This window comes from Actinomyces sp. oral taxon 849 str. F0330, from assembly GCF_000239715.1.
GTDB classification, from domain to species: domain Bacteria; phylum Actinomycetota; class Actinomycetes; order Actinomycetales; family Actinomycetaceae; genus Actinomyces; species Actinomyces johnsonii.
In genome coordinates this window covers 1-42,872 of record NZ_JH470357.1, presented here as the reverse complement: position 1 = coordinate 42,872, position 42,872 = coordinate 1, and the positions used below count along the sequence as shown (strand labels likewise).

The 42,872-nt window shown below is 65.1% G+C and carries 37 protein-coding genes and 2 pseudogenes; 24 read left to right on the top strand and 15 right to left on the bottom strand.

Translation table 11 applies throughout. The features are described from left to right. The first annotated feature begins 170 nt into the window (after window positions 1-170). Entirely contained in the window at window positions 171-1,022 is an 852-nt protein-coding gene (locus HMPREF0975_RS11720; protein ID WP_009234400.1) for a serine hydrolase domain-containing protein, read from the top strand. 49 nt (window positions 1,023-1,071) lie between these two features. Here HMPREF0975_RS11720 and HMPREF0975_RS11715 read toward each other — a convergent pair whose 3' ends face one another. Beyond that, window positions 1,072-1,791 carry an NPCBM/NEW2 domain-containing protein gene (locus HMPREF0975_RS11715; protein ID WP_009234399.1) on the bottom strand — a complete coding sequence of 240 codons (720 nt, stop codon included), beginning with the start codon at window positions 1,789-1,791 and terminating at the stop codon, window positions 1,072-1,074. 335 nt (window positions 1,792-2,126) lie between these two features. Beyond that, window positions 2,127-3,614: an MFS transporter gene (locus HMPREF0975_RS11710; protein ID WP_232212525.1), complete on the bottom strand. Its 1,488-nt coding sequence runs from the start codon at window positions 3,612-3,614 to the stop codon at window positions 2,127-2,129. Between the two features lie 280 nt (window positions 3,615-3,894). On the opposite strand from HMPREF0975_RS11710, the pseudogene HMPREF0975_RS16845 reads away from it, so the two are divergent. Together HMPREF0975_RS16845 and HMPREF0975_RS16840 are read left to right on the top strand one after the other, a co-directional pair. Beyond that, window positions 3,895-4,371 (top strand): annotated as a pseudogene (locus HMPREF0975_RS16845) (helix-turn-helix domain-containing protein); the annotation flags it as partial. Window positions 4,372-4,426: 55 nt separating this feature from the next. Then, window positions 4,427-4,696 carry an MmyB family transcriptional regulator gene (locus HMPREF0975_RS16840; RefSeq protein WP_232212524.1) on the top strand — a complete coding sequence of 90 codons (270 nt, stop codon included), beginning with the start codon at window positions 4,427-4,429 and terminating at the stop codon, window positions 4,694-4,696. Here the strand turns inward: HMPREF0975_RS16840 and HMPREF0975_RS11700 are convergent. The 3 genes from HMPREF0975_RS11700 to HMPREF0975_RS11690 form a co-directional block, all read right to left on the bottom strand. Next, window positions 4,693-5,439, bottom strand: coding sequence for a hypothetical protein (locus HMPREF0975_RS11700; RefSeq protein ID WP_232212523.1), 747 nt, complete (start codon window positions 5,437-5,439; stop codon window positions 4,693-4,695). The genes HMPREF0975_RS16840 and HMPREF0975_RS11700 overlap by 4 nt on opposite strands. A 135-nt stretch (window positions 5,440-5,574) precedes the next feature. After that, on the bottom strand, window positions 5,575-6,300 hold the full coding sequence (locus HMPREF0975_RS11695) for a hypothetical protein (RefSeq protein ID WP_009234394.1): 726 nt from the start codon (window positions 6,298-6,300) through the stop codon (window positions 5,575-5,577). Window positions 6,301-6,488: 188 nt separating this feature from the next. Further along, complete coding sequence (locus HMPREF0975_RS11690) at window positions 6,489-7,298, bottom strand: exodeoxyribonuclease III (protein ID WP_021609348.1); 810 nt, start codon at window positions 7,296-7,298, stop codon at window positions 6,489-6,491. A 69-nt stretch (window positions 7,299-7,367) separates the two neighbouring features. On the opposite strand from HMPREF0975_RS11690, the gene HMPREF0975_RS11685 reads away from it, so the two are divergent. The 11 genes from HMPREF0975_RS11685 to HMPREF0975_RS11635 all read left to right on the top strand — a co-directional run bounded on the left by HMPREF0975_RS11685 (window position 7,368) and on the right by HMPREF0975_RS11635 (window position 19,185). Beyond that, a complete protein-coding gene (locus HMPREF0975_RS11685; protein WP_009234392.1) occupies window positions 7,368-8,144 on the top strand; it encodes an SDR family NAD(P)-dependent oxidoreductase in 777 nt (258 codons plus the stop codon). An 81-nt stretch (window positions 8,145-8,225) separates the two neighbouring features. Then, a complete protein-coding gene (tpx, locus tag HMPREF0975_RS11680) occupies window positions 8,226-8,723 on the top strand; it encodes a thiol peroxidase (protein WP_009234391.1) in 498 nt (165 codons plus the stop codon). Between the two features lie 122 nt (window positions 8,724-8,845). After that, window positions 8,846-9,415 carry an orotate phosphoribosyltransferase gene (gene pyrE / locus HMPREF0975_RS11675; RefSeq protein ID WP_009234390.1) on the top strand — a complete coding sequence of 190 codons (570 nt, stop codon included), beginning with the start codon at window positions 8,846-8,848 and terminating at the stop codon, window positions 9,413-9,415. A 53-nt stretch (window positions 9,416-9,468) separates the two neighbouring features. Next, window positions 9,469-10,224 carry a TrmH family RNA methyltransferase gene (locus HMPREF0975_RS11670; RefSeq protein ID WP_009234389.1) on the top strand — a complete coding sequence of 252 codons (756 nt, stop codon included), beginning with the start codon at window positions 9,469-9,471 and terminating at the stop codon, window positions 10,222-10,224. A 164-nt stretch (window positions 10,225-10,388) separates the two neighbouring features. Continuing rightward, a complete protein-coding gene (gene fbaA, locus HMPREF0975_RS11665; protein ID WP_009234388.1) occupies window positions 10,389-11,438 on the top strand; it encodes a class II fructose-bisphosphate aldolase in 1,050 nt (349 codons plus the stop codon). 413 nt (window positions 11,439-11,851) lie between these two features. Then, window positions 11,852-13,195, top strand: coding sequence for an ABC transporter substrate-binding protein (locus tag HMPREF0975_RS11660; RefSeq protein ID WP_009234387.1), 1,344 nt, complete (start codon window positions 11,852-11,854; stop codon window positions 13,193-13,195). Window positions 13,196-13,390: 195 nt separating this feature from the next. Further along, window positions 13,391-14,236, top strand: a complete 846-nt coding sequence (locus HMPREF0975_RS11655) for a carbohydrate ABC transporter permease (RefSeq protein WP_009234386.1) — start codon at window positions 13,391-13,393, stop codon at window positions 14,234-14,236. Continuing rightward, the gene (locus HMPREF0975_RS11650; protein ID WP_009234385.1) at window positions 14,233-15,138 is read left to right on the top strand and encodes a carbohydrate ABC transporter permease; all 906 of its coding nucleotides are present in this window, start codon (window positions 14,233-14,235) and stop codon (window positions 15,136-15,138) included. The genes HMPREF0975_RS11655 and HMPREF0975_RS11650 overlap by 4 nt, the downstream gene beginning before the upstream one ends. A 114-nt stretch (window positions 15,139-15,252) precedes the next feature. Further along, window positions 15,253-15,909, top strand: a complete 657-nt coding sequence (locus HMPREF0975_RS11645) for a DUF624 domain-containing protein (RefSeq protein WP_009234384.1) — start codon at window positions 15,253-15,255, stop codon at window positions 15,907-15,909. A 117-nt stretch (window positions 15,910-16,026) separates the two neighbouring features. Further along, the gene (locus HMPREF0975_RS11640; protein WP_009234383.1) at window positions 16,027-17,313 is read left to right on the top strand and encodes an adenylosuccinate synthase; all 1,287 of its coding nucleotides are present in this window, start codon (window positions 16,027-16,029) and stop codon (window positions 17,311-17,313) included. Between the two features lie 15 nt (window positions 17,314-17,328). Beyond that, window positions 17,329-19,185 carry a hypothetical protein gene (locus tag HMPREF0975_RS11635; protein WP_009234382.1) on the top strand — a complete coding sequence of 619 codons (1,857 nt, stop codon included), beginning with the start codon at window positions 17,329-17,331 and terminating at the stop codon, window positions 19,183-19,185. Window positions 19,186-19,188: 3 nt separating this feature from the next. Here HMPREF0975_RS11635 and HMPREF0975_RS11630 read toward each other — a convergent pair whose 3' ends face one another. The 4 genes from HMPREF0975_RS11630 to HMPREF0975_RS11615 all read right to left on the bottom strand — a co-directional run bounded on the left by HMPREF0975_RS11630 (window position 19,189) and on the right by HMPREF0975_RS11615 (window position 23,350). Beyond that, the gene (locus HMPREF0975_RS11630; protein ID WP_009234381.1) at window positions 19,189-20,166 is read right to left on the bottom strand and encodes a hypothetical protein; all 978 of its coding nucleotides are present in this window, start codon (window positions 20,164-20,166) and stop codon (window positions 19,189-19,191) included. A 183-nt stretch (window positions 20,167-20,349) separates the two neighbouring features. Then, complete coding sequence (locus HMPREF0975_RS11625; RefSeq protein ID WP_009234380.1) at window positions 20,350-21,192, bottom strand: LppM family (lipo)protein; 843 nt, start codon at window positions 21,190-21,192, stop codon at window positions 20,350-20,352. Window positions 21,193-21,313: 121 nt separating this feature from the next. Continuing rightward, a complete protein-coding gene (locus HMPREF0975_RS11620; protein ID WP_009234379.1) occupies window positions 21,314-22,468 on the bottom strand; it encodes an LppM family (lipo)protein in 1,155 nt (384 codons plus the stop codon). 54 nt (window positions 22,469-22,522) lie between these two features. After that, window positions 22,523-23,350 (bottom strand): LppM family (lipo)protein, encoded by an 828-nt coding sequence (locus HMPREF0975_RS11615; protein WP_009234378.1) that lies wholly within the window; start codon window positions 23,348-23,350, stop codon window positions 22,523-22,525. 243 nt (window positions 23,351-23,593) lie between these two features. Between HMPREF0975_RS11615 and HMPREF0975_RS11610 the strand changes: the two genes are divergently transcribed. The 5 genes from HMPREF0975_RS11610 to HMPREF0975_RS11590 all read left to right on the top strand — a co-directional run bounded on the left by HMPREF0975_RS11610 (window position 23,594) and on the right by HMPREF0975_RS11590 (window position 30,294). Next, window positions 23,594-25,441, top strand: coding sequence for a phosphoenolpyruvate carboxykinase (GTP) (locus HMPREF0975_RS11610; RefSeq protein ID WP_009234377.1), 1,848 nt, complete (start codon window positions 23,594-23,596; stop codon window positions 25,439-25,441). A gap of 422 nt (window positions 25,442-25,863) precedes the next feature. After that, window positions 25,864-26,919, top strand: a complete 1,056-nt coding sequence (locus tag HMPREF0975_RS11605) for a hypothetical protein (RefSeq protein WP_232212522.1) — start codon at window positions 25,864-25,866, stop codon at window positions 26,917-26,919. 167 nt (window positions 26,920-27,086) lie between these two features. Further along, window positions 27,087-28,208 carry a hypothetical protein gene (locus HMPREF0975_RS11600; RefSeq protein WP_232212521.1) on the top strand — a complete coding sequence of 374 codons (1,122 nt, stop codon included), beginning with the start codon at window positions 27,087-27,089 and terminating at the stop codon, window positions 28,206-28,208. Window positions 28,209-28,543: 335 nt separating this feature from the next. Beyond that, a complete protein-coding gene (locus HMPREF0975_RS11595; protein ID WP_009234374.1) occupies window positions 28,544-29,371 on the top strand; it encodes a helix-turn-helix domain-containing protein in 828 nt (275 codons plus the stop codon). A 134-nt stretch (window positions 29,372-29,505) separates the two neighbouring features. Beyond that, a complete protein-coding gene (locus HMPREF0975_RS11590) occupies window positions 29,506-30,294 on the top strand; it encodes a VOC family protein (protein ID WP_009234373.1) in 789 nt (262 codons plus the stop codon). A gap of 122 nt (window positions 30,295-30,416) precedes the next feature. On the opposite strand, the gene HMPREF0975_RS11585 is transcribed toward HMPREF0975_RS11590, so the two are convergent. Continuing rightward, a complete protein-coding gene (locus HMPREF0975_RS11585) occupies window positions 30,417-30,908 on the bottom strand; it encodes a hypothetical protein (protein ID WP_009234372.1) in 492 nt (163 codons plus the stop codon). Between the two features lie 635 nt (window positions 30,909-31,543). Between HMPREF0975_RS11585 and HMPREF0975_RS15755 the strand changes: the two genes are divergently transcribed. Continuing rightward, window positions 31,544-32,878, top strand: coding sequence for a hypothetical protein (locus tag HMPREF0975_RS15755; protein ID WP_009234371.1), 1,335 nt, complete (start codon window positions 31,544-31,546; stop codon window positions 32,876-32,878). Window positions 32,879-32,979: 101 nt separating this feature from the next. Here HMPREF0975_RS15755 and HMPREF0975_RS15750 read toward each other — a convergent pair whose 3' ends face one another. The 5 genes from HMPREF0975_RS15750 to HMPREF0975_RS11565 form a co-directional block, all read right to left on the bottom strand. Next, on the bottom strand, window positions 32,980-33,330 hold the full coding sequence (locus HMPREF0975_RS15750; protein WP_009234370.1) for a hypothetical protein: 351 nt from the start codon (window positions 33,328-33,330) through the stop codon (window positions 32,980-32,982). 102 nt (window positions 33,331-33,432) lie between these two features. After that, on the bottom strand, window positions 33,433-34,761 hold the full coding sequence (locus tag HMPREF0975_RS11580; protein ID WP_009234369.1) for a hypothetical protein: 1,329 nt from the start codon (window positions 34,759-34,761) through the stop codon (window positions 33,433-33,435). A 9-nt stretch (window positions 34,762-34,770) separates the two neighbouring features. Then, window positions 34,771-36,093: a hypothetical protein gene (locus tag HMPREF0975_RS11575; protein WP_009234368.1), complete on the bottom strand. Its 1,323-nt coding sequence runs from the start codon at window positions 36,091-36,093 to the stop codon at window positions 34,771-34,773. Between the two features lie 129 nt (window positions 36,094-36,222). Then, window positions 36,223-37,542 carry a hypothetical protein gene (locus HMPREF0975_RS11570; protein ID WP_009234367.1) on the bottom strand — a complete coding sequence of 440 codons (1,320 nt, stop codon included), beginning with the start codon at window positions 37,540-37,542 and terminating at the stop codon, window positions 36,223-36,225. Window positions 37,543-37,673: 131 nt separating this feature from the next. Then, window positions 37,674-39,035, bottom strand: a complete 1,362-nt coding sequence (locus HMPREF0975_RS11565) for a hypothetical protein (RefSeq protein WP_009234366.1) — start codon at window positions 39,033-39,035, stop codon at window positions 37,674-37,676. Window positions 39,036-39,247: 212 nt separating this feature from the next. Between HMPREF0975_RS11565 and purD the strand changes: the two genes are divergently transcribed. From purD to HMPREF0975_RS11545, 4 genes and pseudogenes are all read left to right on the top strand, one after another. Beyond that, window positions 39,248-40,528: a phosphoribosylamine--glycine ligase gene (purD, locus tag HMPREF0975_RS11560; protein WP_009234365.1), complete on the top strand. Its 1,281-nt coding sequence runs from the start codon at window positions 39,248-39,250 to the stop codon at window positions 40,526-40,528. A gap of 425 nt (window positions 40,529-40,953) precedes the next feature. Continuing rightward, window positions 40,954-41,904, top strand: coding sequence for a phosphoribosylaminoimidazolesuccinocarboxamide synthase (locus tag HMPREF0975_RS11555; protein ID WP_009234364.1), 951 nt, complete (start codon window positions 40,954-40,956; stop codon window positions 41,902-41,904). Next, window positions 41,901-42,605 (top strand): hypothetical protein, encoded by a 705-nt coding sequence (locus HMPREF0975_RS11550; RefSeq protein WP_009234363.1) that lies wholly within the window; start codon window positions 41,901-41,903, stop codon window positions 42,603-42,605. Before HMPREF0975_RS11555 ends, HMPREF0975_RS11550 begins: the two co-directional genes overlap by 4 nt. Further along, a pseudogene (locus HMPREF0975_RS11545) lies at window positions 42,602-42,872 on the top strand (hypothetical protein); the annotation flags it as partial. The gene HMPREF0975_RS11550 and the pseudogene HMPREF0975_RS11545, both read left to right, overlap by 4 nt.

Genomic DNA, 42,872 nt, shown 5'->3' with positions numbered 1-42,872 from the left:
GCGATTCGCAGACTTATGGCGCCGGGGTGTCCGTGAGCCCCGGGCGCCCCTGCCCTGGACCGCCCGGTACCGCCAACAAGACAGCGCAGCGGGCAGTCCTAGGGGCGTAGGGTACGAGCGCGCGGGGTGCGACCTCCCGCGTTGAGACACGATCCCGGCGAGGAGGAGTGATGACGACCCCGGACACCTCTCAGGCGGATTCCGTCATCCTGCCGGCCCTTTCCGCCTTTCCCTTCCCGACCGCGCTCGTGGTCACCGGCGCCCCCGCGACCGACGGCGGAGTGCTCATCGAGGCCGGGGACGTCGACGAGGTCTTCCCCCTCGCCTCGGTCACCAAGCCGATCGTGGCCTGGTCCGCGCTGGTCGCCGTCGACCGGGGCCTGCTGAACCTGGACGCCCCCGCAGGTGCCCCCGCTCCCGACGGGGCGACCATCGCCCACCTGCTGTCCCACTCCTCGGGGATCGCACCTGACTCCGACGAGCGCCTGGCTGCCCCGGGCACGCGCCGCATCTACTCCAACCGCGGTATCGAGATCCTGGGGGACAGGCTCCAGGAGGCCACCGGTACGCCCCTGGAGACCTGGGTGGAGACCACGGTGCTCGAGCCCTTGGGAATGGCCAGTGTTCTCATCCCGGGCTCGCCCGCTCACTCCGGGGAGGGCTGCGCCCGCGACCTGTCGCTGTTCGCCCGCGAACTGGCCGCGCCGAGGCTCGTCTCGCCCGCACTCGCGGAGCGGGCCTGCGCACCGGTCCTGCCCGGTCTCGACGGTGTCCTGCCGGGCTACGGGCGCCAGGCCCCCAATCCCTTCGGCCTGGGGGTGGAGGTGCGCGGAGCCAAATCCCCGCACTGGACCGGAGCGGATAACAGTCCGTCGACCTTCGGACACTTCGGCCAGTCCGGCTCCTTCATATGGGTGGATCCGGTCGCCGAGCGCCAGGCCGTTTTCCTGGGAGCCGAGCCTTTCGGGACGGTTCACCGCAGGATGTGGCCCGTGCTGGGCGACCAGATCCTGGCCATGTAGGCCGTGTAGGTCATGTAGGGAAGGCGCGCCGGTTACGGCCGCCTGTGCATCACTCGGCCTTGACGTTGAAGATGACGCCGGTGGTGTGCAGGCCCATGGACGGCATGAGCTGCATCCGGTCCAGGGGCGTGAGAGTGATCTTCAGGGCGTTGACGTTCGCGACATCGACGTCGAAGGCGTGCGCGTCGTTGAAGGGAACATTGACCGTGTCGATCTCCTTGCCGTCGGCGAAGATCTGGACCTTGACGGTGAGGTCGGAGCTCTTGGAGTCATTGGCCTGACCGGCGTTGAACGTGACCTTCTGGAATTTATTGGCCAGGCGCAGCTCGATCTCGCCATTGTGCTGCCAGTCGAGGTCGGTGCCGATCCCCATGACGCCGGTGGATGAGGCGACGTCGTACTGCTTCTCGTTCCAGCTGCTCGCCGACGACGGCTGCTGGAAGTCCGAGAGCCTGAGCTCTCGTCCCTTGGTGTTCTCCGGGGTGAGGCCGTTCGTTCCGGAGCTCGCCGAGGCCGAGGGGTCGCCTGAAGCGGTGGCGGAGGCCGTATCGGTGGCGCTGGCTGTGGCGGAGGCCGACGCCGATGCCGACGCTGATGCGGTGGCGCTGGGAGTGGCCGACGGGGAGGCGGCTGCAGTCGTCGCCGGAGCCGAGGAGGAGGGGGATGAGGAGGAGAACGGCAGGCTGCCGCAGGCGGTCAGGGACAGGGCGGTGATGGGAAGAAGGGCGATGGCGATTCGACGCGCGGGAGATGGTTTCGAAGAACTCATGACGCGAGAATAGCGACGCTGGTCAGTGAGTTCTGCTGTGAATCTGGAGTCTGACGCGACAGAAAGAGGGACTTATTCGAGTCCGACCGAATGGGATAATATATTTTATGGGTGGCATGAAGCATTGGCATCATTGGTGAATCTGGGTGGTGAGGGTGATTTTGGTAACCTGTAGCGGGTGTGTGCTTCAGGTCTCTCTGTCGAGATGGGGAGCACTCTCCCAGGGTTTCGGTCTTATTTGTCTGGATACTCATCGTCGTGGGCGACATAAGAATACGAACATCTTTCTTAAGTCATTCCCATCATGCTGGGGTTATTGCAGTGATGATGTCGACCTACTCTCCGGGGTGAAGCAACCATCTGAAGGCGAGGGCGCCCAGGCCCGCGCAAAGGAGTACGGCCAGGTGAAACCCGTCAACGAAGGCCTCCTTCGCCTGGTTGATGGTGGAGGAGGCTGCTCCGACGTCGAGCGTCTCCCCGAGAGTGGGAGCCACGCCTGGGCCGCGAAGACGGAACATGAAGGTCGCCGTCGATCCGAGAAGAGCGATGCCCAAGGCGTTCCCGACCTCGTTGGAGGTCTCGGCGATCGCACCGGCGGCTCCGGCCCGCTCTGTGGTAACAGCCCCGACGGCGGTGTCGGCCACCAAGGACAAGGAGATTCCGTAGCCGAGCCCGGCGACGGCGGTGGAGGCGATGAACCAGCCGACGCCCCCGGTGACGCGAGTGGCCAGGAGCGGAGCGAGACCTGCCGCCATGGCGATATGGCAGGTGAGCAGTGCCTGGCGCTGTCCGATCCGGTCGGCCAGTGCCGGAGTCAGGACACAGGTAGCTGTCAGGACGACCGCACCGGGAAGGGCGAGCAGCGCCGCGGTGAGGACCGACAGCCCCAGGACGGACTGCAGGTAGACACCACTGAGGTAGGCTGCCCCAGACCACACGACCAGGGAGATCACACCGGTCAGAATCGCGATGGTGAAGACCTTGCCCCTGAACAGCCCGACATCGACCAGAGGATGCTCCAGCCGGCGCTGTCTCATGAGGAACCACGCCAGCAGGGCGGCTCCCGCAACCACTGAAGCCCCGACCGCCGGGGACGGGCCGTAGGCTGCCGCCCGCTTGACGGCGTAGACGGCCAGGAACATGCCGGAGGCGGACAGGACGATGCTGGGGACATCCACCACACCGGGACGGGTGGCCCTCACCTCCCGCAGCACGAAGGGGGCGGCGAGCAGGAAGGCCGCAACGACCGGCAGATTGATGAGAAACACCGAGCCCCAGAAGAAGTGGCTCAGCAGCAGGCCTCCGATGACGGGACCGATGGCGAAGCCCGCGGCGAAGGTGGCCGCGAAGATCCCGATCGCCCGGGAACGCAGACGAGGGCTCTCGAACAGCTCGCTGAGGACGGCGAGCCCGGACGGCAGAAGAGCCGACCCGCCTAGTCCCATGAGCGCGCGCGAGGCGATCAGCCAGCCCGGGGACGCGGACAGGGCGGCCAGGGCCGAGCTGGCACCGAAAACGAGGGTTCCGCCGAGCAGGAGCCTCAGGCGCCCGTAGCGATCACCGAGGCTGCCGAAGGTGATGAGCAGCGAGCTGACGGCGAAACCGTAGATGTCAAGGATCCACAGCGCCTCGTCGGCGCTGGGCCTCAGGGACCGGGTGATGGTGGGCATCGCCAGGAACAGCACCGAGCCGTCCATGGAGACCAGCAGCACCGGGCCGAGCACTACGAGAAGACCGAGCCAAGCGCGCCGTGGAGCGTGTTCGACGCCGTCGAAAGTGCCGGATGTCGCAGGGCAGTGATCGGGGGTGTCCATCGCATTCATGCTCCTCATGCTCAGGACCTGTCGGTTTCCCCGGCCACGCCTCTGCGATGGGTACACCCGACAGGGTCAGGTTCGGGACGCGCGTCGTCAGTGGCCGCCGCCTACGCTGGGAAAGGGCATGCGAGAAGGGTCGAGAAGGACCAAGAAGACACTGCCCGGGGACAGCTGCATGTAGTAGTGATGATGCGGAAGATGCAGAGGCGGTGTGGAGGTAGTGACGGCCTCAGTCGAGGTTTCCGGTGAGACGCTGGGAGCGTTCCTGAGGACCTGCCGGGACAGGATGACGCCGGAGGCTCTCGGGCTGAGCTCCTACGGGACGACTCGGCGAGTTCCGGGCCTGCGGCGTGAGGAGCTGGCCCAGCTGGCCGGGCTGAGCGCGGGTTACTACACCCGGCTCGAGCAGGGGCAGGCGGGTCGCGCCTCCTCCCAGGTGCTCGACGCCCTGGCCCGGGTCCTGCGGCTCGACGACGTCGAGACGGCGCACCTGCACAACCTCGCCCGTGGTCCGGCTATCTCCCGCCTGGAGGCGCCGGATGAGGAAGAACCCGACTCCCATGTGCTCGCTCTGCTGCACGCCCTGGGGGAGAGTGTGCCGGCGGTTCTGCTGGGGAGACGAGGAGACGTCCTGGCGTGGAGCCGGACCGGGCATGCTCTGCTGGCGCCGCACCTCGATGATGACGCGCCTCGAGATCCCGACACCAGGCCGTCCATCCCGCGAATGTTCTTCCTAGACCCCGTGCACCGCAGCCTGTACCGCAACTGGGATGAGCTGGCGCGCATCCATGTGGGCTACCTGCGTCTGACCGCGGGGGGTGCATCCCACGGATGCCCGCCTGGCCGGCCTCATCGGGGAGCTTGCCATGCGCAGCCGGGCCTTCTCCAGGCTGTGGTCCACCGGCGAGGTCGCCGACTGCACCACTGGTCCCATGGACCTGGACCACCCGGATGTCGGCTGTTTGGATGTCGACTACCAGATCTGGCTCCAACCGGATAGCCCCGATCACCGTCTCGAGGTGTACACGCCTCGAGACGACTCCTCACGCAAGGTGCTCAGTCTCCTCTCCGCCCGAGCCTCCTCCTAACCCTGTTTGATGGGGAGGGAGGCGTTCTCAAGGTCGCGGATCGATGCGGTCAGCTTGTCGGTGCTCACCTGCACTTCTGCGCGGCAGACGATATTGCCTCCACTGGACGACTGGCTCACCCGGATACTGTGGTCGATCGGGCGCCCGGAGAACTCCTCATACTTCTTGCCGCAGTTGACGTCGGTCGGTGCGTTGAAGAACTCCTCGGAGGCATGGTCGGTGTCGCAGGAGGTCGGCTGACCCTGACGGTTGAGGCACCGACGGAACTCGCCGCCGTCCTTGTAGCCGTTGTGGTCGTTGTCGACTGTCCAGATGTCCTTAAGAGATACGTTCGGCATTCCTGATGTTCTCTCGACGACGCACTGGTCCTCCGCGTTTCCGAAAGGCTTGACGTCGATGCCTGAGGCGAGGAGATCGATGTCCGGGGTTCCGCCCATGTAGAGGATGAGTGCACTTGAATCGCAGGAGGACCCGGCCGGTTTGGCGAACACCTCCCGGGAATGCGGTGAACCGCACGGCGTCGGAGTATTGCCGTCGTAGCATCCGGTTGTTGCAGAGGGCGATTCCTCTGCTGTTGTCGCTATGCCCTGAGGTGCTGCCTGATTGCTGGGGGTTGCCTTGTGGGTCGAGGGAATGGGGTCGTGAGAGGTTGATGCTGGTTTCTCTTCGAACCTGTCGATCAGAGAGAAAGTGTCGTTTGTGGCCCCGGGAAGTGTTGCGATCAGCGTCAACAGCGGAATCACTGCACCTAGTGCGGCAGCAATTGCTTTCCGGTGGCGGTATAAAGCATCTCGGGCATTGGTGGGTTTCCTCGTTGTCGACCTCCGAGTGCTGTCAGTGGGGCGTTGTTGTCGATACTTCATATCTGCTCCTCTTTGTTACTCGAGTCGCATGTCGAACATAACGCCAGTCAGAGAAGCGTGACCATTGTACTTGTTTCCGTTCTGATTGAATGGGGCGAGGTCGATCTTTAGGGCGTTGACGTTCGTCACGTCAACCTCAATAGGTTTGATCTCATTGAAAAGGATGTCGACGAACTGGTCGCTCTTTCCGTCCTTGTAGATCTCAACTCTCAGGGTGAGGTCGGAGGATGCTGAGTTGTTGTCCTGCCCGGAATTGAAAGTGAGTTTGTGAAATCGGTTCTCCAGGCGCAGCTCGGCTTCGATGCCGTCGCTGTCCCTCAGGCGCGCCCCGATCCCCTTCTTTTTGCTGGTGGTGGCCACGTTGTAGAGATCTTCCTTCAAACTGTCCGATGGGTTGAATAAGTCGGCTCGCGTGAGGTAGCGGCCCTGGGTGTTGGTGGGGGCTCCGGCCTCACCTGCCTGGGAGGTTGGGGTCGCGCCGTTGTCGACCCTCGTTGGTGGTGTCGACGAATCGGCTGCTGTGGTACTGGCTGTGGAGGAGGGAGTGGGGGGCTGTGTCGGGGGCGCGATGGGGGATGGGGAGGGGGAGTTCGTGGGAGTTTGACTGGGTGGGGCCGTCGTCGGCTGTGGGGCGGGTTCGGAGGTGGTGGGCCGTCCCGAGCAGGCCGTCAGGGTGAGCGCCGCGAAGGAGGAGAGAGTGAGGGCTGTGCGCCGATTGACGGGCTGCGTCGAATATTTCATACGGACATAATATGTCTGATATGTCTAGATTCTAAGGGGTACGAGACTTAATTTCCACACAATTATTCACAAATTATTCTGACTGATTCATCGATTGAGTTTCGCCAGCCTGAGTGTCAGTCGTCCTGCGGCAGTGCGCTGGCTGTGCACCGGCTCTCTGTCTGTTCTTCCGCTCGCGCTCCGCGGCCTCAGTCGACCTCGATGATGACGGGGACGTGGTCGGAGGCGCCCTTGCCCTTGCGCTCGTCGCGGTCGATAGCCGCGCCGGTGACACGGCTCGCCAGGGCCGGCGAGGCGTAGACGAAGTCGATGCGCATGCCCTCGTTCCTCGGGAAGCGCAGCTTCTGATAGTCCCAGTAGGTGTAGTTGGCGACCCGCTCGCGAGTGACCTCGTGCATGCCCGCCTCGGCGAAGGCGGCGAAGGCCTCCCGCTCCGGCGCCGAGACGTGGGTGGCTCCCTCGAAGACGCTCATGTCCCACACGTCCTCGTCCCTCGGCGCCACGTTCCAATCGCCCACGAGCGCCAGTGGCAGGTCGGGTTCGGCTTCCAGCCAGGAGGCGACGTCCTGGCGCAGGATCCGCAGCCAGTCGAGCTTATAGGTGTAGTGCGGGTGGGTGAGCTCGCGGCCGTTGGGCACGTACAGGCTCCACAGCCGCACCGGCGTCGCATCCGACGCCGCGCCCACCGTCGCCCCGAGTGCCCGGGCCTCGACGACCGGCTCCACCCCGGGCTTGGCCGCCCAACCGGGCTGGCCCGGGAAGGAGGTATCGATGTCATCGAGTCCGATACGTGAGGCGATCGCCACCCCGTTCCACTGGTTGAGGCCATGGATCGCCAGCTGGTAGCCGGCCGTCCTGAAGGGCTCGACCGGGAACTGGTCGGGCCGGCACTTGATCTCCTGCATCGCCAGGGCGTCGATGTTCTCCCGCTCCAGGAAGGCCAGGACGCGGTCGACGCGGGTGCGGATGGAGTTGACGTTCCAGGTGGCCAGGCGCATGGCAGCAGGGTAACCGGTGGTAGGGCGGGTTCCCATTGATCACTCAGCAAGCATCTTTAATCTGCCGTCATGGGAACAGCGCTTGTCACCGGGGCCACGAGCGGTCTCGGCCTGGAGTTCGCCTGGCAGTTGGCTCAGGCGCGTCATGACCTCGTCCTCGTTGCGCGCACTCCCGAGCGCCTGCGGGAGGTCGCTGAGGAGATGCGGCAGTTCGCCGGCGTCCAGGTGGAGGTTCTGCGGGCCGACCTGTCTCAGCGCGACGAGCTCGAGCTTGTCGCCGAGCGTCTGCGCGAGCCGAGTAAACCCGTAGGGCTCCTGGTCAACAACGCCGGCTTCGGCCTGGGGCAGCCCTTCGTCGGGGGAGACCTGGCCCGTGAGGAGCAGGCCCTCGACGTCATGGTCCGTGCGGTCATGGTGGCTTCCCACGCGGCGGCCGGTGCCATGGTGCGGCGCGGACGCGGCGCTATCCTCAATGTTTCCTCTATTGCTGCGCACACCGCTGTGGGCACCTACGCGGCCCACAAGGCATGGGTGCTCCGGTTCACCGAGGGGCTGGCTGTTGAGCTCGCGGGTACCGGCGTGACAGCCACGGCGCTGTGTCCGGGGCTGGTCCACACCGGCTTCCACGCGGCGGCCGGCATCGACGAGACCCAGTGGAAGGACTCGCTGTGGCTGGACGCCGAGCGCGTAGTCAGTGACGGACTCACTGCGGTGCGCCGCGGCCAGGTCATCTGCACTCCGAGTCTGGGCTACCGCAGTGCCAATGCCGTGCTGCGGTTGGCTCCCCGCTGGCTCGTGCGCCGAATGGCTAACGACCCCGAGCGCTCCGGCCGGGACGCTAAGTAGGGCCGGCGAGCCTTCCGGAGAATCGCGCAGGGCTGAGGGCTTCTGCTGGTCAGGAGGGCCGGGACCTGCAACGATCGCTTCATGGCTTCCATTACCTTCCACGGAGACCCAGTCAGCACCGTTGGCGAGCTGCCCGCTGTGGGCTCGACCGCGCCCGCCTTCGACCTCGTGGGCGCCGACCTCGCGCCGGTGACCAGTCAGTCCCTGGCTGGCCGCCGCGTGGTCCTTAACATCTTCCCGTCGGTGGACACCGGGGTGTGCGCCGCATCCGTGCGCCAGTTCAACAAGCTGGCCTCCGAGCTGGACAACACGACCGTGGTCTGCGTCTCCGCCGACCTGCCCTTCGCCGGCTCCCGTTTCTGCGGCGCCGAGGGGCTGACCAACGTGGTGACCGGCTCGACCTTCCGTTCCTCTTTTGGTGCCGACTACGGCGCCACCCTGGCCGACGGCCCGTTGGCCGGTCTTCTGTCGCGCGCCGTCGTCGTCCTCGACGAGTCCGGCACGGTCATCTACACCGAGCAGGTCTCCGAGGTCGGCCAGGAGCCCGACTACGACGCCGCCGTGGCCGCCCTGCCCTGACCTTCTCGCATCGCGAGCCACCCAGAGCCCGTCCCTTCCGCAGAGCGCGGAAGAGGGCGGGCTTCCGCATCGGCGGGTGTCCACCCGGCGCGCGAGTCCTCGCGCCCACTACCATCGGAGTCGTGAGTACCAACGATTCCCACATCGCCCGTCTGGCCGAGCTCGTTAACGAGCTGTCCGTCGTCCGCGGCAAGGTCACCCTCGCCTCCGGCCTCGAGTCCGACTTCTACGTGGACATGCGCCGCGCCACCCTCCACCACGAGGCCGCCCCCCTCATCGGCCACGTCATGCTGGACATGCTGGAGGAGGCGGGCCTGGGCACCGACGACATCGACGCCGTCGGCGGCCTGACCATGGGAGCTGACCCCGTGGCGGCGGCGATGCTGCACGCCGCCGCCTCGCGCGGCCTGGATCTGGACGCCTTCGTCGTGCGCAAGGCTGCCAAGGACCACGGCATGCGCCGTCGCATTGAGGGTCCCGACGTCGCAGGCCGTTCCGTGGTGGTCCTGGAGGACACCTCCACCACCGGCGGCTCCCCGCTGGAGGCTGTCGAGGCCCTGCGCGAGGCGGGCGCCGATGTGCGCGCCGTGGCCGTCATCGTCGACCGGGCCACCGGCGCGCGCGAACGCATCGAGGCCGCCGGCCTGCCCTACTACGCGGCACTCGGCCTGGCCGACCTCGGCCTGGAGTGAGCATCCGACGACGCCCGCCGGCATCCGCCCGCCAGGGCGAGGACTCTGATCGCATGGATCAGCCCGTCGACCTGCCTGAGGGGGAGCACCGGCCCGTGGTGCCCGCTCGGGCTGCGGCACCATCTCCTGAGCGCTCGGCGTCCCCCGGGGCCTCCGCACCGAGCCCGGAAGAGGACCGGCCGGCCGATGTCCGCCAGGTCGGCGTCGGCCCCTGGCCCGGCGGCCCTGAGGCCTGGCCCGCCGACCCCCGCTACGACCGCGAGCTGCTCGCGGGAGGCGACCGGCGCAACGTCGTCGACCGATACCGCTACTGGACCATCGCGGCGATCCGCGCCGATCTGGCCGCCCGCGCCCACCGGCTGCACATCGCCATCGAGAACGTCAGCCAGGACCTCAATATCGGCTCGATCGTGCGCAGCGCCAACGCCTTCAACGTCGCCGGAGTCCACATCATCGGCCGACGCCGCTGGAACAAGCGCGGCGCCATGGTCACCAACCGCTACCTGGACGTGCGCCACCACCCCGAGCCCGGCGAGCTGCTCTCCTGGGCGGCCGCCGAGGGCTATGAGGTCATCGGCATCGACAACGGCCCCGGGGCGCGGCTCCTGGAGGCTGCCGTGCTTCCCGAGCGCTGCCTTATGGTCTTCGGCTCCGAGGGCGAGGGCATCAGCTCCGAGCTGAGCGCCGGCTGCTCCCGCCTGCTGCGCATCGGCCAGTACGGCTCCACCCGCTCCATCAACGTGGCCGCCGCGGCGGCCGTTGCCATGCACACCTGGATCCTCCAGCACGCGGGCCCCGCCCCGGACTGAGCCTCAGTCGCAAGCCTCCTCCGTGGGCGGCCGGGGCTCCGGGGCCGGCTCCGCCCCCGAGCGGCCCGGCCCCGTCCGGGACCATGATCCGGTTCACGTGGGTCCGAATTCGTGGAACAATCGGCCTCGCACCACTGACTCATACAGAAATCAGGAGGCACCCAGTGGCCATTGCAACCCCGGAGTCCTACGCCGACATGCTTGACCGCGCGAAGGCCGGCAAGTACGCCATCCCCGCGATCAACGTCACCTCGTCCCAGACTCTGTCCGCCGCCCTCAAGGGCTTCGCCGACGCCGAGTCCGACGGCATCGTCCAGATCTCCAACGGTGGTGCCGCCTACTGGTCCGGGTCCTCGCGCCTCGACCGCGTCAAAGGCTCGATCGCCTTCACCGCCTACGCCCGCGCCGTGGGCGACCTCTACCCCGTCACCATCGGTCTGCACACCGACCACTGCCCCAAGAAGCTCCTGGCCGACTGGATCCACCCGCTCATGGAGATCGAGGCCGAGCAGGTCAAGAACGGTGAGCTGCCGATGTTCAACTCCCACATGTGGGACGGCTCCGCCGAGGCCCTCGACGACAACATCGAGATCGCCGTCGACATGCTCAAGCGTTCCAAGGCCGCCAACGTCGTCCTCGAGATCGAGATCGGCGCCGTGGGCGGCGAGGAGGACGGCATCAAGGGCGAGGAGAACGCCAACCTCTACACGACGGCCGACGACGCCTGGAAAGCCATCGAGGCCCTCGGCCTGGGTGAGAACGGCCGCTACATCACCGCCCTGACCTTCGGCAACGTGCACGGCTCCTACAAGCCCGGCCACGTCAAGCTCCGCCCGGAGATCCTCGGCGAGATTCAGGACGATGTGGCCAAGCGCCTCGGCGACCGCCTGTCCTCCAAGGTCGGCGACAAGAGCTCGCCCTTCGACCTGGTCATGCACGGCGGCTCCGGCTCCACCGATGAGGAGATCGCCACCGCGGTGCGCAACGGCGTCATCAAGATGAACGTCGACACCGACACCCAGTACGCCTACACCCGCCCTGTCGCCGGCTGGATGTACACCAACTACGAGGGCGTCCTCAAGATCGACGGCGAGGTCGGCAACAAGAAGCAGTACGACCCGCGCGCCTGGGGCAAGGCCGCCGAGGAGGGCATGGCCGCCCGTGTCGTCGAGGCCTGCGAGCGCCTCGGCTCTGTCGGCTCCGCCCGCAAGTGAGCCCTCGCCCCGTTTAGGGGCGAGCGGTTGAACGGCTGAGCAGCAGCCCGCTGTCGTGGCCCCGGCACCATCGAGGTGCCGGGGCCACGTCGTGTCTGCTCGAGCGGGCGGAGAAGAGCCCTCGCGATGGGGAAATACCCGGTTGGTTACATTCTTGCAGAGCGGTTCGGAGATGGTGATGTGCGTGGAGTGAGATGCAGAAGCACTGGAATAGCAGGGAAAACAGACTAGAGGTTGATTACCTCAGAAAGAGACCCAGGTCACTGAATGCAAACCTTGCAGCAATGGGGGCTGAAATGTGCCATGATTGGTCGTCGCCGCGAAGCCGACGGACCCACCGCCGGTGACACGGCAGTCGCACCTCGCGGACGCCTCGTCCGCACCTGTCCCATGCGTCCAAAGGAGGACCTCCAATGCGACTCATCTCCCGCCGCTCCATGCTGGGCGGAACCGCCGCGATCGCCGTCGCCGCGACTCTGGCGGCCTGCTCGAAGAGCTCGTCCGGCTCCGACGGCGATGGGGGCGTCTACTTCCTCAACTTCAAGCCCGAGTCGGAGCAGGCCTTCAAGGACATCGCGGCCGCTTACACGAAGAAGACCGGCGTGGCCGTCAAGGTCGTCACCGCCGCCTCCGGAACCTACGAGCAGACCTTGAAGTCCGAGGTCGCCAAGTCCAACCCGCCCACCCTGTTCAACCTCAACGGCCCCGTGGGCTACGGGAACTGGAAGGAGTACGCCTCCGACCTGTCCGACGCCGACTTCACCAAGCAGATGACGGATGAATCCCTGGCCCTCAAGGGTGACGAGGGCAAGGTCGTGGGGGTGCCGCTGGCCATCGAGGGCTACGGCATCATCTACAACGCCGCCATCCTCAACAAGTACTTCGCCATGGAGGGCGCCAAGGCCACTGCCGTCGATCAGATCAAGGGCTTCGACAAGCTCAAGGAGGTCGTCGAGGACATGCAGGCCAAGAAGGCTGACCTCGGCATCGAGGGTGTCTTCGCCGCGACCTCCCTGTCCCCCGGTGAGGACTGGCGCTGGCAGACCCACCTGGCCAACTACCCCGTTTACTACGAGTACCGCGACGCCAAGGTCGACGACCTCACCGAGCTCAAACTAACCTACTCGGACAACTACAAGCAGATCTTCGACCTCTACCTCAACAACTCCACGATCGCCCCCACCGAGACCAGCGCCAAGACGGTCACCGACTCCATGGCCGACTTCGCCCTGGGCAAGGCCGCCATGGTCCAGAACGGGAACTGGGGCTGGTCGCAGATCTCCGAGGTCTCCGGCAACACGGTCAAGGCCGAGGACGTCCACTTCCTGCCGATCTACGTCGGCGTGTCCGGCGAGGACAAGAGCAACATCGCCATCGGCACCGAGAATTACCTGACGATCAATTCCCAGGCCTCCGACGACTCCCAGAAGGCCACCAAGGACTTCCTCACCTGGCTGTTCACCGACGCCGAAGGCTCCAAGCTCGCCGCCGAGAAGCTCAGCAACATCGCGCCCTACAAGGCCTACGCCGAGCTGGTCCCCTCCGACCCGCTGGGCAAGGAGGTCGCCGAGGCCATCGCCAACAAGGACCTCACCCCCGTCAAGTGGGTCTTCCCGACCTTCCCGAGTCAGGACTTCAAGGACCAGCTCGGCCAGCATCTGGCCCAGTACGCCTCCGGCAGCTCGGACTGGGCGAAGGTCAAGGACTTCTTCGTGACCGACTGGGCCTCCGAGAAGAAGTCGGCCAAGGAGGGCTGACGCCGTCGAGTCGCCCCAGTCCGTCCAGCCCGCCCGAGTTCGTCGACGACGGTACGACGGCGACTCATCTTCCCATCCCCCCCCTCCCGTCCGGGGCGGCGTGTCTGAGCCGATCGGCCCGTGCGTCGCCGCCCCGGCGGGAGCCCTCTGGTACCCGGCCGCCCCGGCGGGTACCGGTCGCACCTCGAGGCAGATATGACCAAGGCACTGAAAAAGTTCTTCCCAGTATTCGCGGGGCCGACCCTGTTGGCCTTCATGATCGCGTTCATCGTCCCCTTCTTCATGGGGCTCTATCTCTCCTTCACCAAGTTCAGCACCCTGACCAACGCGCGATTCGTGGGCGCTGACAACTACGCCAGGGCCTTCAGCGAGAAGAGCCATTTCCTTCCGGCTCTGGGATTCACCGCTCTCGTATCGATCATCTCAATCGTCACAGTGAACCTGGGCGCCTTCGCCCTGGCCTACTTCCTGACCCGCAAGCTGCGCGGCACCAACTTCTTCCGCGCCGTCTTCTTCATGCCCAACCTCATCGGCGGCATCGTCCTGGGCTACACCTGGCAGGTCATGCTCAACGCGATCCTTCAGCGCTGGGGGCAGACCATCGTCAATGACTGGCGACTGGGCCTGGCCGGCCTGGTCTTGCTCGTCAACTGGCAGCTCATGGGCTACATGATGGTCATCTACATCGCCGGTCTGCAGAACGTGCCGCCCGAGCTCATCGAGGCTTCCCAGATCGACGGTGCCAGTCGGTGGCAGACACTGCGCAACGTGACACTGCCGATGATCATGCCCTCGATCACCATCTGCCTGTTCCTCACCCTGGCCAACACCTTCAAGATGTACGACCAGAACCTCGCCCTGACCAACGGGGCCCCGGCCAAGCAGACTCAGATGGCCGCACTCAGCATCGTCAACACGATGTACAAGAAGATCGGCCAGGAGGGCGTCGCCCAGGCCGAGGCCGTCATCTTCTTCCTCATCGTCGCCGCCATCGCGCTCATCCAGCTGCGCGCCACTCGTTCCAAGGAGGTCGACGCGTGAGCACCGCCGTCCAGACTCAAGTCCCCGGATCCGCAGCCCCGGCCCGCAAGGCGGGCCGGAAGACCGCCCAGCACACGCCCGGCCAGAACGCGCTTGTGGGAGTGCTGGGGATCCTAGCCCTCGTGTGGGTCATCCCCCTGGCCTTCATCCTCATCAACTCCTTCAAGGGCAAGTTCTACATCTCCGACAGCCCCTTCGCCCTGCCGACCCCCAAGACCTTCGCCGGCCTGGACAACTACGCCACCGGCCTGGCCCTGTCCGGGTTCGCCAGCGCCATGGGATGGTCGCTGTTCATCACGGTGGGCTCCGTCGTCGTCATCGTCTTCCTGACAGCGATGACCGCCTACTACATCACCCGCATCAAGACGTGGTGGACCTCGGCGATCTACTACGCCTTCGCCTTCTCCATGATCGCTCCCTTCCAGATGGTCATGTTCCCCACCGTCAAGGTGGCCGACATGCTCGGCCTGGCCACGCCCTGGGGCATGATCGTCCTCTACCTCGGCTTCGGCGGCGGACTGTCGGTCTTCCTGTTCGCCGGCTTCATCAAGTCGATCCCCATGGAGATCGAGGAGGCCGCCTACATGGACGGCTGCTCCCCGCTGCAGACCTACTTCAAGGTGGTCATGCCACTGCTCAGGCCGACGGCGGTCACCGTGGCGATCCTCAACGCCATGTGGGTGTGGAACGACTTCCTCCTGCCCAACCTCGTCATCGGCCAGGACGAGCGCTACAAGACGATCCCGATCGTCATCCAGTCGCTCGTCGGCTCCAACGGGAACCGCGACATGGGCGCCCAGATGGCCATGCTGGTCTTCGCCATCGTCCCGATCGTGGCCTTCTACCTCTTCGGGCAGAAGCACATCATCGAGGGCGTGGCCGCCGGTGCGGTCAAGGGCTGATGCCTTGAGGACGACTCCAGGCTCGGGTGGTTCCCGACGCTCCGCCGCGGGCGTCGGGAACCACCCGTATCACTCCCACCCGCTACCGCACGAGCCCTGCACGAAGGAGAACCCGTGGCGCTGTTCCCCGGCCCCGACAGCCCGGCCTACCGGGCCTGGTCCGCAGCGGCCGACGTCGTCATCCTCAACGCCCTGACCCTGGCCGGCTGCCTGCCGGTGGTGACGGCCGGCGCTTCCCTGACGGCCTGCGCTCGCGTGGCCGGTGAGATGGCGGCCGACGATGACCCGGCCGTCGTCGCCACCTGGTGGCGCTCCTTCCGTCTCAACCTGCGTCAGTCCCTGGCCTGGTGGCTGCCTGTGTTCGGGTTGCTGGTGCTGGGCGTCTGGGAGTACCTGGTCCTTTTCGGCTCCTCCTCGGGAGACCGGCACGGCACCGTGAACGGCGCGGTGTCCGGACTGGTGCCGGCCGGGGGAGTACTCCTGGCCGCGATCCTCATCTGGCTGCTGGCGCTGGCGGCCTTCTTCGACGCACCGATCACCCAGCACCTGTCCAACGCCGTGCGGCTGGCCGTAGGGCGTCTCGGGATCACGGCGCTCGCGCTGGTCATCGCGGCGGCACCGGTGATCGTCTTCTGGGCGCTGCCGGCCATGAGAGGCGCAGTCATCTGGTTCATGGTCCTCATCGGCCCGGCCTTCCAGATCTACCTCATCGCGCTGCTTCAGCGCCCCACGGTCGTGAGGCTCACGGCTTGCGCCCAGCGGTTATCCTGACCGGCGTCGCCTGGAACGGCCGAGAGATGGCCGCGGCGTGATGCGGCACGCCCGGCTCCGGTAGGCTAAAGGGCGGCGTGCCCGCCGGCACGCCGTCGCCGAAGCCAGGGAGCAGCCATGCCAGCCGTTGTCGTCGTCGGGACCCAGTGGGGGGACGAGGGAAAGGGCAAGGCGACTGACCAGCTCGGTCAGGACGTCGACTACGTCGTCAAGTTCAACGGCGGGAACAACGCCGGCCACACGGTGGTCATCGACGGGGAGAAATTCGCCTTCCACCTCCTGCCTGCCGGCGTGCTGACCCCTGGGGTGACCCCCATCATCGGCAACGGCGTCGTCGTCGACCTGGAGGTCCTCTTCAGCGAGATCGCCGAGATCGCCTCCCGCGGCAAGGACGCCTCCAGCCTCCGCATCAGCGCCAATGCCCACATCATTCCCTCCTACAACCGGATCCTGGACCGCACCACCGAACGCTTCCTCGGCTCGCGCCAGCTGGGCACCACCGGCCGCGGGATCGGTCCCACCTACGCGGACAAGATGAACCGCGTGGGCATCCGCGTCCAGGACCTCTTCGACGAGTCGATCCTGCGTCAAAAGGTCCGCTCCGCCCTGGACCAGAAGAACAGCCTCTTCCTGAAAGTCTTCAACCGGGCCGCCATCGACGCCGACGCCGTCGCCGACGAGCTGCTCTCCTACGCCGAGCGGGTCCGCCCCATGGTCGTCGACTGCTCCCTGGTCCTCAATAGCGCCCTCGACCAGGGCAAGACCGTCCTGTTCGAGGCCGGCCAGGCCACGATGCTCGACATCGACCACGGCACCTACCCCTTCGTCACCTCCTCCAACCCCACCGCCGGCGGTGCCTGCACCGGCACCGGGGTGGGCCCCACCCGGATCGACTCGGTCGTCGGCGTCGTCAAGGCCTACACCACCCGCGTGGGGGAGGGCCCCTTCCCCACCGAGCTGCACGACGACGTGGGCGAGCGCCTGCGCTCCGAGGGCGGCGAGTACGGCGTCACCACCGGTCGGCCGCGCCGCTGCGGCTGGCACGACGCCGTCGTCACCCGCTACGCGGCCCGGGTCAACGGGCTCACTGACCTGGTCATGACCAAGCTCGACGTCCTCACCGGGCACGAGACCATCCCCGTGTGCGTCGCCTACGACATCGACGGCACCGTCACCCAGGAGATGCCGCTGACCCAGTCCGACTTCCACCACGCCGTCCCCGTCTACGAGGAGCTGCCCGGCTGGAGTGAGGACATCAGCGAGGTGCGCCGCTTCGCCGACCTGCCCCAGGCGGCCCAGGACTACGTGCTGCGCATCGAGGAGCTGGCCCGCTGCCGCATCTCCGCGATCGGTGTCGGGCCGGGCCGCGAGGCCACGATCTCGCGTCACTCCCTCATAGGCTGACATCGCCAGAGGATCGTGAGCAGTAGCGGTTACTCGACGGCGTCGGACGGCGCAGTCGGCGGAGGCGGCTTTCGGGAGCGTGCCGACCGCGGACGGGCCGTCGAGGGATACTTGGTGCTGGTGCTCAGCGCCATTGCCCTAGCCATTGGTGTCTCGCGCCTCGCGACCTCGAAGGCGCCGCTGGGGACGATGCTCGTCGTGGGCGCCGTGAGCGCCGCCCTGTACGGGGCGGGCAGAATCTCGATGAGCCGCCGGGTGCAACGGTCGGCCGACTACTGGCATCAGGGATCCGGATTCATCCAGTTCGGGCCCTCTCGCGGCCTCGGCCCGGGCGACTACCTGCCTGCCAGCGTGGCGTCGGCGGGAGCGCTCGCGGCCATGTGGATGCAGCTCTCCGCGGGTGCGGCTGACATCAACGGCGCCTGGACACTCACACTGGCGGTCTTCGTACTACTCGGGTCGGTGCTGACCCTCGTCACCGTCCCCACCGGGGGCAGGGGAGCACCGGAGATCATTCTGACCCCTGATGCAGCATGGATTTGGACAGGTGGTCGAAAGCGTACTTGTATCCCGTGGACGGCGCAGCCGAATCTTGAGACGAGCATCGTCCACCGATTGCGTCCGCACGTCATGATCACTGGCGGTACGGGAGGTCCGGCGCTTCTTCCCATCTTCGTCCTGCCCATCGGTCACGTACAGCTTCAAGCCGTCCTCGGGTTCTATGCCGCTCACGCCGATCTGCGAGGGGAACTCGCCACCGACCAGGGCCTGCAACGGGTTCGGGCGCTCATGTCCACACCCGCCCCGGCCGGTGAGAGGACGGCGTCCGACGATGCTGCGGCTCAAGGGACTGCTCGACCGGCCGCCACGCCGTCGTATCCAGTCTCACCGTACGCGGGAGTGGCGTACCAGGACTCCCCGTATGGCGGCTCGCCGTACGTGATGGCGCCGTCCGGTGCAGCGAGGCCTTGGTCTGCGGTACCTGAGACGATGGAGCTGCTTGCCTCCGCCGCGAGTGGAGCCGCACCCGCGCCTGTTCCGGTCGGGAGCGGAGCCGCTCCTGCATACCCGCAGACGGCGGCCTCGCATGACCTAGCAGAGGACGGACGACAGGACGAAGGGCGAACCTCCTCCGAGCCGCAGTCGTGCCAGGAGGCGGATCGCAAGGTGCGCCGTGCCCCCTGGCGCTTCCTGATCTGGGCCGTCATCGTCCTCGTGGGCTCTGCCTACGGCACCAGCAGCCAGCAGGTCGGGGCATTCCTCTTGGGTGCTGTTGTCTTCCTGGTGCTCCTCATCCACGCCGTTGCGCTCGCCGGAGCACGCCGATGCCGAACGGTTGCCGGTCGGCGGTGGACATGGAGTCCTGAGGGAATCCGCCTGAGAAGCACGTGGTTCGTTCCCCTGGCTCTCCGCGTGGAAGCGGCGCTCATGGCACTTGGGAGCCTGGCGTCGATGGGGCTCCTGGCGGTCGGCGATCGTACCGATCGAGCAGGCATTGTCTTGTCGCTCCTCATCGCGATGGTCCTCCTCGTGACGGCCGGTTTCCTCGGGCTGACGGCGCCACGACCTCGCCGCAGCACTGAAGTCATCCTCGACCCGAAACGTATCCGTACCGCAGCGGGCACAAGCCGGGAGTCGCCGCTCTGGTGGATGGACCGGCCGCGGGTCGTAGGCATCGACTCGGACGGAACGGTCCTGATCGAGATCGAGCCGGCAGGGCGGGTACGGGCCCGCTTGGAGACCCTTGCGCTGACCTATGTCCAGCTGCAGCGGATCATCGATTTCTACTCGAGTCATCCCGAGCTGCGCGACGAGCTCGCCGATGAGCGGGGGCTGGAACGCGTGCGGGAGCTCATGGGTGCGCGAGCTTGAAAGTCAGTGACTCCCGTAGTTGTAGTGGTTCGGTGACTGGTACGGTCCGCCCGCCCCGGGAGGAGCCGAGCCGGGAGGCTGTTGGTGGTATGACGGGGCTCCCGGGTATCCGGCCTGTCCGACCGGCGTCGCCGATGGGGGGAAGCCGGCCTGCTGAGGAGCCTGTGGGTGGTAGGTCTGCGGGTGGGCCGGGGCGCCCGGCACGGGAGAGGCCTGTGGGGCTTGGGCAAGAGACTGGTATGCCGGTGCTCCCGTCGGGGCATTGAATGACTGCTGCCCCAGAGCCGCCAAGTACTTCCGTTCCCGGTTCTTCTTGTTGGAGTTGCTGATGAGGGCGATCGCTCCTCCCACCGCCATCGCAATAATGATGAAGACGATGATGATCATCACTCCGGTGGACGAGGCGGATCGTGAGTCGGATGTGGCCTCGGCGGTGTCCTTTCCGCGGGTCTTGTTGTCATAAAAATCCTTGAAGGAGACCTTATTCTGCTTCTCTCCCTCAATCGTCCCTCCGCCGGCGTCTGTGACTTTCCCGGGGAAGATGACTGACAGCGTCACTGAGCTGTTCTTCTTCTTGTCGGTCTCGGATGCGTCGCTGGTGTCGACAACGTACTCATCTCCATCATGGCTCACGTAGTTATTGCCGGAGATCGATGTGTTGAGGACCGCTTTGCAGGTCGGAGTTCCGTCCTTGGAGGAGAAGGTCACCTTGGGCTTTGCCTTGTTCTTCGAAAAGTTCTCTTCGACGCAGAACTCTTTGAGACTCTGTTCATCATCGGATGGTGCGGTCGCCAAGAAGGTTGTTGTCACATCGTCATCCGACTTGATGCTGATCTCGATACTGACTGTCTCTTCGTCCGAACTCGCTAAAGGCGCGGCGGCACTTGCTGGCGCCACTGTCTCCGGGAGAAGAGAGGTGATGAGCCAGAGAATGGCAATGAGGCCGACTGCTGGAATGTGCCTGAGGGCTGGATAGCGCATGTGCCACCTTAAAGCTGTGTGGATGGAAATATGTCGATCTGTCCCTGCTATCAGTGGTTCTGACCGATGAGGCTCGAAGCCAGTGGAGAATTTTTACCGGAGCGCCTGCGCAAGAAATTGCATTGTGGCCCCGGATCCTGCGAATCCGGGGCCACAAGACCTGGCGGTGAAATAGAGGGCGGGTCAGTAGCTCGGTCCGGGCTGGCCACCGTAGGGCTGTCCGGGCTGAGCCTGAGGAGCGCTGTAGCCCGCCTGCTGTCCGGGCTGGCCGCCGTAGGGCTGTCCGGGCTGAGCCTGGAAAGCGGGGTTGGGGTCGTATCCCTGGGTGGGCACTGGGCCGTAGGGGGAAGGCTGGCCCTTGTTGTTCTTGCTGCGGGTGATGAAGAAGGCGGCGGCGCCTCCACCGATCACCACCAGCGCGCCCACGGCGATGAGGATCCAGACCCACACGGGAGTCGAGCCGTCTCCGCCCCTGACCGTGTGGGAGTCGAGGTCGGTGAAGGTGACCTTGTTGCCTTCGACCTTGCCGCCGTCGCCCTCGGTGACCTTGCCGGGGAAGGTGATGGTCTGGGTGACGTCCAGCTGGCTCGCGCCGGCGGAGCTCTCCTCGTTGCCGAGCTTGACGACGTACTCCTTGCCCTCGTGCTTGATCTGCCCGTCGCTGTCCTTGATGGGACCGGAGCCTTCGATGGTGCAGATGGCCTTGTCTCCCTCCTCCTTGAAGTCGGCTTTGGCGTCGACCTTGCCGACATCAGCTCCGGCAAAGGACTCGGCTTTGCAGTTCTCCTTGTTGAAAATGTCGAGACCTGTGGAGTCTGTCACGACCATCTTGATGGAATACGTGTCATCGGACTTGATCACGACATCCGCCGTGATCGTCATATCGAGAGCGGAGGAGCCGTCAGCCGGAGAGGCAGCGTGTCCGGGTGCACCGACCAGGGTGAGGGCGGTGGACAGGGTGAGGACGACAAGGGCAGTCAACACGGATAGGGGCGCGGGGATGCGGCGAGTGGCGGCAAGTGTCATGGCCTCACAGTAGCGGTTTCTGCGCCTAGTTGTAACCAGAATTTGATGGGGACGGTTCCCCGTTCTGGGCCGTCGCTGGGGGGCGGACCGCCCGAGGGCCGGTCCGCGGCAGCTCGAGCGACTATCCGCCCTGGTAGGGCGGGAAGTACTGTCCGCCCTCACCCCCGGTGCGCTCCTGCGGCGGCCGGAAGTCCGCGTGACCATGTCCCTCTTGCTGGGGAACCTGCGTGTATCCCGGGCTGGGGGAGTAGAGCCCGTTGCCCTCTGGGGCGCTGTAGACGCTGGAGCCCTCCGGGGCGCTGTAGACGCTGGAGCCCTCCGGGGCGCTGTAGACGCTGGGGCCCTCCGGGGCACTGTAGATGCCGGGTCCGGCTGAATAGCCTGCGTTCTGAGGTGGGAAGACACCGGCGCCTGGGCCCGGCTCGACGTACGGGGAGTGGCCGGCCTGATAATCGGCGACGGGATAGGGCTGGGTCGGCCCCGGCATCGGCTGCTGGGCACCTGGAAGAGGAGACTGGTACGGGCCGCTGATGTAGACATCTGGGGGAGCGGCGCCGGCGGCTCCGGCGTCCTGCGGGGCCTCGCCGTACATGGGGACGGGGTCCAGCTGCTGGGCGCGACGAACCCTGAAGAGGTAGAGCATGACGCCCGCGACGATGAGGAGCACGACGCCGCCCGCCGCGGCGATCATCCACCATCGCAGCTGAAACTTCCCGTCCTCGCCTTCGGCATGGAGGCCCTCGGAGCTCTCCAGGGCATTGTCCCAGGTGACCTTGTTGCCGTCATTCCTCCCATTGGACTTCGTCACCTCGCCGGGAAAGGTCACGGATACGGAGACCTTGGTGCTGCCGCCGATGTCCTGGGAGGACAGCTGGGGGTTCTTCGAGCCGAGCTTGCTCAGGGAGCCGGGGGACAGATCGAAGATGTACCGCCCATTCTCGTGCTTGATCGTCCACGTGTCGGTTTTGAGCTTGCTGACCGGGACTGCCTTGGCGGTGACCTGGCATGCCGGGTCACCGTTGTGGGACGTGTAGGTATAAGTCGCCTCGACGCCGTCGGGCAGCGGGCTCGACTTCCCCAGCTCCTTCTCGTTGCACTTCTCTTTGGTGATGAGCTGCAAGCTGGAGGTGTCCCACATGATGTAGGTCATGTCGGCGGTCTCGTTGTCATGGATGACGAAGTCGTAGTGGACTCCGCATCCGGCCAGGATCAGGGCGAGAGCGGTCAGTGCCGCCCAGGCCACTGGCCGTGGGACGTTGCGAGAGGCATCATTCATGCGTCGAGTCTAAATCGGTGCTGTTCCTGCATGGGAGCACCCGCCTGTCAATAGTTACTTCTCGCGCGTGCGCCGTCGGCGCGACATGCGCCTCGCTGTGCGCCGCCGCAGGACGGCCACCGCCAGGACCCCGCCGAGCGTGACCAGTCCCGCGGTTAGCCAGACGGCGGAGCGATTCCACCAGGACACGCCCCGGGAGTCCTGGGCGTAGCCCGAGGCGCTGACGCCCTTGGCCACGGTGTCGGGGTCGTCCCAGGTGACCGTCGTGCCCGAGACCTTGCCCCCGCCGGACTGCGTTACCGCACCGGGGAAGGTGATCGAGACCTTAGTATCGACTATCCCTTTGAAGGACGTGCTGCCTGACTGGGGGTCGCCCTGGTCATCTGACGGGGCGGCTGAGGCCTCCGGTGGCGCCCCCGTCGCCCCGCCGTCCTGGCCGGAGTCCTGCGAGGGGTCGGAGGAGAGGGGGTGGATCGTCACCCTGTAGACGTCGCCGTCGCGCACAACGATGGTGTTCGGCTCAGCCGTCGAGGCCTGCGGGACCTTCACCCCGCTGATATTCACCTGGCAGCCGAGTCCGTCGTCGCCGGTGATCGGTTCGGCCTTGACCGTGGTCCCCGCAGGTACTCCCAGGGTGGTCGGATCGGAGTAGGTCGAGCAGTCGGGGGGCTTGCCCTGGGGGAAGACGGTGCCGGTCGTATCCCGCATCTCCAGGGCGACGTCGTAGCTGCCCCGAGAGCTGATGGTCATGTTCATGTGGGCGGTGCAGGCGCTCAGCGCCAGGCATGAGGCGGCGATCAGGGCCAGGCGCACCAGCGGGCCGAGTCGGGGACGTGCGGCGGAGCACGGGGGACGGGACGTCGGGGCGGATGCGACGGGCATGCGGGAACGCTACACGTTCGTACTGGACCTTCACTGAGGGCGGAACCATGCCGTTTCAAACGCTGTAAAAGCCGTCATCCTCCCGAATGTGGCCGATCGCATGGCGTTGTGACCGGGTGGAGAGGCCGGGCTGGGACCTTCGGCGATGTGACCTCGGGCGCCGGGTGGGGGAGTATTGCTCTCGACTGAGCGGGTCGGCAACGGCGTGCTCACCGGATCAACATACCCAAGGAAGGGACTCGCATGACTGTGTCTGAGAAGGACGTCCGCGCCGCAGCGCCGGCCAACGCCCCTGAGAATGTCATCGAATTCGTCACGCGTATCGCCGAGCTGGCCAAGCCCGAGAACGTCTACTTCACGGACGGTTCACAGGAGGAGTGGGACCGTCTGACCACCGAGATGGTCGAGTCCGGCGTGTTCACCCGCCTCAACCCCGACAAGCGCCCCAACTCCTTCCTCGCGCGCTCCCTGCCCAGCGACGTCGCCCGTGTGGAGTCCAGGACCTTCATCTGCTCCGAGAAGGAGGAGGACGCCGGCCCGACCAACAACTGGTACGACCCGGTCGAGATGAAGAAGATCCTCCACGAGAAGTTCGACGGTGCCATGCGCGGCCGGACCCTCTACGTCATCCCCTTCTCCATGGGTCCCCTGGGCGGCCCCATCTCCCAGCTCGGCATCGAGCTGACCGACTCCCCCTACGTGGTGGTCAACATGCGGATCATGACCCGCATGGGCTCGGCCGCCATGGACCTCATCGCCGAGGGCCGCCCCTGGGTCCCGGCCGTGCACTCCGTCGGCGCGCCGCTGGCCGAGCACGAGAAGGACACCACCTGGCCCTGCAACGACGAGAAGTACATCACCCACTTCCCGGAGACCAATGAGATCTGGTCCTTCGGCTCCGGCTACGGCGGCAACGCCCTGCTGGGCAAGAAGTGCTACGCGCTGCGCATCGCCTCGACCATGGCCCGCCGCGACGGCTGGATGGCCGAGCACATGCTCATCCTGCGCCTGACCAACGAGAAGACCGGCAAGCAGTACCACGTCACCGCCGCCTTCCCGAGCGCCTGTGGCAAGACCAACCTTGCCATGCTCCAGCCCACCATCCCGGGCTACAAGGTCGAGACCGTCGGTGACGACATCGCCTGGATGCGCCCCGGCCCCGACGGCCGCCTGCGCGCCATCAACCCCGAGGCCGGCTTCTTCGGCGTCGCCCCCGGCACCTCCTACGACACCAACCCCATGGCCATGGACACCATGAAGGCCAACACCATCTTCACCAACGTCGCTCTGACCGACGACGGCGACGTGTGGTGGGAGGGCATCGACGCCCCGATGCCGGAGCACCTCATCGACTGGCAGGGCAACGACTTCACCCCGGCCGATGCCGCCGAGGGCAAGAAGGCCGCCCACCCCAACAGCCGCTTCACCACTCCGGCCTCGCAGTGCCCGATCATCTGCCCCGACTGGGAGGCTCCCGAGGGCGTGGCCATCGACGCCATCCTCTTCGGCGGTCGCCGCGCCACCAACGTGCCGCTGGTCGCCGAGCAGTACGAGAACGCCCACGGCGTGTTCATCGGCTCGGCCGTGGCCTCCGAGGTCACCGCCGCCGCCCTGGACGCCAAGGTCGGCTCCCTGCGCCACGACCCGATGGCCATGCTGCCCTTCTGCGGCTACCACATGGCCGACTACTGGACGCACTGGCTGGAGATGCAGGAGCAGCTGGGCGACAAGTTCCCCAAGGTCTACCAGGTCAACTGGTTCCGCAAGGACGAGAACGGCAAGTTCATCTGGCCCGGCTACGGCGAGAACTCCCGCGTGCTCGACTGGATCGTGCGCCGCGCCTCCGGCGAGGCCGGGGCGATCGACGGCGTCACCGGCCGCTACCCCAAGTTCGAGGAGTTCAACCTCGAGGGCCTCGACCTGGGCGAGGAGGAGTGGGCCAAGATGTACGACATCGACCCCGAGGCCTGGTCCGCCGAAATGGACGACACCGAGGAGTACTACAAGCAGTTCGGCGACAAGCTCCCCGAGGCCATCAAGGAGCAGCTCGCCAAGTTCCGTGAGCGCATCGCCAAGGCCAAGAATGCCTGATCACGGCTGAGGGCCTTCCCTGCGAAGGACTCTGACGGGGGCTCCCACCGGTTCGCCGGTGGGAGCCCCCGTCTCTCTGTCGTACCGAGGTGGTGAGTGGTGCCCATCGTGACGGGCAGATTCCTATGACGTAAAGGAATATAGTGGAAATAATACGGCGGTTGGGTGGGGCATCTATGGTGCTGCATCGAACCACGGTGCGCCATGCGGAGGTGGTGAGAGTGGAACGTCGAGAAAACTTCTACGTAAGTAATGTCCGCGGCATTCTAGGCGAAGATGGTATTGGTCGCTATACCCCAGACGGTTCCTTTGTACGCCTCAAGAACCCCTTTAGAGGTTGGGCTACTCTCAAGTGTATTCATAAGGGCGACTGCAGGCTGATCCTGCGTAGGTCGCTATTAGTGAGACTGGCTGCAGCGGCAGTGATAATCATCTCTACTGTCTGGCTGTTTCTTCTTAAAATGCGCCTGAGCGATTCTCTTTCGCCGGAAGATACTCACTTCCTTCTCTGCCTTACTGTAGGGGCGCTCGCGTGGGCGGTGAACACATTGCGGCGCCGAACTGTTCTTAGCGAATCGGGCATTGAGATGCGGGGACTTCTCTTCGCGGAGTTGCGCCCCTGGCCCGCAACTCGATCAAAAATAACCTTCTCCACTATCGAAATCGGTAGGCACTGTCCGTATGGAATGCTTATCTACCGAAATCGATTGATGTTGATCAATGGGGCGCTGGACGATCTTATCAGACTACCGGGAAGCGTATCCTGGGTGGAAGGCGAATACATGATTGAGCGGATTTGGTCATTCGCCGAGGAGAAGGGCTGGGTGGTCTCCGATCTCGGTAATCTTCAGGCGGATCCTGAGATGGTACGGGCTCGCGGAGAGATAGATAGGACGGCGATCGCGAATCGAAAGGAGTTGACCTACTGTGCTCCCGCTGTGCGGAAGCTGAAGGAAATGATGTGCAGTTGGGGCATAATCATGTTCTTCATGGCTGCACTCCCCCTCGCGGGAGCGCAGGACGTGCTCAGGGATGACGCTCGCGATGTTTGGCTTGTAATGCTCGGAGTGACTCTACTCATTCTTGGTGCTATTCCCACGGTGATTCTATTGGTGGGAATAGTGTCTTGCTTTCGGAGGACGTTGGTCCGTCGATCGGGGATTCAAGTCAAGGGGCGGGTTATTCCGTGGCCGGACTCCCGCTCTGACTTGTATGTCGCAGGTGATCGAGTCTTCTTAGCGGGGCGCGATGGTTCGCCCGTTCCCCTGCCTGCGACGGGGTTGGGGGTCGGTGGTTTTAAAAAACGGCAGGAGAGGGCGATAGCTCAGTGTGAATCCATATGGCTCTGGGGGGTGACTCATGGTGTCGCAGAAGAGCGTGACCGATATATCCGCCTTTGGGACGAAGACATGCAACGAGACAGAGAAGTGTTTGAGATACGTGCAGGATTGAGATCATCGGCTGCATTCAATGGTTGATTGCATTTCCTGGGAGAGGGTGACGTGTGATGATATCTTTTACGAGCCGTTCTGGTGGCGCCGGGAACACCTCTGGAGGTTCCGGAAGCAGGCGCCCAGTCAGGAACAAGTCGCTGCGGGGGTGGACGACTGAGACCTCAGATGGACGCCTGATACTGAGGTGCTCAGTGCCCGTTCGGTACGTCGCGATGGCGGCGGCCGTCGTGGGAGTCGCCTGGATGGCGTCAACGGGGGCGCAATTGCTGGGCTCGCTGATGAGCGGCTTCTATCACTCCGATGACATGTATGTTCTTATGATGCTCAGCAATCCGACGATCTGGGGGATAAATGTTACGCGACGTAGATCTGTTCTGAGTGAGTCCGGTGTTGAGATGCGGCGTCTTCTGTTCACTGAGCGACGTCCTTGGACGTCAGTGCTCTCAAGGTTCACGCTTTCGACGCTTGATATGACTGCGCCTGGATCCGAAGGAGGAATCGATCGAACTCGGATCGTACTCGTGAATGGTGATCGTGACGATCTCATCAGGCTTCCAGGTTGTGTTCTCGGCATGACGCTGGATGATTCCAGCAACAGGGGCTCTGCTGCTCTCCGGGCCTTGTTGAATTATGTTCGCAGACACGGTTGGATCGTCTCTGACTCTGAGTCGGTTCACGAGGATCCTCGGCTGGTGGAGGCTCGTCAGAATCATGGGGCCGACAAGATGATGAGAAAGAGTCGTGTTGTGTTCTGCACCCCGGTCTGGCGCAGAATCAAAGAACATCTCTGCAACGGTGGACTCTTCCTTATTGGATTGGGGGTACTGTTCATCTTCGTTAGCGTTCAGCAGCTATTCTATGAAACAGCCTCGGTGAGTGACTCGGATCGACTCTACGCGATACTGTTTCTTGTTCTTGCTCCCGTATTAATGGCCTACCCCTTATACAAGATTTATGGATGCTTCCAGCGAGTAGTCGTGGATGACCGAGGAATCCGTGCCGGGAGGAGGACCTGCGCTTGGCCGGAGTCCCGCTCCGACCTGTTCGTCGTCGGGGACAGGATCTTTGTCGTGCATGCCAACGGGAGGCAGATCGCGCTGGACGGTGCCGGTGTCACATGGGGGAACTTTCGTCGGAGGCAGGAGCAGTTGGTCGCCCGCTGTGAAGCCATCTGGCTCTGGGGTGTCGCCCATGGAGTCACCCGAGAGAGCGGCCGGTATATCGCCGTGCAGGATGAGGGCATGCAACAAGAACGCGAGATACTCGAAAAGAGCATCGGTTTGATGATCCCGCGGCGAGATCAGTCCGCTTGAACCGGAACGCCGGGCGTTCGTCGACGCCGAGTGGGCATGATGTCCTGGACCAACTCGGTGCGTGCGGAACGCGAGCGAGGGGTACCCGTACGAGGACGCCGTCTGGTACTGAGGCTGACACGGGGACTGATTCTGGGGAATCGGCATCGACCCGTTCCTGGGGAGTGCGTCGGTTGCGATGACAGTGTAGGAAGTCAGGCTTCCCGCGGAAGTGGCCTGTGTCGGCGTGTTAGCCAGTGGAATCTTCGATGTCAGAGTCCCAGCTCCTCCGCCACGAGTGGGTGGGGTTCTATCTCGTCGTCGTTTCGGAGGTCACCGCTGTGTAACGTGGCGTCATGCGCGAGTACTCACCTGATGGGTTCATGTCGCCAGGCTCCTCCCACGTGGCTCCAGCGGCCGACGGCGCACAGATGGGTCAGATGATCGACGAGGCCGTCGCCGACCTGGCGCTGCGAGCCACTCGGTACCTGCGCACCCATTTTCGCGATCGTGTCACCATCGGAGACCTCTCGGCGCACCTCGCCTACAGCCCTTCCCACCTCACCCGGGTCTTCGCGGCCGCCGTCGGAACCTCGCCCATGGACTACCTGGCTGCCTGGCGACTGCACAAGGCCAAGCACCTCCTCGTCGCCCACCGGATGGGCGTGGCGGAGACCTGTCACGAGGTCGGCTACACCTCGGTGGGTACCTTCAGCCGGCGCTTCCTGCGCGACGTCGGAACCCCGCCCGGCGCCCTGCGTCGCATCGCCGACCGGATCGCCGAGCAAACCCTGCCGGCCGTAAGCCTCCTGGTACCGGCGGCGGGGAGGATCCGCGTACGCCCGGAAGTTCCGGAGAAGATGCGTCGTGCGCTCGGACCTGCCCCCTACCAGTGGGTCGGCACCTTTCCCCGCCCCGTCCCCAGCGGGCTGCCGGCCACCGGGACACTGCGTCGTGGTATTGACGAGGTGGAGCTGCCCGTGGTCCCGGACGCTCCCTGGATCCTCGCCACCGTTCTTCCCGACGGTGCCAGCGTCCACGAGCACCTGGCCCCCGCGAGCCCGCTCGTCGCGCGACTGCGCGTCCCCGAGGTTCCCGTCGCTGGCCCCGTCACCCTGCCGGTGCGCGCCGCCCTCCCCTGGGATCCCGCGGTCCTTGTGGCCCTGGCGGCGATGGTGGTCTGATGGTCGTCTGAGTCGGCCTGAAAGGGGCACCGCTCAAGAGAGCAGGATCGGAGTCGTTAGCGGTGCGCCGACCGGTCTACCGTCGTGGAGCGTTATGACGTCCCTCGACATGCAGCTGGAGTAAGGAGCCACTGATGACCGACCTCACCGCCAATGCCCTGCCTGTGCCCGCCGAGCGCCTTGCCGGCTTTCCCTGCTGGATCGAGCTGTACACACCGGACATCGACGCCTCGGCCGCGTTCTACCGGGACCTCCTCGGCTGGGAGATCACCCGCAGTGAACCGGACGAACCGCTGACCACCGAGGTGCATCACGGCGGCCGGCTCATCGGCTCCTTCGAACCTGCCGCCCAGGCCCCCGGTGGTTCAGGCTGGCGGGTGAGCTTCATGGTCGACGACGTCCGCACCGCCGCCGGAGCCGCGGAGAGGACCGGAGGGAGTGTCGTTGTGGAACCCACTCGCGTCACTGAGACCATGGCCTACGCCCTCGCCTCCGATCCCGACGGTAACGTCATCGGGCTCCTGGAAGATGAGGATTTCGAGGGACCCTACCCCTACCAGGCCGGGATGCCGGTGTGGTTCGATGTCCTGGCCAGCGACCTGGAACTGGCCGAGCGCTTCTACCGGGAGGCCGCCGAGTGGCCCACCCGCCGGCTGACCATCGACGACCAGGAACAGTCCTTCTACACGAGCGTCGTCGGGGGCAGATCTGTGAGCGGTGTGGGCCGGGCAGGCTATTTCGGAGGTGAGGAGGCCCCCTCGCGCTGGCGCATCTACTTCGGGGTTAAGGACGCAGACGCCGCCGCTCAGCGGGTGCGCGAGCTCGGGGGAACCATCGTCGTCGAGCCCATCGACTTCACGTTCGGGCGCATGGTGGAGGTTGCTGATCTGTACGGGGCGCGCTTCCTGCTCACCACCTTCTGACCCGCACACAGCGGCCGGGCGGGGTCACTGATGACCCCGCCCGGCCGTGTCCGGGAAGCGAGGGCGCTGGATGCTGTGAAAATGCGGAAGGAAGCACCCTCATGGCTGGACACTGCCCAGTGTTACCCCGCCTGCCGGTCCTTGGCGCCCCCGTCCGCTTCGGAGACCGTGTCCGTCGTGACTCTCTCGGGGTCCAGCAGCGCCAGGAGCCGCTCGGTCTGCCACGGCAGGATCCCGCCCTCGCCGAAGACCAGCTGGGCCCTATCGGGGTCCTCGACCACGTCGTCTGCCAAGAGCCCCAGTAGATGCGCCAGCGGCATGCGCCGACCCTCCAGCAGGTCGAGCAGATGCGCCAGGGCCCGGTTGCTGCTGTGATCCAGGTTCGCCACCTGGTGCTCGCCCACGCCCACGGCCAGGTCGCGCCAGTGCAGGAAGAAGCGGATCGTCTCGCCCTCGGGCAGAGGCAGCCGGGTTCCGTGCCCCGCCGTGCGCAGGCCCGGTGAGGCCGAACGCTGCCCCAGCGGCACCGTGTAGCCCTTGTAGAGCCGCTGGTCGACGATGGTCCGCCCCAGGTGCGCCCGCCGGCGCAGGGCCTCCTCGACGGTGCGAACCACCGCGGCGTCGGCGGGGCCGGGGCGACGGGTGGAAAGGATGAGCGTTGTCTTGGTGCCCGTGGCCGCCTTGATGGTAACAACACGCCACGGCAGGGTCTCCGCTCCGGGGGAGGAGAAGTAGTCCCACGGGTGGGAGCCGAAGTCCTGCTCGGTGCGCCCCGGGGTGACCTGGCGCAGGAGCTCGGCGGAGCGGATGCGACGGCCTTGGCCGGCCGTGGTCGGCGAGAAATGGACTGCTCCTCGGTGGTCTCATCAGTGGGGGCAACATTGGCCGTCGTTCCAGGGGACTGATCGACTCCTACCGGGTCCTCCTGGCAGATCGCCGTCTGGCACCCGTTCGCCCCGGAAGATGTCTGAGGATAGCGGATTCTCGTAGTCTCTATTGTACTGATGTACGTAAGAATGTGAGTTATTCGGTTCTGTGATCGATCGACGTCAACGGTGTTCTGGCAGAATTGATCAAGCTTTGCGGGTATGTCGCGGCGCAAGTGGATTGCCAGTGAAGATTCGCATTATATATCAGGTTAATGCAATCATCTACTGAAGTTGATCAAGCGCTCCCGCTTACGATAAGCAAGTTGTTGACTTCGAACTGTGATACAACTTGTGGTGTCGATTAAGGAGAGGAGTGAATTGTGGCTCATCGCAATGCAAGGATGGGATCGCTTCGCGGATTGGAATCGAAAGGCTTTGCACTGAAGCACCGGCTAGATGCGATCCAAAGTGTGTTCCTACTGTCGTGCCTGGTGGTCCTGACGGTCGTTGGTGCCGCGTGGTGTGTTGTCATTAAGCCGAGAGGGAAGGGGGAGGCATATTTGTCATTAGTGGGTAAATTGAAATACTGGGGGTTTGGAGGCGAAAATGGTGAATTTCGTGGACTCGTCATAGCGATTGTCTTGGCAGCTGTCCCAGTGGGTCTGACGATTGCCGGAATGACATGGAGTGCGCGAGCTCGACCAAAAAGTTCGGTACTTCATGGTGAGTGGCTCCAAGACGTTGTCGATACCGTGAACAGAGAGATGTCTGCATTGTTCATTTTATGTCTGAATGCATATGTGTGCGGAGTTGCTGTCATATTATTCTGGGTAGATGCCTTGCTTCGGAAGCATGGTGCAATGAGTATACTGTCGGCGTTATTTTTAATGACGATCTACCTATTTTCGGCAAGTCTTCCGGCGTTAATGAAGATTGGAGACGGTATCGCCATTAGTTCTTATGCAAAGGATCTTCTTACCCTTCGAAGGGTGGCAAAATGGAGATATTTTCACGGCGTCTCTCCGCGATACAATGTCCTCGATCGAAAGCTTCGGGTAAAGTGGGTTGAAGTGGGGGAGAAAGGCTGGTTCTGGTTGTCCTTTATTTTCGTTGCCTTTGTCTCAGGGATGCCTGGCGTGTCGCTTTGGTTATCGCTTAGCGTTCACTACACAATTCTTCCTGCGAGGTTTGAGTGGCTTTCGCTGGTGTTGATTCTGTTTGGTGAAACCTCATTGTGGTACGCCGTCATGTTGGCTGTGTGCCAATCGGTGCAGTGGGTAAGAGTGCCTGGACTAAAGTTAGATCGAACCGAATGGTGGTCTGCGACATTTGGTGCCAGTATATTTTGTATAATCGGCGTGCCTCTTCAGGTGTTTGGTTATTATATAATGATTCAAAATTGGTGGTTAGCATCTTTGTCGGCCATTGGTGTTAATGTCATTCTAGAACTACTTGTATGGAGGACGCTGCGTGGACATCGGGAGTTTTCACTGTGGTTCTTGGTTCTTCATATTGTAACAGTTGCACAACGTAAGTTATCTAAAAGAATGATTCGACCGTTGAGGGAGGTGGATATTGAGAATTATTTTGCTGTCGCTGATCTGATTGTTCCCGAAGACTCGGTTTTGGATGGGAAAACCATAAAGCTGCGTGACTTTATCAACGAGATGACGACATTCGATGCACCTTGTGAAGCTGAGGTTGCCAGTGAGTAAGCTATGTGGAGGCCAGTGCCATTCTGACGGTCTTCGACTCCCATGGCATGGGGTGTAACAACTCACCGCGTGTTGGGCAGCTGCGGTTGGGTCTTTCCGGGTCAGGCTTCCTGGAGTCGTGGGGCGGGCAAGGGACTGGGCACATTTCCACGGGTCGCAGTGAGAGCATCCCGTACCGGGGTGGAGAGCCGGTAGCCCAGAGCGCGCAGGGTGGTCAGGGCAGTTTCGATGCCCGGATCGGCGCTCGGCGGTGGCGCGGTGGGCTCGCCCCGTGGAGGGGCGGAGTGCGACGGCGCCGGCCCGCCGGCGGTCGGCGGGAGATAAACGGCCCCGAGTCGGCGAATTGTCACCGCGTTGATCTCTGCGATGACCTCCGTGTTGGGAACAACGCCGGCCGCCGTGCCGTCTCCTGTATCGACCGCCGTCGTCCCAGGGGACTGGTCGACTCCCATCGGGGCCTCCTGACGCATCGCCCTCCAGGGACTTCGCGCCCCAGAACGGGGCCGAGCCTACCGAGCTCGCTCCTCGCACTGGGGTCGGAAGGCGCGGGTAACTCAGTTGCGTCCGTATGAGTCCTCCAGCAGTGTCTGGAAGGAGTCGATTTCCACCTCAACCATGCTGAATCCGCTGGTCACCTTGACTCCGTGGTCCCCGATCTGGAACAGGCGCATGAGAAACCCGTCGTTAGTAGTGCGTATTCCGTAGGGGAACCCATAGCGCTGCTCCAGGGCCTGGGCGACTCGCCAGGTGTAGTCGGCCACGTGGCGGTCATCGAATCTTCTCGACTTCCCTTTGGGTTCGGTCACCACCTCGATACTCCAGATGCGCGTGAAGAGCGAACGTTCCGCGAGCCAGCCGTCTCCGCGCAGAATGGGGCAACACGCCCGGATGCTCGGGCGGCAGCCGAGCCGTTTGAGGACGCTCTTGATGGCGGCGCCGTCGAGGACCTGCTCGACGACGGAGAGGATCTGGGGGATGGACAGGCCAATCCGCATCGGTACGACCTGCCAGTCCACCGCAGGTCGAGTGGGACCGTTGGGTGCGGGGGTGGAGGCGGCAAGCCTGCGAAGCTCATCCATCGTCATCGCAGGCCCGGGCTCATTGCCTCCCCGATCCTTGAGAAGGAACTCGATCTCATCCTTTTCTATGTCGTCCTCGTCTCCGCTGGGGCTGGCGGCGATAACGCCGTCGTCCCCGAAGCCCTCGGCACCGGCGAAGCGAATATCACTGAGGGGGCGCCCACCGGCCAGGCCAGCGACGACGTCGCGCATACTGATCTGGCTTCGTTCGCTGCCGAGGAGATTGCGGGGGATGAGGACCTCCTCCCCGGTGGCCTCGACGATGACGATGAGGCCATCGACCGTCCCTGTGAAGGAGACGAGCCCCAAGCCCGCGGCGCCCATGTCCCAGCGGAGAGTGAAGGGGCGGCGCCACTGCGGCGGCATGAGGGCCAGGTTGTCGGGAAGTCCGCCGAGAGTCTTGGCTGTGGTCTCCTCGAACATCTCCCAGCTGATGATGTAGGCCTCTCCGGGGCCCCAGTCATTGAACGGGGTCCTTCCAAGTTCCACCGTCCATAAGTACGGATAGTCCTCGGCCTCGCCCCACTTGAAATCCCGATACTCGTCGATATCAATGGGGTAGTCGGGGTTGAAGGAGTTCACGCACAAGGACAATTCGCCGGTCCGGGGATTGTAGTCCGGTTCGATCTCAACGACCCGCTTTCCGACCCGCCAGCGGAAGAAGAGGTCCGGGCCGTAGACGGCGAAGGATTCGGTTCCCAGGGTGTCGGCGGCGTCGAGCAGGAAGCGGTGCACGTCCGCCTCGGTCAGGGTGGTGCCCAGGAGCGAGGCCACACGGTCGGCCACCTCCACCTCGGGGTTCACGGGATTGCCTCACCAATCGTTCGAGGCGAGTGACTCAAAGGTGTCGATCTCGACCATCACCGCACTGAGCCCGCCCCTCACGGTGACCCCGTGGTCCCCGACCTGGAACAGTCGGGAGAGGTAACCGTTGTTGTCAGTGTGCGTTCCGTACGGAGAGCTGTAGCGCTGTTCAAGGGCCTGGGCGATTCGCCAGGCGTAATCCGCGACCTGGCGTTTATCAAAGCACTGAGACTTGTCCTCTGGGCGCATGGCCACGTCGATCATCCAGCCATCACCGGTATGCGAACGTCTCGCGAGCCAGTCATCTCCTCTCAGAACCGGCTCACCCCACCGCACCCTCGGCTGCCCGCCGAGGCGCCTGAAGGTGGCATGGCCATCGGCGCCGGTGACGATCTGACCGACGACGTGGAGAACCTCGGGAATGGACAGGCCGATCCGTATCGGCAGGATCTCTTGGTCCATCCCGGGCCCAGCGGGTTCGACGGCGGGGGCTATGGTGACAAGCCGACGGAGGTCATCCATCGTCATGTCCGGCCGGGGTGAGTCCTCGCCACGATCCTGGGGGAGGGACTCGACGTCGTTGCTGTCCCAACCGGGCTCGTCGCCACCAGGTGAGGTGACACAGACACTGTCGAAGCCCTCGGAGCCGGCGAAGCGGATGTCCGCCAGGGGCAGACCTCCGGCGAGGCCGGCGACAACGTCGCGCATACTGATCTGGCTTCGCTCGCTGCCGAGGAGATTGCGGGGGATGAGGACCTCCTCCCCGGTGGCCTCGACGGTGACCGTGAGTCCCTCGGCCGTGCCGGTGAAGGAGACGAGCCCCAGGCCCGCGGCGCCCATGTCCCAGCGGAGGGTGAGGGGATGGCGCCACTGCGGCGGCATGAGGGCCAGGTTGTCGGGCAGAGTACGGAGAATGACCGCCATGGTCTGGTCGAACATGTCCCAGGTGTCGATGACGGACTCGCTGGGACCCCACTCGTCCCACGGAAGTCTCCCGAGCCCGACCGTCCATAGGTAGGGATACTCGTCGAGTCCACCATACTCAAAGGTCAGATACTCATCCTCGTAGACCGGGGAGCGACGGTCGAAGGACCGCACCTGCAAGGAGTACTCGCCAGTCCGAGAGTCGTAGTCCGGTTTGATCTCGACGACCCGTTCCCCGAGCCGCCAGCGGAAGGAGAGGTCCGGGCCGTAGACGGCGAAGGATTCGGTTCCCAGGGTGTCGGCGGCGTCGAGCAGGAAGCGGTGCACGTCCGCCTCGGTCAGGGTGGCGCCCAGGAGCGAGGCCACGCGGTCGGCCACCTCCACCTCGGGGTTCGCGGTGCTGTTCACGTCTCTCCTCTCTTCCCCCGTCAGTTGCCTTGCCGACCGGCTCACCCCAGCATAGGGCGCCATTTCGCGGATTCATCAGGATTACTCTCCCCATGGGAGTGCTCGCCGGACAGGGGAGTTGATACCACTTCACCGGCCGAGCATGGCGAGCCTGTCGAAAGAGCCGATCTCGACCGTTACGGTGCTGAACCAGCCCCTGACTGTGACGCCGTGGTCCCTGATCTGGAACAGTCGGGAGAGATTGCCATGGTTATCTGTGTGCATTCCGTACGGAGAGCCGTAGCGCTGCTCCAAGGCCTGGGCGATTCGCCAGGCGTAGTCGGCCACATGCCGCTGATCGAAGCACTGTCTTTCGCCCTCGGGAATGGTCACCACCTCGATCGCCCAACCACCACCTCCATAGAGGTGTTCCGCGAGCCAACCGTCCCCTCGCAGAACTGGCTTATCCCGGCGTGATTTTGGCTGCCCGCCGAGCCGTTTCAGAATTTCCTCCGCATCGGTGCCCTTGAGGACCTGATCGACGATGCCGAGGACCTGGGAAATGGTGAAGCCGATCCTCATGGGCAGGATCTCCACATCCGGGACCGCACCGGAGGGCTCGGACTCGGTATCGGCGGCGTTGCCGTCGATGGACGCGACGGCAACGAGTCGACGGAGGTCGTCCATGGTCATTGCGGGGCGTGCCGGACCCTCCTCGCGCTCCTCGTCGGCATTGGTGTCGAAGGGATGCCGCTCATCGCTGTGTAAAATAGATGTCCAGACCCAGTCAATGCCGTCGGGATCTGCGGAGCGGATGGCTCCCAGCGGTAAGCCTCCAGCGAGGCCGGCGACAACGTCACCCATCTTCACCTCGTTTCCAAGGAGCGCTCGAGGAATGAGCACCTGCTCCCCGGTGGACTCGACGGTGACAGTGAGGCCCTCGACCGTGCCGGTGAAGGCGACAGTTCCCAGGCCTGAGGCTGACATATCCCATCGGAAGGTGAGGGGACGGCGCCACTGCGGTGGAATAAGATCCAAGTTGCCCGGTAAGGCCTCGAGAGCGCCCGCCAGGGTCTCATCGAACATGTCCCAGTTGAGAATACAAACACCGTAGATCGAATTGTGGAATGGGGTGCTCCCGAGTTCTGCTGCCCACACATAGGGAAACTCGTAGAACTCGCCGTACTCGAATTCCCGACCCTCTTCGATATTGATGGCCCGCTCGCGGTTGAAAGAGTTCACGCTCAGGAAGTACTCGCCGTTCCAGGACTTCGGAATAATCTCGATGAAACGGTCCCCGAGGGGCCAGCGAAAGCGCAGATAGGGTCCGTGCACGGCGAAGGATTCGGTTCCCAGGATGTCGGCGGCGTCGAGCAGGAACCGGTGCACGTCCGCCTCAGTCAGGGCGGCGCCCATCAAGGCGGCCACGCGATCGGCCATCTCCACCTCAGGGTTCGCGGTGCTGTTCACGTCTCTCCTCCGTCTGCTGCTTCGCCGAACGGCTCACCCCACCATAGAGCGCCATCACGCGCATTCGTCAGGGTCGCTCTCCCCATGGGGTGTCCGCTGGATAGGCATGGGGTATCGGTTCCGCTTCATCATCACCAGAATTCGGCAAGCTTGTCGAAGGAACCGGTCTCGACCGTCACGGCGGGGAAACTGGTGCCCACCTCGATGCCATGGTTTCCAACCCGGAACAAGCGGGAAAAGCAGCCGTCGTTGTCGGTGAGCATTCCGTACGGAGAGCCGTAGCGCTGTTCCAGGGCCTGGGCGATTCGCCAGGCGTAGTCGGCCAGATGGTGCTCATCGAAGCACAACAGTTTCCCCTCATCCCCCTCCGGCCCGGTCACCACCTCGATCTCCCAGCTGACACCCTTCGAGGACGGTTCCGCGAGCCAACCGTTTCCTCTCAGAGCCGTCTTACCCCACCGTGATTCTGGCTGTCCGCCAAGCCGCGTCAGAACATCCTCCATAGGGGCACCCGTAATGACCTGCTCGACGACGGAGAGGATCTGGGGGATGGACAGGCCGATCTTCATCGGCACAGTCGTCCAGCGCGGCTGAGACTGCTCGGGGTCTTCATCGGTGGCGTCCGCCGAGGCGGATGTGGCGGCGGGAGTGGCGGCCAGCTGCCGGAGGTCCTCCATGGTCATCGCTGGTCGGGAGTCGTTCTCCTTGTGCTCCTGGATGAGGGACTCGACGATGTCCTTGTCCCAACCGGACTCGTTCCCGTTGGGGGTAGTGACATAAAGCTCTTGATGATTGGCGTCGCCGAAGCCCTCAGAGCCCGCCAAGCGGATGTCCGCCAGGGGCAGACCTCCGGCGAGGCCGGCGACGACGTCGCCCATCTTCACCTGATTTCCCAGAAGCGCGCGGGGGATGAGGACCTGCTCCCCGGTGGACTCGGCGGTGACCGTGAGGCCCTCGGCCGTGCCGGTGAAGGAGACGAGTCCCAGGCCCGTGGCGCCCATGTCCCAGCGGAGAGTGAGGGGGCGGCGCCACTGCGGCGGTATGAGTGCCAGGTTGTCGGGCAGGGCGTGGAGGATGACTGCGATGGTCTGGTCGAACATCTCCCAGGTGACTGCGTAATGAGTGCCGGGTCCAAAGGTGTTGAACCCGGTCCTTCCGAGCTCCGCCGTCCATACATAGGGGAACTCGCAGAGCTCGCAGTTCTCGAAAGTCAGACACTCGTCGATATCAATGGCCCGTTCGCGGTCGAAAGACTTGACGTACAGCGAGTGGCCTTTATCCGAGGACGAGGGGCCCGGCGTGATCTCGATATAACGGTCTCCGCGTGCCCAGCGGAAGAAAAGCTCCGGGCCGTAGACGGCGAAGGATTCGGTTCCCAGGATGTCGGCGGCGTCGAGCAGGAACCGGTGCACGTCCGCCTCAGTCAGGGCGGCGCCCATCAAGGCGGCCACGCGATCGGCCATCTCCACCTCGGGGTTCGCGGTGCTGTTCACGTCTCTCCTCCGTCTGTTGCTTCGCCGACCGACTCGCCCCACCATAGGGCGCCATATCGCGGATTCGTCAGGGCCGGTCTCCCCATGGGAAGCACCTACCGCCGAGCCCCGTGCAGCGGCTGGAGGATTCGGCCGGTCATATATGCCCCGCCGGACGCACAGCCCACGCAGTTCCGGGCGTGGTTATGGCCTTCATCATCTAGGCTGAGGCCGTGAAGATTCTGCTCCTCGGCTCCGGCGCGCGTGAGCACGCCCTGGCCCGTGCCCTCGCCCGTGACCCGCAGACCACCGAGCTCGTCGTCGCCCCCGGCAACCCCGGGACGGCGGCCATCGCCACGAACCTCAACATCGACCCCTGCGTGCCCGACGAGGTCGTCGCCCTCGCTACGCAGATGAGGGCTGACCTCGTCGTCGTCGGTCCCGAGGCACCGCTGGTGGCGGGCGTTGCCGATGCTGTGCGCGACGCCGGGATCCCCTGCTTCGGCCCCAGCGCCGAGGCCGCCCGCCTGGAGGGTTCGAAGGCCTTCGCCAAGGAAGTTATGGCCGCCGCCGGCGTCCCCACCGCCGAGGCCGCCGTGTGCACCACCGAGGCTGAGCTGAACGCTGCCCTGGACCGCTTCGGCAGCCCCTACGTCGTCAAGGAGGACGGCCTGGCCGCCGGCAAGGGTGTCGTCGTCACCGACGAGCGCCCCGTCGCCCTGGCCCACGGCCGCGCCTGCCTGAGTCGCGGCGGCGGCCGCGTCGTCGTCGAGGATCACCTCGACGGCCCCGAGGCCTCCCTGTTCTGCGTGTGCGACGGCGCCACCGTCCGCCCCCTGGCGCCCGCTCAGGACTTCAAGCGGCTCCTCAACGACGATGCCGGCCCCAACACCGGCGGCATGGGCGCCTACTCGCCCCTGCCTTGGGCGCCGGCCGACCTGACCGAGCAGGTGGTGCGCGAAGTCGCCCAGCCCGTCGTCGACGAGATGGCCCGTCGCGGCGCCGGCTTCATCGGCCTGCTCTACTGCGGCCTGGCCCTGACCAGCCGTGGACTGCGCGTCGTGGAGTTCAACGTCCGTTTCGGCGATCCGGAGACCCAGGCCGTTCTGGCCCGCTTGACCTCCTCCCTGCCCGAACTGCTCCACGCCGCCGCCACCGGCGCCCTGGCCGAGGCTCCCGAGCCGGTCTGGTCCGAGCAGTGCGCCGTCGACGTCGTCATCGCCGCCCCCGGCTATCCCGGAACCGTGACGACCGGTGGTGCCGTCACCGGGATCGAGGCCGCCGAGGAGCTCGACGACGTCCACGTCCTGCACGCCGGCACCGGAACCACCGAACGGGGTGAGCTGGTAGCCACCGGCGGGCGCGTCCTGTCCGTCGTTGCCATGGGGGCCACCGTGGAGGACGCGCGAGCGCGCGCCTACGAAGCCGTCAAACGCATCGGCCTCGAGGGCGCCCAGTACCGCACCGATATCGCCCAAGCGGTCGGCGCCGGAGGCGCCGACGGTACCGAGTAGGCCTTTCACATCGCCGCGACAGTATGGTGTGGCTCGCTTTCTGCTCCGAAACCGCAGTTTCCGGGTCGGAAGATACGGTCACGAGGGCGGAGTGCGCCTAATCACCCGCACTTCTTCCGAGATCAAGCGCACACCCGCTGCTCTTTCCTGAGACCGACCCGCAGCGCTTCGGGTGGCTGCGCGGGGCGCGCGCTGGCGTCGGCGTTGTGCCACGTCAGCGTCCCACCCGCCTGCGCGGGAACCGGCTCCCATCCGAATCGTTCCCTTCCCACAGGTCGGATTTGCTCCGGTCTCCATCCGGGCCCTCTTCTCCTGCGACCCGGATGAATTGGCGTGATGACGCGAGGTCGGAAGTGGCGACTCACGCAGACGACGCCGCCACTCGGAACCGGACACGCGGCGCCCGCCGATGGCAGGATGGGGGTATGACTCAGTCCGCGAGCTCCGCCTCCGTCAGCCTCGGGGCCTCAGCATCCGCCTCACAGACTCCCACCATTCCAGGCTGGGAGCACCGCTCCAGCGGCAAGGTCCGGGATGTCTACGCCCCCGTCGCCGAGGGTCCCTGGGGCGGGCAGGACGTGCTCCTGGTGGTCGCCTCGGACCGCATCAGCGCCTACGACCACATCCTCGCCACCCCGATCCCGGACAAGGGCAGGGTCCTCACCGCCCTGAGCGCCTGGTGGTTCGAGCAGCTCGCCGACGTCGTCACGAACCACCTTGTTTCCCTCGACGTCCCCGCCGAGGTGGCCGGACGGGCCATGATCTGCCGGCGCCTGGAGATGTTCCCGGTGGAATGCGTGGCCCGCGGTTACCTCACTGGCTCCGGCCTGACCGAGTACCGGGCGAGCCGCTCCGTGTGCGGCGTGCCCCTGCCCGATGGCCTGACCGAGGCGTCCCGCCTGCCAGAGCCGATCTTCACCCCGGCCGCCAAGGCCGGGCTCGGCGAGCACGATGAGAACGTCACCTTCGAGCACGTCACCCGGATGGTGGGGGAGAGGGCCGCCACCGCCCTGCGCGAGACGACTCTGGCCCTCTACACCCGGGCGGCCGAGATCGCTCGAGAGCGCGGCATCATCCTGGCCGACACTAAGTTCGAGCTCGGCACCGGCCCAGACGGCGATCTGGTGCTGGGCGACGAGGTCCTCACCCCCGACTCCTCCCGATTCTGGCCGGCCGACGCCTGGATGCCCGGCCGGGTCACCCCCTCCTTCGACAAGCAGTACGTGCGCGACTGGCTCACCTCGCCTGCCTCCGGCTGGGACCGCGACGGCGACCAGGCGCCCCCGGTACTGCCCGACGACGTCGTCGAGCGGACCCGGGCGCGCTACCTCGAGGCCTACGAACGATTGACCGGTCGCCCCCTGGAGCTGTCATGACCACGACCCAGCCCTCGACGGACGCTCCCGATACGGGCACGGCAGCCCGCGCCTTCAAACCGGGCCCGGGGTTCTACGTCCTCGTCATCCTGATCGTCCTGACTATCGTTCTGGCGCTATCCGCGGCCGTCACCTCTGCCCTGGGCGTCACGGGGACCTCCCGCATCCTGGGCGGCACCGCCCTCATCCTTGTGGGACTGGGCCTGCTCGCCTCCCTGCGGGTCTCGGCCCGATCCCTGGTGGTCAACGCCCCCCGCCTGCGTCTGGAGCGCAATCGGGTCCGCGCGGCCCGGGCCCGCCGGCAGGCTGAGGCCGCCGCCTCCAAGAAGGCCGCGAATGCCACGAGCGGCAAGAGTTCCAAGTCCGGCACAGGTCCCCAATCCCCGTCGCGGGGCTCGGGGGCCGAAGACCCTACGGCGGCTCAGCCCGGAACCGAGCTGGCGGCGCTCACCGTGCCGGGAACCAAGGTGCTGGTGCCCGAGTCGACCGGCCGGCGTGAGCTGACCACCCTCGACGTGGTCTCCGGCCCAGTCACCACCGCGCTGGCCGCGACGTCCTTCGGGCGCGCGGCCGACGAGCGCCTGGCCGGAACCTCCACCGGCGAGACCCTTATCCGTGTCGGCCAGCTCCTGCTCGGCGCCACCGGCTTCGTGCTCGTGGCCCTGGGGCTCGCCTCCATCCTGGGACAGGTGATCTCATGACTCCCCGTGACCGACGTCCCGACAACGAGCAAGGTCCCGTCAACTGGGGCATCATGCCCAAGAAGGCCCCGCGCGCGAAGACCACCGCCACCAGGGCCGGCGGCAACGGGCTGCTCGAGGTCGTCCGCTCCGGGAACAACCCGGCCCCCGCCGGCTCAGTGGCCTCGGATGCCTCTGCAGTGTCGGCCACCTCTGCCCCGGGCTCGGCCGACGGCGCCGCCGGCCCCCGTGACGCGGGCGGCACGGCGCTCATGACGGAGGAGGACA

Coding starts and splice junctions, on each gene's coding strand:
- HMPREF0975_RS11720 (WP_009234400.1), top strand. CDS start 171: ATGACGACCCCGGACACCTCTCAGGCGGATTCCGTCATCCTGCCGGCC.
- HMPREF0975_RS11715 (WP_009234399.1), bottom strand. CDS start 1,791: ATGAGTTCTTCGAAACCATCTCCCGCGCGTCGAATCGCCATCGCCCTT.
- HMPREF0975_RS11710 (WP_232212525.1), bottom strand. CDS start 3,614: ATGAATGCGATGGACACCCCCGATCACTGCCCTGCGACATCCGGCACT.
- HMPREF0975_RS11695 (WP_009234394.1), bottom strand. CDS start 6,300: ATGAAATATTCGACGCAGCCCGTCAATCGGCGCACAGCCCTCACTCTC.
- HMPREF0975_RS11690 (WP_021609348.1), bottom strand. CDS start 7,298: ATGCGCCTGGCCACCTGGAACGTCAACTCCATCCGCACCCGCGTCGAC.
- HMPREF0975_RS11685 (WP_009234392.1), top strand. CDS start 7,368: ATGGGAACAGCGCTTGTCACCGGGGCCACGAGCGGTCTCGGCCTGGAG.
- tpx (WP_009234391.1), top strand. CDS start 8,226: ATGGCTTCCATTACCTTCCACGGAGACCCAGTCAGCACCGTTGGCGAG.
- HMPREF0975_RS11670 (WP_009234389.1), top strand. CDS start 9,469: ATGGATCAGCCCGTCGACCTGCCTGAGGGGGAGCACCGGCCCGTGGTG.
- HMPREF0975_RS11660 (WP_009234387.1), top strand. CDS start 11,852: ATGCGACTCATCTCCCGCCGCTCCATGCTGGGCGGAACCGCCGCGATC.
- HMPREF0975_RS11655 (WP_009234386.1), top strand. CDS start 13,391: ATGACCAAGGCACTGAAAAAGTTCTTCCCAGTATTCGCGGGGCCGACC.
- HMPREF0975_RS11640 (WP_009234383.1), top strand. CDS start 16,027: ATGCCAGCCGTTGTCGTCGTCGGGACCCAGTGGGGGGACGAGGGAAAG.
- HMPREF0975_RS11630 (WP_009234381.1), bottom strand. CDS start 20,166: ATGCGCTATCCAGCCCTCAGGCACATTCCAGCAGTCGGCCTCATTGCC.
- HMPREF0975_RS11625 (WP_009234380.1), bottom strand. CDS start 21,192: ATGACACTTGCCGCCACTCGCCGCATCCCCGCGCCCCTATCCGTGTTG.
- HMPREF0975_RS11620 (WP_009234379.1), bottom strand. CDS start 22,468: ATGAATGATGCCTCTCGCAACGTCCCACGGCCAGTGGCCTGGGCGGCA.
- HMPREF0975_RS11615 (WP_009234378.1), bottom strand. CDS start 23,350: ATGCCCGTCGCATCCGCCCCGACGTCCCGTCCCCCGTGCTCCGCCGCA.
- HMPREF0975_RS11610 (WP_009234377.1), top strand. CDS start 23,594: ATGACTGTGTCTGAGAAGGACGTCCGCGCCGCAGCGCCGGCCAACGCC.
- HMPREF0975_RS11595 (WP_009234374.1), top strand. CDS start 28,544: ATGCGCGAGTACTCACCTGATGGGTTCATGTCGCCAGGCTCCTCCCAC.
- HMPREF0975_RS11590 (WP_009234373.1), top strand. CDS start 29,506: ATGACCGACCTCACCGCCAATGCCCTGCCTGTGCCCGCCGAGCGCCTT.
- HMPREF0975_RS15750 (WP_009234370.1), bottom strand. CDS start 33,330: ATGGGAGTCGACCAGTCCCCTGGGACGACGGCGGTCGATACAGGAGAC.
- HMPREF0975_RS11555 (WP_009234364.1), top strand. CDS start 40,954: ATGACTCAGTCCGCGAGCTCCGCCTCCGTCAGCCTCGGGGCCTCAGCA.
- HMPREF0975_RS11550 (WP_009234363.1), top strand. CDS start 41,901: ATGACCACGACCCAGCCCTCGACGGACGCTCCCGATACGGGCACGGCA.